Origin of the sequence: Sphingomonas sp. R86520 (assembly GCF_042466285.1) — a bacterium.
In the GTDB taxonomy this organism is placed as follows: Bacteria; Pseudomonadota; Alphaproteobacteria; order Sphingomonadales; family Sphingomonadaceae; genus Sphingomonas.
On sequence record NZ_JAXHBZ010000001.1, the window covers coordinates 2,044,869 to 2,101,267 of the forward strand.

Annotated in this window: 53 protein-coding genes and 4 tRNA genes (2 of these 57 cut by a window edge); 27 read left to right on the forward strand and 30 right to left on the reverse strand. The window is 66.5% G+C overall.

Annotation, left to right across the window (positions count from 1 at the left end; genetic code table 11):
* Positions 1-1,514, reverse strand: the 5' portion of a protein-coding gene (locus tag SJY41_RS09320) for an EAL domain-containing protein (protein WP_380781085.1). Its footprint begins 172 nt before the window's first position; 1,514 of the gene's 1,686 nt are visible here — the first part of the coding sequence; it begins with the start codon at positions 1,512-1,514; its stop codon lies off the left edge, out of view.
* Between the two features lie 115 nt (positions 1,515-1,629).
* On the opposite strand from SJY41_RS09320, the gene moaA reads away from it, so the two are divergent.
* The 5 genes from moaA (at position 1,630) to SJY41_RS09345 (ending at position 6,744) form a co-directional block, all read left to right on the forward strand.
* Complete coding sequence (moaA, locus tag SJY41_RS09325; protein ID WP_380781086.1) at positions 1,630-2,643, forward strand: GTP 3',8-cyclase MoaA; 1,014 nt, start codon at positions 1,630-1,632, stop codon at positions 2,641-2,643.
* The gene (locus SJY41_RS09330) at positions 2,640-3,419 is read left to right on the forward strand and encodes an NAD kinase (protein WP_380781088.1); all 780 of its coding nucleotides are present in this window, start codon (positions 2,640-2,642) and stop codon (positions 3,417-3,419) included. The genes moaA and SJY41_RS09330 overlap by 4 nt, the downstream gene beginning before the upstream one ends.
* Before the next feature lie 91 nt (positions 3,420-3,510).
* Positions 3,511-3,585, forward strand: a tRNA-Asn gene (locus SJY41_RS09335).
* A 232-nt stretch (positions 3,586-3,817) separates the two neighbouring features.
* Entirely contained in the window at positions 3,818-5,296 is a 1,479-nt protein-coding gene (locus SJY41_RS09340) for a UxaA family hydrolase (protein WP_380781090.1), read from the forward strand.
* Positions 5,293-6,744 (forward strand): mannitol dehydrogenase family protein, encoded by a 1,452-nt coding sequence (locus SJY41_RS09345; protein ID WP_380781091.1) that lies wholly within the window; start codon positions 5,293-5,295, stop codon positions 6,742-6,744. The genes SJY41_RS09340 and SJY41_RS09345 overlap by 4 nt, the downstream gene beginning before the upstream one ends.
* On the opposite strand, the gene SJY41_RS09350 is transcribed toward SJY41_RS09345, so the two are convergent.
* Both SJY41_RS09350 and SJY41_RS09355 read right to left on the reverse strand, forming a co-directional pair.
* The gene (locus tag SJY41_RS09350) at positions 6,741-7,583 is read right to left on the reverse strand and encodes an amidohydrolase family protein (RefSeq protein ID WP_380781093.1); all 843 of its coding nucleotides are present in this window, start codon (positions 7,581-7,583) and stop codon (positions 6,741-6,743) included. The genes SJY41_RS09345 and SJY41_RS09350 overlap by 4 nt on opposite strands.
* A 124-nt stretch (positions 7,584-7,707) precedes the next feature.
* Positions 7,708-8,553 carry a response regulator gene (locus SJY41_RS09355; protein ID WP_380781094.1) on the reverse strand — a complete coding sequence of 282 codons (846 nt, stop codon included), beginning with the start codon at positions 8,551-8,553 and terminating at the stop codon, positions 7,708-7,710.
* A gap of 105 nt (positions 8,554-8,658) precedes the next feature.
* On the opposite strand from SJY41_RS09355, the gene SJY41_RS09360 reads away from it, so the two are divergent.
* Positions 8,659-9,486, forward strand: coding sequence for a hypothetical protein (locus tag SJY41_RS09360; protein ID WP_380781096.1), 828 nt, complete (start codon positions 8,659-8,661; stop codon positions 9,484-9,486).
* Positions 9,483-10,589 (forward strand): glycosyltransferase, encoded by a 1,107-nt coding sequence (locus SJY41_RS09365; RefSeq protein ID WP_380781098.1) that lies wholly within the window; start codon positions 9,483-9,485, stop codon positions 10,587-10,589. The genes SJY41_RS09360 and SJY41_RS09365 overlap by 4 nt, the downstream gene beginning before the upstream one ends.
* Positions 10,590-10,604: 15 nt before the next feature.
* Here the strand turns inward: SJY41_RS09365 and SJY41_RS09370 are convergent, their stop codons facing one another.
* Together SJY41_RS09370 and SJY41_RS09375 are read right to left on the reverse strand one after the other, a co-directional pair.
* Complete coding sequence (locus SJY41_RS09370; RefSeq protein WP_380781100.1) at positions 10,605-11,480, reverse strand: glycosyltransferase family 2 protein; 876 nt, start codon at positions 11,478-11,480, stop codon at positions 10,605-10,607.
* Complete coding sequence (locus SJY41_RS09375) at positions 11,477-13,603, reverse strand: HAD-IIB family hydrolase (protein ID WP_380781101.1); 2,127 nt, start codon at positions 13,601-13,603, stop codon at positions 11,477-11,479. The genes SJY41_RS09370 and SJY41_RS09375 overlap by 4 nt, the downstream gene beginning before the upstream one ends.
* A gap of 129 nt (positions 13,604-13,732) precedes the next feature.
* Here SJY41_RS09375 and SJY41_RS09380 point away from each other — a divergent pair, with 129 nt between their 5' ends.
* Complete coding sequence (locus SJY41_RS09380; protein WP_380781103.1) at positions 13,733-14,977, forward strand: glycosyltransferase family 4 protein; 1,245 nt, start codon at positions 13,733-13,735, stop codon at positions 14,975-14,977.
* Here SJY41_RS09380 and SJY41_RS09385 read toward each other — a convergent pair.
* Positions 14,893-15,840 (reverse strand): hypothetical protein, encoded by a 948-nt coding sequence (locus SJY41_RS09385; protein ID WP_380781105.1) that lies wholly within the window; start codon positions 15,838-15,840, stop codon positions 14,893-14,895. The two genes, SJY41_RS09380 and SJY41_RS09385, sit on opposite strands and share 85 nt — an antisense overlap.
* 86 nt (positions 15,841-15,926) lie before the next feature.
* Positions 15,927-17,579 carry an inorganic phosphate transporter gene (locus SJY41_RS09390; RefSeq protein ID WP_380781107.1) on the reverse strand — a complete coding sequence of 551 codons (1,653 nt, stop codon included), beginning with the start codon at positions 17,577-17,579 and terminating at the stop codon, positions 15,927-15,929.
* A gap of 192 nt (positions 17,580-17,771) precedes the next feature.
* On the opposite strand from SJY41_RS09390, the gene SJY41_RS09395 reads away from it, so the two are divergent.
* On the forward strand, positions 17,772-20,054 hold the full coding sequence (locus SJY41_RS09395; RefSeq protein ID WP_380784096.1) for an ATP-dependent helicase: 2,283 nt from the start codon (positions 17,772-17,774) through the stop codon (positions 20,052-20,054).
* A gap of 21 nt (positions 20,055-20,075) precedes the next feature.
* Here the strand turns inward: SJY41_RS09395 and SJY41_RS09400 are convergent, their stop codons facing one another.
* A complete protein-coding gene (locus SJY41_RS09400) occupies positions 20,076-20,417 on the reverse strand; it encodes an L-rhamnose mutarotase (protein WP_380781109.1) in 342 nt (113 codons plus the stop codon).
* 112 nt (positions 20,418-20,529) lie between these two features.
* Here SJY41_RS09400 and SJY41_RS09405 point away from each other — a divergent pair, with 112 nt between their 5' ends.
* Genes SJY41_RS09405 through fucP form a run of 5 tightly spaced genes read left to right on the forward strand, consistent with a single transcriptional unit; the run spans position 20,530 to position 25,456 of the window.
* The gene (locus SJY41_RS09405) at positions 20,530-21,270 is read left to right on the forward strand and encodes an SDR family oxidoreductase (protein WP_380781111.1); all 741 of its coding nucleotides are present in this window, start codon (positions 20,530-20,532) and stop codon (positions 21,268-21,270) included.
* A gap of 10 nt (positions 21,271-21,280) precedes the next feature.
* Positions 21,281-22,126 carry a fumarylacetoacetate hydrolase family protein gene (locus tag SJY41_RS09410; RefSeq protein WP_380781114.1) on the forward strand — a complete coding sequence of 282 codons (846 nt, stop codon included), beginning with the start codon at positions 21,281-21,283 and terminating at the stop codon, positions 22,124-22,126.
* Positions 22,123-23,400, forward strand: a complete 1,278-nt coding sequence (locus SJY41_RS09415) for an L-fuconate dehydratase (protein ID WP_380781116.1) — start codon at positions 22,123-22,125, stop codon at positions 23,398-23,400. The genes SJY41_RS09410 and SJY41_RS09415 overlap by 4 nt, the downstream gene beginning before the upstream one ends.
* Positions 23,397-24,149: an SDR family oxidoreductase gene (locus SJY41_RS09420; RefSeq protein WP_380781118.1), complete on the forward strand. Its 753-nt coding sequence runs from the start codon at positions 23,397-23,399 to the stop codon at positions 24,147-24,149. The genes SJY41_RS09415 and SJY41_RS09420 overlap by 4 nt, the downstream gene beginning before the upstream one ends.
* Positions 24,150-24,178: 29 nt before the next feature.
* Entirely contained in the window at positions 24,179-25,456 is a 1,278-nt protein-coding gene (fucP, locus tag SJY41_RS09425; protein ID WP_380781119.1) for an L-fucose:H+ symporter permease, read from the forward strand.
* A gap of 207 nt (positions 25,457-25,663) precedes the next feature.
* Here fucP and lldD read toward each other — a convergent pair whose 3' ends face one another.
* On the reverse strand, positions 25,664-26,797 hold the full coding sequence (gene lldD / locus SJY41_RS09430; protein ID WP_380781121.1) for an FMN-dependent L-lactate dehydrogenase LldD: 1,134 nt from the start codon (positions 26,795-26,797) through the stop codon (positions 25,664-25,666).
* 164 nt (positions 26,798-26,961) lie between these two features.
* Here lldD and SJY41_RS09435 point away from each other — a divergent pair, with 164 nt between their 5' ends.
* A complete protein-coding gene (locus tag SJY41_RS09435; protein WP_380781123.1) occupies positions 26,962-27,849 on the forward strand; it encodes an IclR family transcriptional regulator in 888 nt (295 codons plus the stop codon).
* A gap of 19 nt (positions 27,850-27,868) precedes the next feature.
* Positions 27,869-29,365 (forward strand): GDSL-type esterase/lipase family protein, encoded by a 1,497-nt coding sequence (locus SJY41_RS09440; RefSeq protein ID WP_380781125.1) that lies wholly within the window; start codon positions 27,869-27,871, stop codon positions 29,363-29,365.
* Between the two features lie 75 nt (positions 29,366-29,440).
* On the opposite strand, the gene SJY41_RS09445 is transcribed toward SJY41_RS09440, so the two are convergent.
* Together SJY41_RS09445 and SJY41_RS09450 are read right to left on the reverse strand one after the other, a co-directional pair.
* Positions 29,441-29,514, reverse strand: a tRNA-Gly gene (locus SJY41_RS09445).
* Positions 29,515-29,648: 134 nt separating this feature from the next.
* Positions 29,649-30,155 carry a MarR family transcriptional regulator gene (locus SJY41_RS09450; protein WP_380781127.1) on the reverse strand — a complete coding sequence of 169 codons (507 nt, stop codon included), beginning with the start codon at positions 30,153-30,155 and terminating at the stop codon, positions 29,649-29,651.
* Between the two features lie 40 nt (positions 30,156-30,195).
* Between SJY41_RS09450 and SJY41_RS09455 the strand changes: the two genes are divergently transcribed.
* Positions 30,196-31,305: a branched-chain amino acid aminotransferase gene (locus tag SJY41_RS09455; protein WP_380781130.1), complete on the forward strand. Its 1,110-nt coding sequence runs from the start codon at positions 30,196-30,198 to the stop codon at positions 31,303-31,305.
* A 52-nt stretch (positions 31,306-31,357) separates the two neighbouring features.
* Positions 31,358-31,432 (forward strand) — tRNA-Gln (locus SJY41_RS09460).
* Between the two features lie 15 nt (positions 31,433-31,447).
* Here SJY41_RS09460 and SJY41_RS09465 read toward each other — a convergent pair.
* From SJY41_RS09465 to SJY41_RS09485, 5 genes are all read right to left on the reverse strand, one after another.
* Positions 31,448-32,251: a pyrroline-5-carboxylate reductase family protein gene (locus SJY41_RS09465; RefSeq protein WP_380781132.1), complete on the reverse strand. Its 804-nt coding sequence runs from the start codon at positions 32,249-32,251 to the stop codon at positions 31,448-31,450.
* Positions 32,248-32,751, reverse strand: coding sequence for a YbjN domain-containing protein (locus tag SJY41_RS09470; RefSeq protein ID WP_380781134.1), 504 nt, complete (start codon positions 32,749-32,751; stop codon positions 32,248-32,250). The genes SJY41_RS09465 and SJY41_RS09470 overlap by 4 nt, the downstream gene beginning before the upstream one ends.
* Positions 32,752-32,851: 100 nt before the next feature.
* The gene (locus tag SJY41_RS09475) at positions 32,852-33,127 is read right to left on the reverse strand and encodes an accessory factor UbiK family protein (protein WP_380781136.1); all 276 of its coding nucleotides are present in this window, start codon (positions 33,125-33,127) and stop codon (positions 32,852-32,854) included.
* 28 nt (positions 33,128-33,155) lie between these two features.
* Entirely contained in the window at positions 33,156-33,674 is a 519-nt protein-coding gene (locus tag SJY41_RS09480; protein WP_380784097.1) for a TspO/MBR family protein, read from the reverse strand.
* Positions 33,675-33,797: 123 nt separating this feature from the next.
* Positions 33,798-34,562: a TlyA family RNA methyltransferase gene (locus tag SJY41_RS09485; RefSeq protein WP_380781138.1), complete on the reverse strand. Its 765-nt coding sequence runs from the start codon at positions 34,560-34,562 to the stop codon at positions 33,798-33,800.
* Between the two features lie 184 nt (positions 34,563-34,746).
* Here SJY41_RS09485 and SJY41_RS09490 point away from each other — a divergent pair, with 184 nt between their 5' ends.
* Positions 34,747-35,418, forward strand: a complete 672-nt coding sequence (locus tag SJY41_RS09490; protein ID WP_380781140.1) for an RBBP9/YdeN family alpha/beta hydrolase — start codon at positions 34,747-34,749, stop codon at positions 35,416-35,418.
* A 141-nt stretch (positions 35,419-35,559) separates the two neighbouring features.
* Here SJY41_RS09490 and SJY41_RS09495 read toward each other — a convergent pair whose 3' ends face one another.
* Positions 35,560-35,727: a hypothetical protein gene (locus SJY41_RS09495; RefSeq protein ID WP_380781142.1), complete on the reverse strand. Its 168-nt coding sequence runs from the start codon at positions 35,725-35,727 to the stop codon at positions 35,560-35,562.
* The gene (gene dxs / locus SJY41_RS09500) at positions 35,724-37,646 is read right to left on the reverse strand and encodes a 1-deoxy-D-xylulose-5-phosphate synthase (RefSeq protein WP_380781144.1); all 1,923 of its coding nucleotides are present in this window, start codon (positions 37,644-37,646) and stop codon (positions 35,724-35,726) included. Before dxs ends, SJY41_RS09495 begins: the two co-directional genes overlap by 4 nt.
* A 93-nt stretch (positions 37,647-37,739) precedes the next feature.
* Here dxs and SJY41_RS09505 point away from each other — a divergent pair, with 93 nt between their 5' ends.
* Positions 37,740-38,273, forward strand: coding sequence for a GNAT family N-acetyltransferase (locus SJY41_RS09505; protein WP_380781146.1), 534 nt, complete (start codon positions 37,740-37,742; stop codon positions 38,271-38,273).
* Here the strand turns inward: SJY41_RS09505 and SJY41_RS09510 are convergent.
* Positions 38,270-38,737, reverse strand: coding sequence for a Fur family transcriptional regulator (locus SJY41_RS09510; protein ID WP_380781148.1), 468 nt, complete (start codon positions 38,735-38,737; stop codon positions 38,270-38,272). The genes SJY41_RS09505 and SJY41_RS09510 overlap by 4 nt on opposite strands.
* A 42-nt stretch (positions 38,738-38,779) precedes the next feature.
* Entirely contained in the window at positions 38,780-39,163 is a 384-nt protein-coding gene (locus SJY41_RS09515; RefSeq protein ID WP_380781150.1) for a MerC domain-containing protein, read from the reverse strand.
* Positions 39,164-39,479: 316 nt separating this feature from the next.
* Between SJY41_RS09515 and SJY41_RS09520 the strand changes: the two genes are divergently transcribed.
* The 3 genes from SJY41_RS09520 to rpsI all read left to right on the forward strand — a co-directional run bounded on the left by SJY41_RS09520 (position 39,480) and on the right by rpsI (position 41,689).
* Positions 39,480-40,535, forward strand: coding sequence for a COX15/CtaA family protein (locus SJY41_RS09520; RefSeq protein ID WP_380784098.1), 1,056 nt, complete (start codon positions 39,480-39,482; stop codon positions 40,533-40,535).
* 117 nt (positions 40,536-40,652) lie between these two features.
* The gene (rplM, locus tag SJY41_RS09525) at positions 40,653-41,132 is read left to right on the forward strand and encodes a 50S ribosomal protein L13 (RefSeq protein WP_082441436.1); all 480 of its coding nucleotides are present in this window, start codon (positions 40,653-40,655) and stop codon (positions 41,130-41,132) included.
* Positions 41,132-41,689 (forward strand): 30S ribosomal protein S9, encoded by a 558-nt coding sequence (gene rpsI, locus SJY41_RS09530; protein WP_380781152.1) that lies wholly within the window; start codon positions 41,132-41,134, stop codon positions 41,687-41,689. Before rplM ends, rpsI begins: the two co-directional genes overlap by 1 nt.
* A gap of 172 nt (positions 41,690-41,861) precedes the next feature.
* Here rpsI and SJY41_RS09535 read toward each other — a convergent pair whose 3' ends face one another.
* Entirely contained in the window at positions 41,862-42,848 is a 987-nt protein-coding gene (locus SJY41_RS09535) for a polysaccharide deacetylase family protein (RefSeq protein WP_380781154.1), read from the reverse strand.
* The gene (locus SJY41_RS09540) at positions 42,845-44,749 is read right to left on the reverse strand and encodes a histidine kinase dimerization/phospho-acceptor domain-containing protein (RefSeq protein WP_380781156.1); all 1,905 of its coding nucleotides are present in this window, start codon (positions 44,747-44,749) and stop codon (positions 42,845-42,847) included. The genes SJY41_RS09535 and SJY41_RS09540 overlap by 4 nt, the downstream gene beginning before the upstream one ends.
* Before the next feature lie 196 nt (positions 44,750-44,945).
* Between SJY41_RS09540 and SJY41_RS09545 the strand changes: the two genes are divergently transcribed.
* Complete coding sequence (locus SJY41_RS09545) at positions 44,946-45,413, forward strand: Lrp/AsnC family transcriptional regulator (protein WP_380781158.1); 468 nt, start codon at positions 44,946-44,948, stop codon at positions 45,411-45,413.
* Between the two features lie 73 nt (positions 45,414-45,486).
* Here SJY41_RS09545 and SJY41_RS09550 read toward each other — a convergent pair whose 3' ends face one another.
* The 5 genes from SJY41_RS09550 to SJY41_RS09570 form a co-directional block, all read right to left on the reverse strand.
* Positions 45,487-48,291 (reverse strand): valine--tRNA ligase, encoded by a 2,805-nt coding sequence (locus SJY41_RS09550; protein ID WP_380781161.1) that lies wholly within the window; start codon positions 48,289-48,291, stop codon positions 45,487-45,489.
* Between the two features lie 79 nt (positions 48,292-48,370).
* Positions 48,371-48,961 carry a DUF2497 domain-containing protein gene (locus SJY41_RS09555; RefSeq protein ID WP_380781163.1) on the reverse strand — a complete coding sequence of 197 codons (591 nt, stop codon included), beginning with the start codon at positions 48,959-48,961 and terminating at the stop codon, positions 48,371-48,373.
* 34 nt (positions 48,962-48,995) lie between these two features.
* Positions 48,996-50,513 (reverse strand): TolC family outer membrane protein, encoded by a 1,518-nt coding sequence (locus SJY41_RS09560; protein ID WP_380781166.1) that lies wholly within the window; start codon positions 50,511-50,513, stop codon positions 48,996-48,998.
* 8 nt (positions 50,514-50,521) lie between these two features.
* Positions 50,522-51,151 (reverse strand): protein-L-isoaspartate O-methyltransferase, encoded by a 630-nt coding sequence (locus tag SJY41_RS09565; protein ID WP_380784099.1) that lies wholly within the window; start codon positions 51,149-51,151, stop codon positions 50,522-50,524.
* Positions 51,152-51,467: 316 nt separating this feature from the next.
* Entirely contained in the window at positions 51,468-52,499 is a 1,032-nt protein-coding gene (locus SJY41_RS09570) for a hypothetical protein (protein ID WP_380781167.1), read from the reverse strand.
* A gap of 198 nt (positions 52,500-52,697) precedes the next feature.
* On the opposite strand from SJY41_RS09570, the gene SJY41_RS09575 reads away from it, so the two are divergent.
* Positions 52,698-52,771 (forward strand) — tRNA-Cys (locus SJY41_RS09575).
* A gap of 1,295 nt (positions 52,772-54,066) precedes the next feature.
* Here the strand turns inward: SJY41_RS09575 and SJY41_RS09580 are convergent.
* Positions 54,067-54,522 carry a (deoxy)nucleoside triphosphate pyrophosphohydrolase gene (locus SJY41_RS09580; protein WP_380781169.1) on the reverse strand — a complete coding sequence of 152 codons (456 nt, stop codon included), beginning with the start codon at positions 54,520-54,522 and terminating at the stop codon, positions 54,067-54,069.
* Positions 54,523-54,554: 32 nt separating this feature from the next.
* On the opposite strand from SJY41_RS09580, the gene SJY41_RS09585 reads away from it, so the two are divergent.
* Positions 54,555-54,758, forward strand: coding sequence for a Flp family type IVb pilin (locus SJY41_RS09585; RefSeq protein WP_380781171.1), 204 nt, complete (start codon positions 54,555-54,557; stop codon positions 54,756-54,758).
* Between the two features lie 126 nt (positions 54,759-54,884).
* Complete coding sequence (locus SJY41_RS09590) at positions 54,885-55,058, forward strand: Flp family type IVb pilin (protein ID WP_380781173.1); 174 nt, start codon at positions 54,885-54,887, stop codon at positions 55,056-55,058.
* 84 nt (positions 55,059-55,142) lie between these two features.
* Here the strand turns inward: SJY41_RS09590 and SJY41_RS09595 are convergent, their stop codons facing one another.
* Both SJY41_RS09595 and SJY41_RS09600 read right to left on the reverse strand, forming a co-directional pair.
* Complete coding sequence (locus SJY41_RS09595) at positions 55,143-56,090, reverse strand: acetyl-CoA carboxylase carboxyltransferase subunit alpha (protein ID WP_380781175.1); 948 nt, start codon at positions 56,088-56,090, stop codon at positions 55,143-55,145.
* Between the two features lie 9 nt (positions 56,091-56,099).
* Positions 56,100-56,399, reverse strand: partial view of a tyrosine-type recombinase/integrase gene (locus SJY41_RS09600; protein ID WP_380781177.1) — the 3' portion only. The gene runs 633 nt beyond the window's last position; 300 of the gene's 933 nt are visible here — the last part of the coding sequence; the start codon falls outside the window, past its right edge; the stop codon is at positions 56,100-56,102.

The window sequence follows — 56,399 nt, forward strand, 5'->3', positions numbered from 1 at the left end:
ATCGCGCCCGCCACGACGACCCGGTCCCGTGCCGAGCCGTCGATGTCGCGTACCAGCGACTTGTCAATCTTCACATAATCGAGCGGGAGCGACTTCAAGTATGCGAGGCTTGAATAGCCCGTGCCGAAATCGTCGATCGCGACGCGGCACCCTGCCCCGCGCAGCTCCGCGAGCAGGGCCGATGCCGCTGCCAGATCCTCGATCAAGCCCGTTTCGGTGATTTCCACAGTCAGGCGGCCGCGTGGGAAACCACTCTCGTCGACCCGCGCGAGGAACAAATCTGCGAAGCCGGGGCGGGTTATGTCGGCGGCCGTGAGGTTCAACGATACGCGGAGCGTGCCCAGCGCGACCGGCCAGGCGACCGCACGGGCGAGTACCAGCCGCTGGATATGGTCCGACAACGCTATCCCCAGATCGGCGCGGTCGGCGGCGTCGAACAGCGTATCCGCGCCGAGCGGCCCCAGGGTCCGGTGGCTCCACCGCGCCAGAGCCTCGACCCCGGTGATCTTGCCGCTCGCGATCTCGACCTGCGGTTGCCAGCGAAGATCGATCTCATCGCGCTCGATCGCGTGGTGCAGATCGATCGCCAGCGCATCGATCGGCGCGACACCGTCAGGCAACGCGACGTGCAGGACCGATCCGTCGCTCGCCTTCGCCTCCGCAAGTGCCTCGCTCGCCCGGCGTAGCAGCGCGGCGGCGTCGTCGCCTGGCTGGCGTTGCGCCACGCCGAACCGGCATCCCAGCACCGCGCGCGCGTCGGCAACCGCGAACGGCCGCGCCAATGCCGCATCCAGCGCCGTGATCGCTGCGGTGACCGCGGCCCCCGACGCCTCAACCACCAGCACGAATTCGGATCCGCCGAGCCGCGCGACCATCGCCTCCACGCCGATCGCCTCGCGCGCGACCGTCTCGGCCCGGCGGACGGCGGCCTCGATCAGCCCGTCCACCGTGGGGCGGCCATGCGCGGCATTCACGATATCGAGCCGCGACAGCGCGACCAGCACCACGGCAACCGGACGATCCGCCGCGATCCGCCCGACGATCCAGCGTCGGGCGTCGCCCGTTTCGCGATCATGTTGCGATGCGCCGGGTATCCCGCGCCGGTCGATCGTACCGCCGGACGCGCGGGCGGCGTGCCGTCCTGCGAATCGCAGCGCCTGTACCAGTTCGCTGTCGCTTGCCGGACTGGCGAGGAACTGCGTCGCGCCGGCCTCGAAGAATTCGCCGATCGCCTCGACGTCGCCGCGCGAGACCAGCACCAGCAGGGCAGCGCCATTCGTGGCGACGAGTCCGCCGAGCCTGCGTGCCGCCGCCAAGCCGTCGTCGAGCGCGCCCCGCGCGTCGATCAGCGCGACCGCTGCACCGCTTGCAAGGAACCGGCCTTCCAGACCGTCGGCATCGCTGCGCACCGCGGCATGCCATCCGGCACCTGCGTTCGTTAAAATATCAGCGATTTCATCACGTTGACGGAACGATACGGCGAACAGCGTCGTTGCCGTCTGTATGTCTTCCATATCCGTCGCACCCCGCCCCATCGGTGCGAGCCTAGCCGCCTCACCGCCGCCCGCCAATCTAATACAAACGGATCCGGCCTTGTTACTGGAACACGCACCTCCTAGCTCTGGTGCGATGATTGCCGCACTCAGCCCCGAGCAGAAGCCGCTGCGCGATACGCATGGGCGGACCATAAAATATCTGCGCATATCGGTGACCGATCGCTGCGATCTGCGCTGCCGTTATTGCATGGCCGAGCAGATGACGTTTCTGCCACGGTCGAAACTGCTCAGCCTCGAAGAGATCGCGATCATCGCCGAGCGGTTTATCGCGCGCGGCGTGACCAAGATCCGGTTGTCGGGCGGCGAGCCGCTGGTACGCCGCGACGTGGCCGAACTCGTCCGGCGGCTGGGGCACAATATCGGGTCGGGGCTCGAAGAGCTGACGATGACCACCAACGGCACGCGCTTGGCGCAACATGCCGAGGCGATGGTCGACGCGGGCATTCGCCGCGTCAACGTCAGCATGGACAGTCGCGATCCGGATCGCTTTCGCTACATTACCCGGCACGGCGACGTCGCGCAGGTGACTGGCGGGATTTACGCCGCGCGTGACGCCGGCCTTGCAATCAAGATCAACATGGTCGCGCTGAAGGGTTTCAACGAGGACGAGATCGCACCGATGCTGGCGTGGTGCCGCGACGAGGGCTTCGACCTGTCGCTGATCGAGACGATGCCGCTTGGCGCGATCGACGAGGACCGTACCGATCGCTTCCTGCCGCTGACCAAAGTGTTCGACGACCTCGGCCAGCAATTCACGCTCGCGCGCGACGCGTACAAGACGGGCGGCCCTGCGCGGTACTGGAACGTCGACGGCACGCGCACCCGGCTTGGGCTGATCTCGCCGCTGACCGCCAATTTCTGCGACGGCTGCAACCGCGTTCGCCTGACCACGGAAGGCAAGCTGTACATGTGCCTCGGCCATGACGACCAGGTCGACCTCAAGGCGGCACTGCGCGAGGGCGGTACTGCCGGGCTCGACGAGGCGATCGACGCGGGCCTCTTCGCGAAACCCAAGGCGCACGACTTTCGCATCGGCAAGGGCGAAGGCCCCGCAGTCGCGCGCCACATGAGCGTTACCGGCGGATGAGCAGGTACGAGCGGCGGGCGCTGGTCGCGTCCAATACCCCGCCTGCTCGTGTCGCCGAGGCCGAACTTGCCGATATGGGCGACTGGGTCGCTGTCGAGGATGCGGACGTGATCATCGCGCTAGGCGGCGACGGGTTCATGTTGCAGACCCTGCATACCATGCTGGAACGCCGCAAGCCGCCCGTGCCGGTGTTCGGCATGAACCTGGGGACCGTCGGCTTCCTGATGAACGAATGGCGGCATCACGGTCTGTCGGATCGCCTCGAACGCGCAAAGCCGTTCAAGGTCGTACCGCTCAGCATGACGGCGACCGGTGTCGATGGTCGCACCCACACGCTGCCGGCGATCAACGAGGTCTCCTTCCTGCGCGAGACGCGTCAGACCGCCAACCTGGAGGTCACGGTCAACGGCCGCATCGTTCTTCCCGAGCTGGCCTGTGACGGCATCCTGGTCGCTACGCCGGCAGGCTCGACGGCGTATAATCTGTCCGCACACGGCCCGATCCTGCCGCTCGGCTCGGGGATGATCGCGCTGACGCCGATCAGCCCGTTTCGTCCACGGCGGTGGCGCGGCGCGATCCTGCCCGACAAAGCGCGTATCGGCATCCGCGTGCTCGACCCGGGCAAGCGCCCGGTATCGGCGGTCGCCGACCAGCGCGAGATCCGCAACGTGGCCCAGGTCGACATCTGCATGGACCGCGCACGCGAACTGACGCTGTTGTTCGACCCCGAACACGCGCTCGACGATCGCATCACGATGGAGCAGTTCGTCGCCTGACCACGCGACGAAAGCGCAAAGTTTTCGTATTTCCGTCGAAACGCGCTTGCATCATCCGAACGGCCAGTTATAGAGCCGCCCTCGGCAACGATCCCTGATAGCTCAGCGGTAGAGCTCTCGACTGTTAATCGAGTGGCCGTAGGTTCGAATCCTACTCAGGGAGCCACCCCGCCATTGTTCAAATGGCTGGGATAGTGTCGGAATGTCGCGGCAAGCTTTCGCGCGACCTTGATCTTATATTTATGCTTCGGCCGGCACTGCGCGGCGCGATCCGGCCTCTCCGGATACGGACACCGTCGATCCCCCCGGCGACCTAAGACTTTTTTGTACATGCGAAAGCGCCGCGTTGTCGGCTATGCGATATCTTGCTGGTGGCAAGCCGGGTGGAGAGGTTCGCAATGGTCGATGCAGTCATAGTTCGAGCGGGGGACAGCGTCGCCACGCTGCTGCGCGATGGCGACGCCGGGGACCGGATCGATACCGGCAGTGCGATCCTGACGCTCGCAAGCGACGTACCCCGCGGTCACAAGATTGCGCTTGGCGCGCTCGCGCCGGGCACGGACGTGCTGAAATACGGCTATTCGATCGGCCGGACCACCGACGCGGTCGCCCCCGGCGGACACGTTCACAGCCAGAACCTCGCGACCGGGCTTGCCGGGACGCTGGAATACGGGTTTGCGCCCAGTGCCGACGTCGCCGTCGCATCACCGTCGCCGGAAACCTTCCGCGGCTACCCGCGCGCCGACGGACGGGTCGGCACGCGCAACGAAATCTGGATCCTGCCGACCGTGGGATGCGTCGCGCGGACCGCCGAGCGGATCGCGGCGAAGGCCGGCGCGCGGTTGGTCGGAAAGATCGACGGCGTTCATGCCTTCGGTCATCCGCATGGCTGCTCGCAACTGGGCCATGACCTGGACGGCACGCGGCAGATCCTCGCGAGCCTCGCCTGCCATCCCAATGCCGGTGGCGTGCTGATCGTCGGGCTCGGCTGCGAGGAGAACCAGATCAAGGCACTGATCGAGGCGATCCCGGCATGGCGTCGCCCCGCGATCCGTACGCTGACCGCACAATTGAGCGCGGACGAGGTCGAGGAGGGCATGGCGCTCGTCGAGGAACTGGCTGGACTGGCCGTCTGCGAACGACAGGATGTCGGGATCGACCGGCTGGTGCTCGGCGTCAAATGCGGCGGATCGGACGGATTGTCGGGGTTGACCGCCAATCCGCTGGTGGGGCGGATGAGCGACCGCATCGTCGATGCAGGCGGGCGGGTCGTCTTCACCGAGATCCCCGAGATGTTCGGGGCCGAGCAGATCCTGATGAACCGCGCGGCGAACGTCGAGATCTTCGACCGGATCGTCGGCGTGGTGAACGGTTTCAAACAATATTTCATCGATCACGGCGAACCGGTGTCGGAGAACCCCTCCCCTGGCAACGTCGCCGGCGGGATCACGACGCTGGAGGAGAAATCCCTCGGCGCGGTGCAGAAGGCAGGCCGATCTGCGATTGCCGATGTGGTGGGGTATGGGGGACGCGTGGCGGTCGACGGGCTGACGATGCTCGAGGCACCCGGGAACGACGCGGTGTCGTCGACCGCGCTGGCGGCCGCGGGCGCGACCGTGATCCTGTTCACGACCGGCCGCGGCACGCCGCTCGGTTTCCCCGTCCCGACCATCAAGATCGCCTCGAACAGCGACCTCGCTCAGCGCAAGCCCGGCTGGATCGATTTCGACGCGGGGCAAGTCCTGGACCAGGGCTTCGCCACCGCAGAGACCGCGTTGCTCAACTGTATCCGCGCGATCGCATCGGGCAAGGAGACCGCTGCCGAACGCAACGGTGAACGCGAGATCGCGATCTGGAAGCGTGGGGTAACACTGTGAGCCGACTAACATCTGCCACGCTCGACCGGCTGCCACGGACGATCGTCAGCCCGCTCGGACGGACTGAGCCGACGATCGGCATCGTCCATTTCGGACCCGGCGCGTTCCACCGCGCGCACCAGGCGGTGTATGTCGACGACCTGCTGGCGCAGGATCCCCGCTGGGGCATCGCCGCGGTCTCGATGCGCAGCAAGGCGACGGTCGCCGCCCTCGCCGAGCAGGACGGCCTCTACACGCTGGCGATCCGCGATGCGGCGGTGTCCAACCGGGTGATCGGTGCCCACCGGCGCTTCCTGGGGCCCGACGATGCAGCGGAGACGCACGCGCTGCTGTCTGACCCCGCCGTCCGCCTGGTGACGTCCACGGTGACCGAGAAGGGCTATTGCCTGGCGGGCGACGGCACGCTCGACCTGTCGCATGCCGACATCGTCCACGACCTTGCCGGAACCGCCACGCCGCGCAGCCTGGTCGGCTGGCTGGTCGCCGGTCTCGCCGCCCGCCGCGACGCAGGGATCGCGCCGTTCGTGCCGATGCCGTGCGACAATCTCGCCAACAACGGTGCCAAGCTCCACGCGGCATTGGTTGCCTTTGCACGGCAGCAGGACGCCGAACGTCTGAGCGGCGGCTTGGCCGACTGGATCGCGGGCGAAGTCCGCGTGCCGTCGACGATGGTGGATTCGATCACGCCGGCGTCGGATGCGGCGCTCTACGCCGACGTTGCAAACGCCATCGGTCTGGAAGACCAGGCTGCCGTGCAGCGTGAGTCCTTCGCCCAATGGGTGATCGAGGATATCGCCGGAGGGCTTGGACCCGATCTCGGCGCGGTCGGTGCGACGCTCACGACCAACGTCGCCAGTTACGAAAAGGCGAAGCTGCGCATCCTGAACGGTGCGCATTCGACGTTGGCTTATGTCGGGCTGCTCCGCGGTGCGGCGAGCGTGGCGGATGCCATGCAGGACGCGGTGCTCGGCGGGTTCATCGACGCGATGATCCAGAACGATATCATACCGATGCTGCCATCTACCCCGGGGCTGGATCTGGACGCGTATCGCGCCGCGGTGCTGCAGCGGTTCCGCAACCCGGTCATCGTCCACCGCCTCGACCAGATCGCGCAAGATGGTTCGCAGAAGCTACCCTATCGGTTGGGGGATACGCTGATCGCCAACCGGCGCGAGGGCCGCATGCCCGCTGGCATCGTCACCGCGTTCGGCGCATGGGTCGCGTTCCTCATGCACCGTGCACGGGCCGGTACGCCGATCGTCGATCCCGCCGGCACGCGCCTGGCAGACGCAGCGGCCAGCGGCATGCCCGACGAGGTGGTCGCAACGCTGATGGACCTGTCGCTCGGCTTCCCACGCGAACTGCGCGGCGACGCGGCGGTGCTCGGCGCGGTCGCGGACGCCGCGGAGCGGATCGTGCGCGGCGACTGGTCGGTACTGGACCGCTAGAGACCGTAGGCGGCCACGGCATTGCCGCCGAAGATACGGTCCCTCGCATCCGGGCAGGCGCGCGCGACGAAGTTCTCGATGAGGTCAACGACGCGGCGATACTCCGCTGCCAGGCGACACACCGGCCAATCGGATCCGAACATCACCCTGTCGGGGCCGAACGTCGCGAGGAGATGATCGAGGTAGCGGGCGATCTGCTCCTCGGTCCAGATCGCGTGGTCGGCTTCGGTCACCAGTCCGGAAATCTTGCACCGGAGCGACGGCACCCGTGCCATCTCCACGACCGCGTCCGCCCAGGGTTGCCAGCCACCCTGCGCGATATCGGGCTTCGCGCCGTGATCGAGGATGAGCCTGGGCGCGGTCGCAAGGTCGGCGGCGACCAGATCCGCAAACCGGCGGACGTGGATCGCCTGCGGAGGCTTGACCAGGATATCGTAGCTGAAGTCCCTTGCGAGCGCCGCGCGGACGCCGCGGACGAATGCGGGGCTGATGAGGAAATCATCGGCAAGTTCGTCCTGGACGATGTGCCGGAATCCGACCAGCGCAGACGCGCCGGACCATGCGTCCAGCCGATCCGCCACGTCGGCGGCGCACAGGTCGGTCCACCCCACCACGCCCATGATCCGCGGGTCGGCAGCCGCAAGCGACAGCAGCCACGAGGTTTCGTCCTCGTCATGGCGGGCCTGCACGGCGATGCACCCGTCGATCCCGGCGTCATCGAGCAGCGGCATCAGGTCCGCCGGCGCATAGTCGCGCGCCAGCACGCTGTTCGGGTCGATCCAGCCATAGCCGGCGGCGGAATAGGCCCAGAAATGCTGGTGCGCGTCGATCCGGGTCATCGCGCCGTACCGGTGAGCATCGGGAAGGTCTCGGTCATCCCGGGAGCGTACCGGCCGACGGGTATGGCGGCAATCTCAGCGGCATCGCCGCGTACCGCATCGGCCTCGGCTCACCGCGCTCCGTCTATTTCGCGACGACGACAGGCATGAAGATATACCCGCCGCCGCGCACCGTCCTGATGATCTCGGCGGGGTCAAACGCCTGCAGCTTGCGGCGCAACCGGCTGATGTTGACGTCGATCGTGCGTCCGCGCGCCATCGCCTCGGTCCGGCCGGACCGCGCGATCATGTCGTCGCGCGAATGAACCTTTTGCGGCTCGGACACGAACGCGTTGAGCAACTGGAATTCGCCGTCGGTCAACCGGACGGCGGTTCCATCCGGCGCATGGAGAACGCGCATCCGACAGTGCAGCGTCCACCCGGCAAAGGCGAAGACGTCGGTCATCGTCGACGGCGACGATACGTGGTCCACCATCGACGCGGGAGTCGAGGATGCGCCCGTCGTCACCGAATTCGCGCCGCGTCGCCGCAATACCGAGCGGATCCGCGCGAGTATCTCGCGCGGACTGGACGGCTTGGTGACGTAATCGTCCGCCCCGAGTTCGAGCGCGACGACCCGGTCGACCTCGCCGGCAAGCGCCGAGAACATGATCACCGCCGGGGCGTCGGCGCCTTGCGACAGCGTGCGAAGAACCGACAGCCCGTCTTCGCCCGGCATCATCATGTCGAGAACGATCAGATCGCAGGGCGACCGACCCAGCCGGGACCGCAGTGCCGCCCCGCTCTCCACCGCCTCGGCGCGCAGGCCGTGATCGACCAGGAATTCAGTCAGCAACTCGCGCAGGCCGGGATCGTCGTCGACGATGACGACACGCGCGCTTTCCGGCTGAGCATGGTCGCCTGCGGTAAGATCATTCCCGAGGGGAATGGACGGAACTGAGCCGGGTAGGCCGTAATGGTTCGCAATCATCGGCGCGTCATAAATGACACGTTTGTCCGGGATGTTTCCGTGCATCCCGCGCAGCGACCACGCCGGTGTTGTACGAACCGAGGGACGGCGCTAGCGGCATTTGCCATGTCGATGACCGCCACGCCCACTCCTAAGCCGTTGAACTGGCTTCAACCTTTTCCGGGGCTGAAGGTCCTCAAGCGCGGCGACGCACCGATTTCGCGCGTGCAGATCTACGGCCAGCGGTGCAGCGGGACCAACCTGGTCACGCGCGCGATCGAAGCCAACATGCCGGACGTCGAGATCACCGAGGCGTTCGGGTTCAAGCATTGGTTCGTGCCGCCGCAGACGCTGTTCGTGAAAGATACGCTGGTGCTGATCGTGGCGCGCGACGCGTTCGACTGGGCGCGCAGCCTGCATCGCCAGCCATGGCACGCACATCCGGACCTCAAGGCGCAACCGTTCGACATCTTCGTCCGCAGCCACTGGCACAGCTATTGGGACGATCATTTCGGGCATATCGAGCCGGGCCACCCGATGCAGGGCGACGAGATGCTGCACGAACGCGACCCGGCGACGGGCGAACGGTTTGCGAACTGTATCGCCAAGCGTACGTCGAAGCTTCGTCACTGGTCGTCGCTGACCAACCGCGCGCACAACGTCGCGTTGCTCGGCTATGACGCCTTCACCCGCGATCCCGGTGCATTCGTCGCGGCGCTGGGTGCAGCGACGGGCATCGCCTGCCGCGCACCGTTCGTGCCGATCACGAGCTACAAGGGGCAAGGGCACGAGCCGTATGTGCCGACCGCCTATCCCGAACTCAGTGCGGCCGACGCCGACCACATCACGGCCTGGCTCGATCCCGCGGTCGAGGCGGCGTTCGGCCTGTCGGCGACCTACCAGCCGCGAGATCGCTCGCTTTCGCCGGCGCCGACGATAGAAGAAACGGCATGACCAAGCCGATCACGTTCTTCATCCATCACCAGGGTCGCGGCCATGCGAACCGGGCGATGGCGATCATCCGCGAGTTGCCGAGCGAACGGCCGGTGACGATCCTGACGGCCAAGCCCGCGCTGTTCGACGGGTTCGAACGGCCGGTCACGATCGCGGCGTTGCCCGACATGATCGGTGCACCGGTGCCGACCCCCGCGCTATTCAAGCAGGCGACGCCGGAAGTGATGCACTGCGTTCCGCTGGGCGTCGCGAAGACGCGCGCGACGATGCGAACGATCATCGATCATCTCGACGATGTCGATCCGGCGCTGTTCGTCGTCGACGTCTCCGCGGAGATCGCATTGCTGGCGCGGATCGCGAGTATTCCGGCGATCAGCATCCGCATGCACGGGGACCGGCTCGATCCCGGTCATCTGGGCGCCTACCAAGCCAGCGTCGGCTTGCTGGCGCCGTTCGGCGCGCCGCTCGAGCAAGCCGATACGCCCGACTGGGTCCGCGCGAAGACCTGCTACGCCGGCGGCCTCTGCACGACGGTCGATGCCGTACCGACCAAGGCGGAGGCGCGCGCGAAGCTGGGGCTGGATCCCGACAAGGAGATCATCGTCGTGCTGACCGGCGGCGGCGGCGCGGGGACGCCTTACGCACCGCTGACGATGGCCGCGCGTGCCGTGCCCGATGCGTTGTGGCTGGTGCTCGGCCCGGTCCACCGCGAGGGCCACGAAACCGACTTCGGCAATCTGGTCGAACTCGGCTGGGTGCCCGGCGTCACCGATCATATCGCCGCGGCGGACGTCGTCATCGCGTCCGCCGGCGACAACACGGTCCATGAGATCGCACGGGTCGGCCGTCCCTATGTCTGCGCGCCGGAGTGGCGGTATTTCGGCGAGCAGACGCGCAAGGCCGAACGGTTGGCGGAACTGGGCGCGGCGGTGGCGCTCCCGGCCTGGCCCGGTGCCCTGTCACCGTGGCGCGGCATTCTCGACGCGGCGAAAGCACTCGATCCGGACGCGCTCGCGGACCTGTACGATGCCGACGCGGCCAAGGTCGCCGCGACGTATCTGGAAGATCTGGCGACGTCGCTCTGGGCGCCTGCCGCGGCCTAGCAACGTCGGGGCGGTTCAGCTGAACAGCGTCTCGGGCGGCATGTGCGATGCCGCGACGTCCGCCGCATCGGGGTGGCGCAGGATCGTTATCGTGTCGGCATCCCAGTCGATCAGGCCCCGTTCGGCAAACTGCCCCAGCCAATAGTCCATGCACCACCGCCCCCAGGTTGCCCGGAACAGCCGGGCGTTACGGACGATCGCCTCGAAATGCTGATAGGGAGGCGTGTGAACGGCATGATGCTGGTGATAGGCGCGCGCGCCGCCGACCCACCACATCGCGATGCCAGCATCCTCGAGGCGCGCGGCGAAGTCGGTTTCCTCTCCGCCATAGCCGACATAGCGTTCGTCCATCCCCCCTGCCCGCACCCAGTCGGCAGCCGAGATCGCGAACGAAAGGCCCCATAGCTCGCCGTGGTTCGGCGTCGGCCGTATTTCGTCGAGCGCGATCGGCGGCTTGGCCGGGTGGCGCACGCCGACGCGGTCCAGCGCCGTGAAGTCCAAACCGTCGTTCGGAGTATCGTCCAAAGCCGCGGCGGGGAGGTACAGGACTTCGCCGAGGCGGATGCCGCCGGGCCAGCCCGCCGTTTCCGCATAACGCTCGATGAGCGTCGGTGCCGGGATGCAGTCGACGTCGAGAAAGATCAGTTGCTTGCCCGTCGCGGTGGCGGCCGCCCGATTGCGAGCTCCGGCGAGCGGCATCTCTGTGCCCTCGACGAAGACCGCGCGGACGGGAAAGTCCGTCGCAGGGAGGTCCGAATGCGCGTCCGCCTGCATATAGACGATGACGAGTTCGTCGGGCTTGCGCGTCGATGCGTTCAACCCCGCGATCAGCTTGACGAGGTGCGTGCGGCGGCCGCGCACCAGCGTCAGGACGCTCACCGACGACGTCACGAGGCCTTCCTGATCCCGTCCGGGTTCGTTCTGCCGGCCGGCAGGTCCTGTCGATCGATGGCCGTTGTCGCTGCGCGGAAATACGCGACGCCTTCGATCACGCCGCGCGCGTGATGACCGACCGCGACATAGCCGTGCGCGAGGTCGGCGCGGGTCGCGAGCCCGTCGGAATAGTTGCCGACGATGATCGCGTGCCGCGAAGACCGCAGCATCTCGATGTCGTTGCCGCTGTCGCCGGCGACGATCACCTGCCGCGGCTCGAGCCCCAGGCGGCGGCGGACGTGCTCGACCGCGGTACCCTTCGATGCTGCGTGCGGAAGGATGTCGAGATAACGCCCGTGGCTCTGGATGATCGAGCAGCTATGGCCGTGCTCGGCCAGCAACGCCCGCACCCGCTCGGCCGCGGCGATGTCGCCGTCGGCGAAATAGCTGAGCTTGAAGCGCCGCTGTTCGAGCGGACTCTGCGGGGTCAGGCCGGCATATTGGCCGACCAGCGCCGCAACCGCCTCGCGGTCCCAGCCCGCGGCGATGATGCCGTCCCATTCGGTGTCGCGATCGTATACCGCCCCGCGCACCGTCCGGTAGTAGATCTCCGAGCCGACCGACGTGATCAGGATCTCGGGTCGCGGCGCATCATGCTGGCCGAGCACCGCCATCGCGCTGTGGAAGCTGCGCCCGGTCGCGATCGCGAACGCGACATCGGATTGCGCGTCGTGCCACGCGTTGAAGTCGTCGACGCCGTCGCCGCAACCGATCAGCGTGCCGTCGATATCCGAAACCAGCAGGAGTGCGGGTGCGCGCTCCGTGAGCGCCGGCGTCGCGCCGTTGACCACCTCGTCGAGCAGCCCGGCATAGAGTTGCACGTGGCGGTCCCAGTCATACGCGCGGATCGCCACCGACCCGGCCGCCGAATAGCGCGACCACAGAGCGGCATCGCCCAGGATCTTCTCGATCCCGTCGGCGATCGCGGTCGGCGAGCGAGGATCGACCAGGATGCCGTTGCCACAGGTTTCGACGATGTCGTTCGGGCCGCCGCTGTCGGTCGCGACCACCGGCAGCCCGCTCGCCGCGGCTTCGAGCAACGTCAGCCCGAACGGTTCGTTGAGCGCGGGGTTTACGAACACCCCGCCGCGGGTCCGCGCATAGGCATAGACCGCGGCGATGTCGTCCGGCCGATGCTGCTTCGGATATGCGACTTTGCCGTACAGGTCGTACCGGTCGATCAACTGCAGAAGCTCGGCGATGTTGTCGCGGATCTCCGGTTCGAGCGTGGCGGTGTCGTCGCGGGTCCCTGCCAGGATCACCAGGTTCGCCGCGGCCTGCAATGCGGGCGACCGACCATAAGCGTGGACCAGCGCGGCGAGGTTCTTCTTCGTCACCGGACGCGCGATCGCCAGGATCGCGGGCTTGTCGGGATCCTGCAGAAACCGGTCGATCAGCGCGTCGACACGCGGGTCGCTGCGGCAATTGGCGAACTGCTTCAGGTCGCTGCCGGGCGGAAACACGCGGATGCGCCCCGGATCATAGGCGGCGTAATCGGCATATTGCACCTCGGCCTCGTCCCGCGACGAGGCGATGATCGCCGCGGCCCCTGCGATCGCCTCTTCCTCGATCGCGATCCGTCGATCCAGCCCGGCCGTCTCGGCGCAGTCACGGTCGAACGCGGCACGCTTCACCCGGCCCAGCGAGTGCGCGGTGAAGACATAGGGGATGCCGGTCCGCGCCGAGACGCGCGCGGCGATCAGGCCCGCATCGGCGTAATGCGCGTGCATCACGTCCGGCGTGCGATCCAGCGTGGCGATATGCGCGATGAGCGCCTCGACCAGGCTGTCATGCTCGGTCCAGAGATCCTCCTTGACGAGATACGCATCCGAGGTCGTCAGCAAGCGGACGATCCGGGTCATGCCGTCGATCGTCTCGATCGGCTCGGCATAGCATTCGGCATACGCCGCGTGGTGGAACGCCCGCGTGACGATCTCCATGCGATCGATCGCCGCATTCCGACCGCTGGCCGCGACGAGATCGAGCAAATAGCGGATATGGCCACCGGTATCGGCGGTCAGTCCGTATTCGACGTCGGTGCCGCGCAAACATCCCTGCAACGCGATATGTAGAACGAACACCCTTCCCCCGTTCATCGATGATTCATCGAAGGAACCGCTCGCGGGGTTGCCGGGTTCCGGCCCGATGACACTTAAAACCACCTCATTGACGCAGGTTAAGAAGAACCGGGCGGACCGGATCACCGAGTCGTGAGGGTCGCTTTGCTGACCTGGGCGTATCCGCCCGAAAAGAGCGGCCTCACGCGCGCCGCGCGCGAAATCGCGCAGTCGCTGGCGACGGCAGGCCATGACGTGACCGTGTTCACGATGGATCGTCGCGAGGACGGCCGGGACGGTCGGGTCGCGGTGATCGGCTGTGGCCTGCGTGACGGTTCGGCGGCCGCTCGTCTACGCAAGATCGCGGCGATCGGCCATGTCGTGGCGCCGCTGGCGTTGCGCCGCGCGGTCATGCGCGAACATCGCCGCGATCCGTTCGACGTGGTGGAAGCGACCAACTGGTATGCGCCGGGCCTCGCGATCGCGCTTGCCGGCCCCGCCCCGCTGATCACGCGCAATTCCACGCCGGCGGCGACCTCGGCAGCCACGGTCACCAGCCTGCGCGACCGGATCGACCGGTGGGCAGCCATGCTGGCGGAGCGCGTGTCCGCACGTCGCAGCAAGGCGCTCATCTCGAACACGCAGTTGCACGGCGAGAAGATCGCAGCGCTGTACGGTGTCGCGCCGCCCGGTTCCGACGGCCAACATGCGGTGATCGGGCTGAGCCTGCCGCCCGAGATCGTCGCGCGCGGCACCGCCGCCGCCTACCCGGACGACGCCCCCGACGATGACGCGATCCGCCTGTTGTTCGTCGGACGCGACGAGCACCGCAAGGGCTTCGACGCGCTGATCATGGCGCTGAAGATCCTGTCGCGCCGCGCCGATGCGGGCATGCGCGACTTCCGCCTGACGATCGTCGGTGTCCATGCGGACGACCTGAAACCGCTGCCGTCGAGCGCGCGCGCGCGGCTGCACTGTCACCACCGGGTCGACGAACCGTTGCTGCACGACCTGATGGCGGACGCGCACGTCATCGTCGCACCGTCGCGCTACGAGAGTTTCGGGCTGGTGTACCAGGAGGCGATGATGTTCGGCCGGCCGGTGGTCGCGTGCGCCGAGGACCCCAGCGCGCGGCTTTTCATCGGCGAGAGCGGCGCGGGCCTGCTGGCGAAGCGCTGCACCGGCGACGATCTGGCGACGCAGATCCAGGCGTTGATCGAGGACCCGTCGCTGCGCCGCCACTATGCCGCGGCGAGCCGCAGGGCATCGGGCATGTTCACCCGCGAGACGCTGGCCACGCAGACGATCGCGGCCTACCGAACCGCGATCGGATCGAACGGCGCGAGCAGCACGGCCTCGTCCTCCGGCCGTCCCGCACCAGCCGACATCGCTTCGTAGATACGGGTTCGCTCGCGGACCCGGGCGCCGTCCAGCCGGTGCTCCAGCGCACCCGCCAACGCCAGCGACGTCTCGGCGAACGGCACGACCGGTCGTTCGTGAACGCGACCGGCGAACCGGATGGTGTCGCGGTTCAGCCGGTACTGGATGTCGGGATAGGACGCCGACTGGATACCGTCGACCATGTTGCGTCGTGGCAGGCCGAGCGACCGCAGGCCGTCCCGGTCCGCCGCCGCGACCAGCCAGCCCAAGGCTGCGAGCAAGGCGGGATCGGGCCGCTCGTCGGTGTCGATCTGCAACACCCAGCGTGTCTGCAGCAATGCCTGGAGCCGGTTTCGCTGGGCTGCGAAATCGCCGTCAAGCGGATGACTGGCGACCTCCACCCATGGCAAGCGCGCGTGGAGTTCGCGCGCATCTTCGGGAATGCCGTCGAGAAGCACGACCAGGCGCCCGAATGATCCGCGCAATGCCGACGCCGTGGCCGATACGTCGTCGACATCCCGCAGGCGCGCCATGATGCCCAGGCCGACGGCGTGCGGGGTTGCGGTTGCAGGCTTCGTCCGGACACGCGCTGGCGTGTAATCGTCCGGAAATCGCAGGCCGTCGATCGTCGCCGCGATGGGCTCGACGTCGAAACCGAACCGCCATGCCGCGTTGCGCGCACCGGCGGCGTCGAGCCTCCAGCGCTCCGCCGGATCGCGTTGCAGATCGCAGATACCGGTGTCGAAGCGTCCGACTATTTCCCGGGCGACCGCGTGGACCTCGGCGACGTTGCGGACGAGGAGACGGCAATGGCTGCATTCGCACCAGTCGTCACGGGCGATCCAGTCCCAGTTTCCGCAGATCGAGCATCGCAGTTGCATGGTTCGGGCAACCCGCCGGCCCCGCGGCCGGTTCCACGCCGTTAACGGCCCGCCGGATCAGCTGGCCGACCAGCGTGGCACGTTGCTCAATAGCCGAGCGCGTGCGCCACGAAGAGCAGCAGCCAATAGAGGCCGCCCGACAACAGCATCGCGACGGGCAGAGTCATTACCCAGGCCAGCGCCATGTTGAGTATCGTACGGCGCTGAAGTCCCGTGCCGTTGGCGACGCTGGCGCCGGCCACACCCGACGACAGGATGTGCGTGGTCGACACCGGCAGCCCGTACCGCACCGCCAACAGGATCGTTGCCGCGGCGACCAGTTCGGCCGAGGCGCCCATGCCGTAGGTCAGGTGCGTCTTGCCGATCCGTTCGCCGACCGTGACGACGATCCGCTTCCAGCCGACCATCGTGCCAAGCCCCAGCGCGAGCGCGACGGTAACCTTCACCCATAACGGGATATACCGCGTGCCCTGCTCCAGATGGCTGCCGTAGCTCTTGAGCGTCGTGATCTCCTGCGCGGTGAAGCGCGATTGCACGCTCTTGTCGGCGACGATCAGGTTGGTCGTGTCGAGGACGAGATACATGTCGTTGCGCAGGTTCGGCGTCGCGGCGGCGGGCACCTTGCCGAGCGAGCCATAGCCACCGATCCGGGTCGATACGTCACCCGACAAGGTCGCCAGTGCACCGAAGACGCCGGGGTCGGCGACATGGCGGCTCTTCAGCGCCTGCGTGACGCGCGCGCGTGCCGCAGCGACATCGGCTGGCACGCCGTCGGCATGCGCGACATACGCGGCCGACGCCGCGCGGGCGCTCTCGACGAACGCCGGCGTCGCGCTCTCGGGCATCGTCCGGTTGAGCGCATAGGCGGTTGGCGCGCAGCCGATCAGGATCAGCATGATCAGCCCCATGCCCTTCTGCCCGTCATTGCTGCCGTGCGCGAAGCTGACCGCGGTGCACGTGCCGATCAGCAAGGCGCGAATGCCGCGCGGCGGCGGGGTCTGGCCCTCGGGCGCCTCGTACAGCTTCCGGTCGCGCAGGAAGCGCTTCATCACCAGCAACAGGACCACGGCACCGACGAAGCCGACCACCGGGCTGAACGCGAGCGCGGACAACACTTTCCAGACCTGCGCCATGTCGACACCCGACGTACCGTCGGCGCCACCGATCAACTGGTTGGCCAGGCCGACGCCGAGGATCGACCCAATCAGCGCGTGGCTCGACGAATTGGGCAGGCCCGCCGCCCAGGTCGCCAGGTTCCACAGGATCGCCGCCAGCAGCAGGGCGAAGATCATCGCGAACCCGCCGACGCTGCCGACGTTGAGGATCAGGTCGACCGGCAGCAGCGTGACGATCGAATAGGCGACCGCGCCCGACGACACCATGACGCCGAGGAAGTTGAAGAACCCCGACCAGACCACGGCCAGGGGGGCCGGCATCGAATGCGTGTAGATCACAGTCGCGACCGCGTTCGCCGTGTCGTGGAACCCGTTCACGAACTCGAAGCCGAGTGCGATCAACAGCGCCAGCGCGAGGAACGCGAACGCACCACCCGCCAGCGTTTCACCGACCTGCGCGGTATCGGTGGCGATGCTGATACCGGCATAGGCCAGCCCGCCGACGAGAACGGCCAGGAACAGCCACCGCCCCAGCGGATGAATCGCATGGTCGAGCCGAGGACCCGACGATATGCTCGTCGGGCGTGCAATCGACTCAGACGTCGACAGGATGTTGGTTGCCATGATGACACCGCCATCGCGCAGCGCTGTGACGCTTTTATGACAAATGCTTGTAACCTGGATCAAGGCGCGACCGTTCCTTGCACCCGCGTGCCGACGTCCACCGAGCCGCTCGCTCGCGCTTCGTAGCGCCGTGCAAGTCATACGCGCTTGCCCCATTGCCGTGCGTTCCCTACCTGTTCACGGGTGAACCAGATCGCCCAAACGTCCGCGCCGCAAGCAGAGCCTCCCTATCTCCGCGGTCTCAATCCGCCGCAGCGCGAGGCCGTGCTGACGACCGATGGCCCTGTGCTGATCATCGCGGGCGCCGGCACCGGCAAGACCGCCGCGCTCACCGCACGGCTCGCGCACCTGATCTTCACCAAGAAGGCGTGGCCGTCGGAAATCCTGAGCGTCACTTTCACCAACAAGGCCGCGCGCGAGATGCGCGAGCGGGTCGGTCGGCTGGTTGGCGACGCGGTCGAGGGCATGCCGTGGCTCGGTACCTTCCACGCGATCGCCGCGAAGATGCTGCGTCGCCACGCCGAACTGGTGGGGCTGCAATCCAACTTCACCATCCTCGATACCGACGACCAGTTGCGTTTGCTGAAGCAGCTCATCCTCGCCGCCGACATCGACGAAAAGCGCTTTCCGACCCGCAGCCTCGCCGGGCTGATCGACCAGTGGAAGAACAAGGGCCTCGTCCCCGCCGACATCGATGCGGGCGAGAGCGAGCGCTACGCCAATGGTCGTGGCGGCGAATTGTACCAGCAATATCAGGCGCGGCTGATCGCGCTGAATGCGTGCGATTTCGGCGACCTGCTGCTGCACATGCTGGTCATCCTGAAGACGCACCGCGACGTGCTGAGCCTGTACCAGCAGCGTTTCAAATACATCATGGTCGACGAGTATCAGGACACCAACTCGTCGCAATATCTCTGGCTGCGGCTGCTCGCGCAGGAGCGCAAGAACATCGCCTGCGTCGGCGACGACGACCAGTCGATCTATTCGTGGCGGGGCGCGCAGGTCGAGAATATCCTCAAGTTCGAGCGCGATTTTCCGGGGGCGAAGGTCATCCGGCTTGAACAGAACTATCGGAGTACGCCGCATATTCTGGGCGCTGCGTCGGGCGTGATCGCCAACAATGGCGGCCGGCTGGGGAAGCAGTTGTGGACTGAGCTCGACGTCGGCGAGAAGGTTAAGGTCATCGGCGTCTGGGACGGCCCCGAGGAAGCGCGGCGGGTCGGCGAGGAGATCGACATCGTCCGCCGCTCGGGCAAGAGTCTCGACGAGGTCGCGATCCTGGTCCGCGCCCAGCACCAGACGCGCGAGTTCGAGGACCGCTTCATCGCGGTCGGCATGCCGTACAAGATCGTTGGCGGCTTCCGCTTCTACGAACGCGCCGAAATCCGCGACGCGCTGGCGTATCTGCGCGTCGTCAACCAGCCGGCGGACGATCTCGCCTTCGAACGCATCGTCAACGTCCCCAAGCGCGGGCTCGGCGACAAGGCGGTCGCGCGCATTCACCAGCTCGCGCGGGCCACCGGCACGCCGCTGACCACCGCCGCCGCGCGCATCCTCGACACCGACGAACTGACCGGCGCGGCAAAGAAATCGCTCGGCCGCCTGGTCGGCGACATCGCCCGCTGGCGCGACATGGCGACCAGCCTGCCGCACGCCGAACTCGCCCGGCAATTGCTCGACGAAAGCGGCTATACCGCGATGTACCAGGCCGAGAAATCGGTCGAAGCCACCGGTCGCCTGGAGAACCTCAGCGAACTCGTCCGCGCGATGGAGGAGTATGACTCGCTCGGCGCGTTCCTGGAGCACGTCTCGCTGGTGATGGACAACGAAGGCGGCGCGCAGGATCCGCAGGTCACGATCATGACCATCCACGCCGCCAAGGGTCTCGAATACGACACGGTGTTCCTGGTCGGCTGGGAGGAAGGCCTGTTCCCGTCGCAGCGCTCGCTCGACGAAGGCGGCGTAAAGAGCCTCGAGGAGGAACGTCGTCTCGCCTATGTCGCGATCACGCGTGCACGGCGGCTGGCGGTCATCATCCACGCCGCCAACCGCCGCATCTATGGCCAGTGGAACTCGTCGATCCCGAGCCGCTTCGTCGCTGAACTTCCCGCCGAACATATCGACACGGAAACGACGATGTCGGGCGGCGCGAGCCTGTGGCAGGCGAACTGGTCCGATCGCGCCGATCCGTTCGCCGATGTCGCGCGCGGCACCGGCCGGGGCCCCGGCTGGCAACGGGCGGCGGGCACCGGCAGCACCTTCTCCGCGAAACCGGCGCGCGTCGTCGAAAGCCGTTCGAGCGCGGTCAGCCTCGGCAACAAGGGGCGAGACGACTTGTCGCTCGGCATGCGCGTCTTCCACCAGAAATTCGGCTACGGGCTGATCGCAGAGATCGAAGGCAACAAGCTGGAGATCGATTTCGAACAGTCGGGCCGCAAGCGCGTGATGGACAGCTTCGTGACGCTCACGCCCTAACGACATCAGTCGGGAAATGGATCAGCCGGCGGTCTGATCGGCGAGCGAGAAAATCCGCTCCATGACCGCCCATTTCGGTCCCGAGGGATCGAGTGGCTTCTGATAGGCGTCCATCTCCGCCTCCCACGACGCGATCACCGGCTGTACCGCGGGATCGGCGGCGCGCGGAAAATCCTCCTCGACCTCGGCGATCATCACGAGCCGGTCGGCGACCTGCCAGATCTCCATCTCTCGATACCCCCGCTGGACGATGTCGCGCACGACCTCGGGCCACACGGCGTCCGGCGCGTGTCGTTCGCGATAAGCGGCGATCAGCGCTGCGTCGGTGACCAGGTCGAGCGCGGTAACGATGCGGTACGTCACGGAAATCCCTTCGTAGCGGCGTATTCGTCAGACAATAGCGAACCCGCCCCTTTCCAAAAGCCACTTTGACTAATAAAACTGAGCCGAAGCATAACGACGCGCAGGAGATGGAATGAGACTGTCCGGCAAGACCGCGGTAGTGACCGCGGCGGCACAAGGCATCGGCCGCGCCACCGCAGAACGTTTCCGTGACGAGGGCGCACGGGTCTTCGCGCTCGACCGCGACGGCGATGCGCTGCAGGCGATCGACGGCGTCGACCGTCTCGTCGTCGACCTGCTCGACGCCAGCGCGATCGCCGCTTTGCCCACCACGATCGGCGACATCGACGTTCTCGCCAACGTCGCCGGCTTCGTTGCAGCGGGCGACATCCTGCAAGGCAGCGACGACGACTGGATGCTGTCGTTCGACCTCAACGTCCACGCGATGCACCGCATGACCCGCGCGTTCCTGCCGGGCATGCTGGCGCGGGGCGGCGGCGCGATCGTCAACATGAGCAGCATCGCATCGAGCGTGAAGGGCATCCCCAATCGCTACGCTTACGGCGCATCGAAGGCGGCGGTGGTCGGACTGACCAAGGCGATTGCCGCCGATTTCGTCGGCCGCGGAATTCGCTGCAACTGCGTGTGCCCGGGCACGATCGAGACCCCGTCGCTGCGCGAACGGATCGTCTCGCAGGCGGGGACGCAGGGCATTTCGGTCGGCGAGGCGGACGCGGCGTTCGTCGCGCGCCAGCCGATGGGCCGGCTGGGACGCGCCGAGGAGATCGCCGCGCTGTTCCTGTATCTCGCCAGCGACGAATCGAGCTTCACCACCGGCGCGGTCCACGTGATCGACGGCGGCTGGGTCAACTAAGGATCATCCGATGAAATTACTGCGTTACGGCCCGCGCGGCCAGGAAAAGCCCGGCATTCTCGATCAGGACGGCGCGATCCGCGCGCTGCCCGCGGAGCTGGGCGACATCGCCGGCGGCCTGCTGTCTCCCGAGGGCCTCGCGAAGATCGCCGCGCTCGACGTGACGACCTTGCCCAAGGTTGACGGCGCGCCGCGGATCGGGCCGTGCGTCACGCGCACCGGCAAGTTCATCTGCATCGGCCTGAATTATTCGGACCACGCCGCCGAGAGCAACATGGCCCTCCCCGCCGAGCCGGTCGTGTTCGGCAAATGGACCAGCGCGATCCAGGGCCCGAACGACGATGTCGAGATCCCGCGCGGCTCTGAAAAGACCGACTGGGAAGTCGAACTCGGCGTCGTCATCGGCACGCCCGGGCGCCATATCGCCGAGGAAGACGCGCTGTCGCATGTCGCTGGCTATTGCGTCGTCCACGACGTGTCCGAGCGTGCGTTCCAGCTCGAGCGTGGCGGCACGTGGGACAAGGGCAAGGGCTGTGACACGTTCGGGCCGATCGGTCCGTGGCTCGTCACCGCGGACGAGGTCGGCGATCCCCAAAAGCTGGGCCTGTGGCTCGAAGTCGACGGCCATCGCTATCAGGACGGCACGACCGCCAACATGATCTTCGACGTCGCCACGATCGTCTCCTACCTCAGCGACTTCTGCACGCTCGAAGCCGGCGACATCATCTCGACCGGTACGCCGAAGGGCGTTGGCCTCGGCCAGAAGCCGCCGGTGTATCTGCGCGCGGGCCAGACCGTGCGGCTTGGTATCGATGGCCTTGGCGAGCAGACGCAGACGATGGTCGCCGCCGCATGACGACCATCACCGGTCTGCGGACGATCGACCTTCGTTTCCCGACCAGCGCGGGGCTCGACGGCTCCGACGCGATGAACCCAGATCCGGATTACTCGGCCGCTTATGTGGTGCTCGACACGGATACGGACGGTCTTGAGGGTCACGGCCTGACCTTCACGATCGGCCGCGGCAACGACATCTGCGTCGCCGCGATCGAGGCGATGCGGCATCTCGTGATCGGGCTCGACCTCGACTGGATCATCGAGAATCCGGGGCGGATGTGGCGGCACCTGACCGGCGACAGCCAGTTGCGCTGGATCGGCCCCGACAAGGGCGCGATCCACCTCGCGACCGGCGCGGTCGTCAACGCGATCTGGGATTTGTGGGCGAAGGCGGTCGGCAAGCCGGTCTGGCGCCTCGTCGCGGACATGACGCCGGAGGAATTGGTCCGGACGATCGACTTCCGGTACCTGACCGATGCGATCACGCCGGAAGACGCTCTCACGCTGCTGACCAAGCGCGCGGAGGGCAAGGCCGCGCGGATCGCCGATCTCGAGGCGACCGGTTTCCCCTGCTACACGACGTCGGCGGGGTGGCTCGGCTATCCCGACGAAAAGCTGCGCCGGCTCGCGCAGGAAGCCGTCGACGCCGGGTTCGACTACATCAAGCTGAAGGTCGGTCGCGATCTCGAGGACGATATCCGTCGCCTCACGATCGCGCGCGAAGTGCTCGGGCCCAACCGGAAGCTGATGATCGACGCGAACCAGGTGTGGGACGTTCCGCAGGCGATCGAGTGGGTCAACGCGCTCGCCTTCGCCAAACCGTGGTTCATCGAGGAACCGACCAGCCCCGACGATATCCTCGGCCACCAGGCGATCCGCAACGCGATCGGCGAGGTGAAGGTCGCGACCGGCGAGATGTGCCAGAACCGCATCATGTTCAAACAGTTCATGGCGGCGGGCGCGATCGACGTCGTGCAGATCGACAGTTGCCGTCTCGGCGGCGTCAACGAGGTGCTGGCGGTGCTGCTGCTCGCGGCCAGGTACGACCTGCCGGTGTGTCCGCATGCCGGCGGCGTCGGCCTGTGCGAATATGTCCAGCATCTGTCGATGATCGACTATCTGTGCTTCTCCGGGACCAAGGAGGGGCGCGTGATCGAGTATGTCGACCATCTCCACGAGCATTTCGTCGACCCCTGCGTGATCCGTGACGCAGCCTACATGCCGCCGACGCTGCCGGGCTATTCGATCCAGATGAAGCCGCAGTCGCTGGTCGACTATCGGTTCGCCGGATGAAGCTCGGGCTCGACGGCAGGGTCGTGATCGTCACGGGTGGCGGGGCCGGTATCGGCCTCGCCATCGCGCGCGGGCTGGCCGAGGAAGGCGCGATCCCGGTGATCGTATCGCGGAGCGCACCCGACGATTTCGCGGCCGAGCATCTGTTCGTCGCCACCGAATTGTCCGACGACGATGCGTGCGCGGCGGCGGTCGAAGCGGCGGTCGCACGCTATGGCCGGATCGACGGGCTGGTGAACAATGCCGGTGCCAACGACAATATCGGGCTGGACCGAACGCCGGCCGAATTCCGCGCCTCGCTCGACCAGAACCTCGTCCATTATTTCGCGATGGCGCATCACGCGGTGCCGCATCTGCGCAAGACCGGCGGCGCGATCGTCAACATCTCGTCGAAGACCGCGGTCACCGGCCAGGGTGACACCAGCGCCTATGCCGCCGCCAAGGGTGCGCAACTGGCGCTGACCCGCGAATGGGCGGTCGCGCTGCGGGGCGACGGGATCCGCGTCAACGCGGTGATCCCGGCCGAAGTGATGACGCCGCTCTACCGGCGCTGGATCGACACGTTCGACGATCCGCAGGCCAAGCTCGACGGCATCGTCTCGCGCATACCGCTCGGCCACCGCATGACCGAGGACCGCGAGATCGCCGATACGGTGGTGTTCCTGCTGTCCGACCGGGCGAGCCATACGACCGGGCAATGGCTCTATGTCGATGGCGGCTATACCCATCTCGACCGTGCGATAGACTGACGAACAAAAACAAAATCAGGAGTGGAGCAATGCGCGGAACGACCGCCGACAGGAAATATGTGCCGGCGATCGTGCTGACGGTCGCTTTGTTCTTCCTCTGGGGGATGGCGAACAACCTCAACGACATCCTGATCGCGCAGTTCAAGAAGGCGTTCACGCTTTCGGATTTCCAGACGAGCTTCGTCCAGCAGGCCTTCTACATGGGCTATTTCCTGCTCGCGGTGCCGGCGGCGCTGGTGACGCGGGCGAAGGGCTACAAGACGGCGATCGTCACCGGGCTTGTCCTGTACGCCGCAGGTGCGCTGCTCTTCTATCCCGCCGCCCATTACGGCGAGTATCTGTATTTCCTCGCCGCGCTGTTCGTGATCGCGTGCGGGCTGGCGTTCCTCGAGACGTCGGCGAACCCGCTGATGACAGAACTGGGCGACCCGACGACCGCGGCCAAGCGGCTCAACTGGGCCCAGGCGGCGAACCCGGTGGGGACGGTCGCGGGCGTGCTGATCGGCAAGTATTTCATCCTGTCGGCGATCGTCCACGACGAGGCGACGGTCGCGGCGATGAGCCCGGCGGCGCGCGAGGCCTTCTATCGCAGCGAAGTCGTCGCGGTGCAGACCCCGTACCTGGTGATCGGCCTCGTCGTGCTGCTGTTCGCGGTCGCCGCCGCGGTGATCCGCTTTCCCGAGCATCGCGCCGAAGAGACCGTCGGCGCACCCTCGCGGTTCGTCGACGTGTTCCGGCACCCGCGGCTGATCTTCGCGACGATCACGCAGTTCTTCTACGTCGGCGCGCAGGTGGGGATGTGGAGCTACACGATCCGCTATGCGCAGGCGAACGTGCCCGGCATGGCCGAGCATGATGCCGCGGATTATCTGTTCGCCAGCCTCGTGCTGTTCGGGATCGGCCGGTTTGCCGGTACCGCTTTGATGGGCCGGATCGCCCCCCCTCGCCTGCTGGCGATCTTCGCGGTGGTGAGTGCCGTGCTGGCAGGCATCGCGGGCCTCGCCGGCGGGCAAATCGGGCTGTACGCGCTGGTTCTTGCCAGCCTGTTCATGTCGATCCAGTTTCCGACGATCTTCGCGCTCGGCATGGACGGACTCGGCCCGCTCCGTCGCGCGGGCGCGTCGCTGATCATCATGGCGATCATCGGTGGCGCGGTGCTGACCGGGCTGATGGGGCATATCTCCGACCTCGCCGGGATCGATACCGCGATGCTGGTACCGTCGGTGTGCTTCCTGGTGGTGCTGGCGTTCGCGGTGAAGGCCGGGCGGACGCTGTCGGGTGAGATGGTGCCACCGACGATCCACTGAGCAACGGAGCACCGCAAGGCAAAGACGGTTGGCAGGACCTCGCCACTAATCACCACCCCGGCGAAGGCCGGGCCCCAATTGGAAAGGCCGTCGTGACGTAGCGCGGCGCCCCGTTACCTCCGTCCCCCAATTGGGCCCCGGCCTCCGCCGGGGTGGTTGCCTTTGTTGGCGTGCGTGAGCGTCAAGCAAGCCTTGGGAGGACCCGCCTCAGACCAGAATACCCCGGTCGATCTCGGCGATAGACCGCACCCCCGTCAACGCCATCGCCACGCGCATCTCGCGCTCGATCAGCGTCAGCAATTGCGTCACCCCCGCCTCCCCCCGCGCCGCCAGCGCATACAGCCACGCCCGCCCCAACAGCACGCCGTCCGCCCCAAGCGCCAGCATCCGCACCACGTCGAGCCCCGACCGCACGCCCGAATCCGCCAGCACCGTCAGCTGCCCCTTCACCGCCTCCGCGATCGCCGGCAGTGCCGCCGCGCTCGACAGCACGCCGTCGAGCTGCCGCCCGCCATGGTTCGACACGACGATCCCGTCCGCGCCGATCGCCGCCGCCTCGCGCGCGTCGTTGGGATCGAGGATGCCCTTGATGATCAGCGGTCCGTCCCAGCCTTCGCGGATCCATTCGAGATCCTTCCACGCGATCGACGGATCGAAATTGCTGCCGAGCCAGCCCATGTAATCGTTCAGTCCGCTCGCCTTGCCCAGCACCGGCTCCAGATTGCCGAGCTGGTGCGGTCGCCCGCGCAAGCCCACGTCCCACGCCCAGCCGGGACGGCCCATCGCCTGCAGCATCCGGCGCAGCGGTGCGCGCGGGCCCGACATCCCCGAATGCTGATCGCGGTAGCGCGCGCCCGGCACCGGCATGTCGACCGTGAAGACCAGCGCCTTCGCGCCTTGCGCCTTAGCCGTGGCGAGCAGATCGCGCATGAACGCGCGGTCGCGGATGACATAGAGCTGGAACCAGGTCGGGCCGGTCGGCGCAGCCTTCACCACCTCGCCCAGTGAACAGAGCGAGACCGTGGACAGGCAGAACGGCACGCCCGCGGCATGCGCGGCCCGCGCCGCCTGCGTCTCGCCACGACGATGGTACATGCCCGCGATCCCGACCGGCCCGAGCCCGAGCGGCAGCGCTTGATGCTGGCCGAACAGCGTCGTCGACAGATCGAGATCGGACACGTCGCGCAGGACCCGCTGGCGCAGCGCGATCCCCGACAGGTCGCTGACGTTGCGCGCCAGCGTCGCCTCCGCATAGGAGCCGCCATCGGCATAATCGAACAGGAAGCGCGGCAGGCGCCTACGGGCCGCCTCGCGGAAATCGAGCGTCGATGCGATCGTCATGCAGCGTCTCCCATATTATGCACATCGATCCCGAAATCGCGGCGTATGGCCTCCCCTAGCAAGCCAATACCTAGGGCAGCAACTTTCAGATATGAAAGATTGCTGTATCGGCGCGCGGCGCTTGCGGCATAAGGTTTGCGCCTACAACCACGATCGCCTCAGTCATGTCCGCTCCCCAGTACCAGCAACAGCCGCAATCCCAGCCGGACACCGACAGCGCCGGCCCGCGCATCTATTCGGCACCGGCGCTGGAGAAGGCGATCGACATCATCGAGCTCCTCGCGACCGAGCCCAGTGGCCTGACCGTCAGCGAAATCGCCAACCGCCTTGTGCGCTCGATCAGCGAGCTCTTCCGCGTGATCGTCGTGCTCGACCGCCGCGGTTGGCTGCACAAGGACGCGGCGAGCGATCGGTACCGGGCGACCTACAAATTGCTGGAGACCGCGCACCGCGCGACGCCGGCGCAGGAACTGACGCATGTCGCCGCGCCGCTGATGCAGGCGCTGTCGGCGACCGCGATGCAGTCCTGCCACTTGGTCGTCGTCAACGGCGTCGAGGGTCTCATCATCCTGCGCCAGGAAAGCCCCGGACCGACCGGCTTCGCGGTGCGGCTCGGGACCAGCATCGCGCTGGCGACGAACTGCTCGGGGCACGTCCTGCTCGCGTTCATGACTGAAGAACGACGCGCGACTGTCCTGGAATCGACCGGCACGCCGAGCGACGACGCTGCCAGCGCCGAACTCGATGCCCGGCTTGCCGCGACCCGCGAGCGCGGACACGAACGGATCCAGAGCGCCCGCATCGCCGGCGTCTCCGACATGAGTTGCCCGATCTTCGGCTATGACGGCCAGGTCGTCGCCGCGCTGACCGTGCCGTTCCTGGAGGTCATCGACGAAACGCCGCACATCTCGGCGGACGAAGCGCTGCTCGCGCTGAAAAGCACCGCCGTGCAGATTTCCCAAGCGCTGGGCTGGTACGACCCTGCCACCGCGCCCCTCAATCCCAGCCTGTCCGTCGCGGCGCCCCCGAAACGCAGACGAACGGCTTCATGACACCGACTGGACCCATCTTATGACATTTCGCACCGCGTCCCTGTGGCTGGCGCCCGCGCTCCTCCTCGGTACGGCGGCGGCGACGCCAGCCCGGCCGGCATCCGGTGGAACGACGCTGGCCGTTGCGGCGAGCGACCGCCTCGATCAGCGCTGGTGGGCAGATCGTCACGCGGCGATCCTGGCGACCGTTGCGAAACGCCCAGATTCCACAGTCGTTCTGATCGGCGATTCGATCACCAACAATTACGACAAGGCGACGCCGCCGGACGAGAATTTCGCGCCGACCTGGGCGACGTTCTACGCCCCGCGCAACGCGCTCAACCTCGGGTTCAGCGGCGACACCACGGCGAACGTCCTCTGGCGTCTCCGGCACGGCGAGATAGCGGGGCTGCATCCGAAGGCGGTCGTCCTGCTGATCGGTACCAACGACACCAACGGTGCCGGTCAGACCGCCGCGCAGACGCAGGCCGGGATCGATGCCGTGGTCGACGAACTGGAGCAGCGGCTGCCCGAAACGAAGATCCTGCTGCTGGGGCTGCTGCCGAGCGGGATAACGCCGGCGAAGTCGGCGACCGATGCCGCCGTCAACGCCTATCTCGCGCGGCGCTATGCGGTCGATGCCCGGGTCGCCTATCTCGATATCGGGACGGTCTTCGGAAAACCGGACGGCACGCTGAACGGCGCGCTGTTCTACGACCCCCGCCTGCCCCAGCACGGCAAGCCGTTGCATCCCGACACGGTCAGCCAGCGCATGATGGCGGAGGCGATCGAACCGACCCTGGCCAAGCTGATCGGCGAGCCGCCGCGCGTGCGGTTGCCGGCGATGACCGACATCAATACCGCGATCATCCCGGTGCCGAAGCTCGAGACCGATTCCTACGACTGGTACGCGCGGCATGCGGAGGTGCTCGCGCTGAAGGGCATGAAGCCGCGCGTCGTCATGATCGGCGATTCGATCACGCATTTCTGGGCGGGCGCACCAGCCGCCGCGCGCGTCAGTGGTGCGCAAGCCTGGCAAAGGGCCTTCGGGTCGACGCCGGTCGCCAATCTCGGCTTTGGCTGGGACCGGACGCAGAACGTGTTGTGGCGGCTGCGCGCCGGGGAATTCGACGGCATGACGCCGGAATGGGTGGTACTCAACATCGGCACCAACAACCTGACCGGTACCGACAATGCGCGAGCCAGCACGCCGGCCGAAGTCGCGGCGGGGGTCGACGCGATCGTAAGGGACGTCCGCGCCCGGTCGCCGCGCAGTCGCATCGCGGTCATGGCGATCTTCCCGCGCGGCGACACGCCCGCCGATCCGTTGCGGGTGGCGATCGCGCAGACCAACCGGCTGCTCGCCGCCCGCTACGCGCAGGATGGCGGCATTCGCTACATCCACATCGGTGCAGGGTTCCTGAAGCCGGACGGCAGCCTGAACCGCACGCTGCTGCCCGACGGGACGCATCCCGACGAAGCGGGCTATGGCCTTTGGGCGGATGCGTTGGCGAAGGCCGGGATAGCGCAGCGCTGAGACGAGGCCGCCCTTCGTATCAGGCGGAGGGCGGCGGCGCGCTCTTGGCGACGACCCCGAGTATCAGCAGAAGAATGGAGCGGGTGAAGGGAATCGAACCCTCGTCACTTGCTTGGGAAGCAAAAGCTCTACCATTGAGCTACACCCGCGTCACGGCGATCTCTGCCGTACGGTACGCGTTGCGAACCGGCTCTCGATCGAGCGCCGAGTGCCACAACCCTGGTCGCGACGTCAACGGAAATTGTCCCGCCAGCCCGGTCTTCCGCCGCCGATATGCGCGTTGCTAGCTGCGCAGGCCGAAGACCTGCGATCGATCCGCCTCGGGGACCAACCCCTCCAGCACTGCCCAGAATCCCGACACCGCGCTCTGCCCCGCATTCGCATAGGCCGCAGCCATCCGCACCCGAGCCGCCTCGAAAAGCTCGCGTTCCATCTTCGAGCCCTCGGCGGTCAGGCGCAGCAACCGCTGGCGCCGATCGCGCTCGCCCGGCCGGGTCTCGACCAGCTTGCGCTCCGCCAGTTCGTTCAAAACGCGGCCCAGCGACTGCTTCGTGATCGCCAGCAACGACAGCAATTCGCTGACCGTCATGTCGGGCCTGCGCGCGATGAAATACAAGGCACGATGATGCGCGCGACCCAGCCCCTCCTCGGCAAGTCCCTGGTCGATCGACCGGGTCAGGTGGCTATAGCCGAAATACAACAGCTCCATGCCGCGGCGGAGTTCGGGTTCGCGGAGGAACAGGGGTGAAGCAGACGACGCTGTGGCAGGCATGTTGACCGGTTTAGACATCGCCCGTAGTCGTCGGCAACCCGCCACGAGAGAGAATTCGATGTCCGCTTCAGCTTTTGCGCCGACCTCCGCCTTCCGGCACGAACAGAATGCGACTCCGGTCGAGGCGAACGAGCGGGCTAAACGGCTGATCGATCCGGGGTTCGGCCGGGTCTTTACCGATCACATGGCGATGATCCGCTATAGCGATGCCGAGGGCTGGCACGACGCGCGCATCACCGCACGCGCGCCGCTGACGATCGATCCCGCCTCGTCGGTGCTGCATTATGCGCAGGAGATCTTCGAGGGGATGAAGGCGTACCGGCTGGCCGATGGCGGTACCGCGCTGTTCCGCCCTGAGGCTAACGCGCGCCGTTTCCAGGATTCGGCGCGGCGTCTGGCGATGCCCGAACTGCCCGAAGACCTGTTCCTCGAATCGGTCGAGCGGCTGGTCAGGACCGATGCGAACTGGATCCCCGACAGCGATGGCGGCGCACTGTACCTGCGGCCGTTCATGTTCGCCTCCGAAGTGTTCCTGGGCGTGAAGCCGTCGTCGGAATATCTGTACATGGTGCTCGCCTCGTCGGTCGGCGCCTATTTCAAGGGTGGCGCGCCGACCGTTTCGATCTGGGTGAGCCAGCATTACACGCGGGCAGCGCAGGGTGGCACCGGTGCCGCCAAATGCGGCGGCAACTACGCCGCCAGCCTGCTCGCGCAGTCCGAGGCGATCCGCAACGGCTGCGACCAGGTCGTCTTCCTCGACGCCGCCGAACGCCGCTGGGTCGAGGAACTCGGCGGCATGAACATCTTCTTCGTATTCGATGACGGCAGCATGGCCACGCCGGCCCTGACCGGCACGATCCTGCCCGGCATCACGCGGGATTCGATCCTGACGCTCGCCCGCGCGCAGGGCATCACCGTGCGCGAAGAGGCGTATTCGATCGACCAGTGGCGCGCCGATGCGGCGAGCGGCCGGCTGGTCGAGGCGTTCGCCTGCGGCACCGCGGCGGTGGTGACGCCGATCGGTACCGTGGCGAGCCCGGAGGGGCGCTTCACGATCGGCAGCGGCGGCCCCGGACAGATGACCATGCGGATGCGCGACGCGCTCGTCTCGATCCAGCGCGGTACGGCACCGGACGAAAACAACTGGCTGCATCATCTTGCCGATTAAGCCTCGGAAGGGCTTTTCACATCCGGCGGCCCCGCTATAAGGCCGCCTCTGTTGGGGCGTCGCCAAGTGGTAAGGCAGCGGCTTTTGATGCCGCCATGCGCAGGTTCGAACCCTGCCGCCCCAGCCAATTCTCTATCCAGACCTAGCGCGCGGCGGCGGCCATTTCGGCGTTGCGGCGTTCCGATGCGGCGAGCGTCGCGGTCAGCAGCGTGACGAGCGCATCGTCGCGGTCGAGGACGTTCATGCCCTCGCGGGTCGATCCGCCCGGGCTGGCGACGCGGTCGGCGAGCACGGCGGGTGATACGTCCGCAGCGGCGGCCATTATCGCGGCGCCTTCGAGCGTGGCGATGGCGAAGCGGGCGGCCTGGTCTGCAGGCAGACCGAGCGCGGCGCCCGCGCTGGCAAGCGCGTCGGCGAACCGGAACACGAAGCCCGGGCCACATCCTGCGAGCGCCGTGACCGCGTCGAAATGCGCTTCGTCGGCGATCCATTCGTAATGACCGAGCGGGGCCGCGAAGGCTTCTGCCGCGGCGATCGCCGCGTCCGACGCGCCGACCGTGTAGAGCGACGTTACGCCCTTGCCGATCGCGACCGGCAGATTGGGCATCGCGCGCACGATCGTGTCGGCGGTAAACCGGTTGGACAAAGCCGCGTGATCCACGCCCGCCAGGATCGAAAGCAACAGCGCCGGCGCACCCCGCAGCGGCTCCAGCAAGGCTTGCGCGGCGTCGATCTGCTGCGGCTTGAGCGCGAGCATCAGCGTGGCGGGCGCCGCTTCGTCGGGAAGCGCGGTCAGCGAGCGGACGCCCTCGGGGGCGCCCTTGCCGCTTCGGGTGATCACCGTCACGCTTGCCGGATCGAGCCCGGCCGCGATCCAGCGCCGCAGCATCGCGCCACCCATGTTGCCGCAACCGATCAGCCAGATCGGCCCCACCGGGACGCTCATGCCTCGCCGTGCGTTTCGATCAGCGCCGCCGCAATCGCGTCCTTGGGCGTCTTCCCGCCCCACAGCACGAACTGGAATACCGGGTAGAAGCGCTCGCATTCCTCGATCGCCGACTCGACCAGAAGTTCCGCCGCCTCGAGCGACATCGTCCCGTCATCGCCGCCATCGACCATCGCCGCGTGCCGGAACAACAGGACGCCACTGGTCGACCAGAGTTCGAAGTGACCGATCCAGAGCTGTTCGTTGACCAGCCCCATCGTCTCGTAGACCGCGTGCCGGCGCTCATCGGGGACCTTGATGTCGGGAAACGCCAGGAATTGCAGCACGCTGTCGTCGTCGCGCCACAACGCCCGCAATTCATACGTCGTCCAGCTCCCTTTGACGGTCGCGACGATCTCGTCCTCGTGACGCTCATGCTCCCAGCCATGCGCGGCATAGTAGCTTTCGAGCATGTCGATCGGGGCGGCGTCTTCGTGGTCGTGGTCTACTTGGTCGAGCATCATAGGGTCCTGGCGGTCCTTATCGCACGACAAGGGGTGCCGAGGCAAAAACGCCACGGCAACCCCGTTGGTCCCGATTCTGCGGAAAACTGTGGAAAAGTCAGTCGACCGACGCCTCGGCCGGCGCATTTACCGTCGATTTCGCTTCGAGCGCGTCCAGACGTGCCTTCAGCACATCGTTTTCGTCGCGTGCGGCTGCGGCCATCGCCTTGACCGCGTCGAACTCTTCGCGGCTGACAAAGTCGAGCCCGCCGAGCCATTCGCGCGCCCGTTCGCGGGCACCCGAGCCGGCTTCGCGACCCACGCCAGCAAGCGTACCGGCCGCGCCGTTCAAGACCTTGACGATATCGTCGTACACGCGGTTTTCGGACTGCATTGCTTCAAATTCCCGTACGATCAGTTCGTCACAGCATTTGGGACGTATGACCGGCGGGTGCAAGGGTCTCGGCACCGGGGTTCAATCGGCCGATGCTGAACGCGAGCACGCCCGCAAAGCTGATCCAGACCATATACGGGACCATCAGCCACGCAGCGGCCGGCCGGATCCGCGCGAACACGACGGTCGCGGCGATCGACAGCGCGAGCATCGCGACGATGACCAGTACCGACGCGCCGATCCGGTGAGCGCCGAAGAACATCGGCGTCCAGGCAAGGTTGAGGGCGAACTGCGCGACGAACACCGCGACGGCGAGGCCGCGCAGACGGGCTCCCCGTGCGTTCAGGATCATCGCGAGCGCAAGACCGATCAGGATGTAGAGCGTCGTCCAGGCGACCGGAAACACCCAGCCAGGTGGCGTCAGCGCGGGCTTGGCGAGCGCGACGTACCAGGCGTTCTCACTGCCGACTGCGACGGATCGACCGGATACAAAGCCAAGCAACAGGATCAGCGGGACGGTCACGACCGCCCAGCGGAGGAACGACATCCTCAACTGGCCCTTCGAAGCGATACCGCCCACACACGTCCTTCCGTCTCTACGCGGCCACGTCCTGGCGCGCATTTGGCGGTGCGTAAACCGTGCTTGCGCGACAATCGTTCCGCTAGTGGTTCATTCCGGCACGACGGGCGGCGGCAGATCGCCGTCATGACGCGCCGCGATCAGGAATTCGACATTACCCTCGGGTCCGGTGATCGGGCTCTCGACCACGCCCTCGACGTGCCAGCCCTGCCCCGTCAGCCATTCCGCCACCTCGTCGCAGACCCGCTGGTGGATGGCCGGGTCGCGGACGACACCGCCCTTCCCCACTTCGCCGCGGCCCGCCTCGAACTGTGGCTTCACCAGCGCCATCAACCGCGCATCGGGCTTGGCGAAGGACATCGGCCGTTCGAGCACCTTCGCCAAGCCGATGAAGCTCGCATCGCAGACGATCAGGTCGATGGGCTCGGGGATATGGACGGACGTGAGGATCCGTGCGCTGGTCTGTTCGTGGACGACGACGCGCTCGTCCTGCCGGAGCGACCAGGCGAGCTGGTTGGTGCCGCTGTCGACCGCGTACACTTTGGTTGCGCCGCTCTTCAGCATGACGTCGGTGAAGCCGCCGGTCGAGGAGCCAACGTCGACCGCGACCGCGCCGGTAACGTCCCAGCCGAAGTGCGCGAGGCCGTGGGCGAGCTTGATGCCGCCGCGCGAGACCCAGGGGTGGTCGCGCCCGCGAACATCGAGGAGGACGTCATCGGGCAGCGTCTGACCGGGCTTGTCGACCTTCTTCGTTCCCGCGAACACGAGGCCCGCCATGATCAGCGCCTGCGCGCGCGTCCGCGACTCGACCAGCCCTCTGTCGACCAGCATCTGGTCTGCACGTACCTTCACCATGGCGTGCGTATCGCCGTCCGATCCGATTGCCGCAAGCTGCCTTCCTTTCGCCGCAATGCCATTGCCTACCGAATGAGTAGGATTACGTTCAGGGCATGGGATCGTGACCGGATGGCGTACCCTAGAGCGTCTTCGGCCACGCTCCCAACCTCGAAGAACGAGGTTTTGGAGAAGGAGAAGTGCTGTGGGTAGTTTCGCACCGTATGATTCCGTCCAGCCGACGATCCTGACCGTACCGGGGCTTGGTGGATCGGGTCCTTCGCACTGGCAGACGTTATGGGAAGACGCGCGGCCCGACACGGTCCGTGTCGAGCTCGGCATGTGGAACACGCCGCACCGCAACGCCTGGGTGACGCGACTGGACGAGGCTATCCGGCAGGCACAGGCGCCGGTAATCCTCGCCGCGCATAGCCTCGGGTGCCTCGCGGTGGCGTGGTGGGCGGAACTCAGCCCCCAGCCTTACGGATGGCCGGTTGCCGGCGCGTTGCTGGTGGCGCCGGCCGATGTCGATCGTGGCGGCGCACAGGCCGAGCTGAAGGGCTTCTCGCCGACGCCGCGGACGCCGTTGCCGTTTCCGTCGATCGTGGTGGCGAGCAGTGACGATCCCTGGGTGACGCCAGAGCGCGCGCATAGCATGGCGGCGGACTGGGGGAGTCATTTCGTCGACGCAGGGCCGCAGGGCCATCTGAATGCCGCGAGTGGGATTGGCTGGTGGCGTGAAGGGCAGGACTTGCTGGAGCGCGTCATCGCGGCGAGTGGCGATGGTCGGGGGCAGGCTTTGCCGCCAAGCAAAGCGCGGTCGATTCTCGCGGTGAGCGCCACGGATGCCGCGCAGACGCACTATCTGGGTGGGTGAAGTCGCCCCCAACGGACCACCCCGGCGAAGGCCGGGGCCCAACTGGGGGACGTCGCTAACGGAGCGCCATCCTCGATTACTGCGACCTCACCAATTGGGCCCCGGCCTCCGCCGGGGTGGTGCCTACCTACCAAAGTGTGCTCAAGAAATCCGAGAACCGTCCTCATCGAACAGTTCGGGGTTCGCCGCTTGCTCGGCCTTCGCCGCAGCCAAGCCACCCCTCATCCGCCGCCACATCGCAATATTCAACGACACCATCACGATCACCGCCAGCGCAATGATCGCGATGCCCTTGGTCGGCCCGGTCATGCGCGCGCTTCGGCGACCCCGCCCGAATTGTGGCGGAGCGCTTTCAACACGGTATCGACCAGCGCGGTCGCGTCGAGTCCGGCTTCGGCATACTGGATTTCGGGCTTGTCCTGATCCTGGTACACGTCGGGCAGACGCAGCGTGCGCAGCTTGAGCCCACCGTCGATCAAGCCCTCGTCAGACGCCATCGTCAGCACGTGTGCGCCAAAACCACCGACCGAATTCTCCTCGATCGTCACCGCGACCTCGTGCGTCGTCAGCAGCTTGCGGATCAGGTCGACGTCGAGCGGCTTGGCGAAGCGGAGATCCGCTACCGTCGTGCTCAGCCCCTTGGCTTCAAGAACCTCGGCAGCCTTGAGCGCTTCCTCGAGCCGAGTGCCGAGCGACAGGATCGCGACGGTCTTGCCCTCGCGCACGACACGCCCCTTGCCGATCTCAAGCAGTTGCGGAGTCTCGGGCAGCGCGACGCCGGTGCCGTTGCCGCGCGGATAGCGCAATGCGATCGGGCCGGTATCGTACTGCGCCGCAGTGTGCGTCATGTGGACGAGCTCGGCCTCGTCCGCCGCCGCCATCACGACGAAGTTCGGGAGCGTCGCCAGGTAGGTGACGTCGAACGACCCGGCATGAGTCGCACCGTCCGCACCGACCAGTCCCGCGCGGTCGATCGCAAACCGCACCGGCAGGTTCTGGATCGCGACGTCGTGCACGACCTGGTCGTATGCGCGCTGGAGAAACGTCGAGTAGATCGCGCAGAACGGCCGCATGCCCTGCGCGGCGAGCCCGGCGGCGAAGGTCACGCCGTGCTGTTCGGCGATGCCGACGTCGAAGAACCGGTCGGGATACGCCTTGGCGAACGCATCGAGCCCGGTGCCAGACGGCATCGCCGCGGTGATCGCGCAGATCCGCGGATCTTTGGCGGCCTCGGCGACGAGCTGCGCGCCGAACACGTTCTGGTATTGCGGCGGGCCCGGCGGCGCCTTGGTCTGCACGCCGGAGATCACGTCGAACTTCTGCACGCCGTGATATTTGTCCGCGGCCGCCTCGGCGGGCGCGTAGCCCTTGCCCTTCTTGGTGACGACGTGGACGAGGATCGGCCCCTCCTCGGCATCGCGGACATTTTCGAGCACCGGTATCAGGTGTTCGAGGTTATGCCCGTTGATCGGCCCGACATAATAGAAGCCGAGTTCCTCGAACAGCGTGCCGCCCATCGTCATGCCGCGCGCGAACTCGTCGGTCTTGCGCATCCCGCTCGCAATCGGCTTCGGCAGCCGGCGGGCGAGCTTGCGCGCCAGATCGCGGAAGCCGAGGAACTCGCGGCTCGACACGATGCGCGACAGGTACGCGGACAACCCGCCGACCGGTGGCGCGATCGACATGTCGTTGTCGTTGAGGATCACGACCAGCCGGTTGCCGGCCTGCTCGGCGTTGTTCATCGCCTCGTACGCCATGCCTGCCGACATCGCGCCGTCGCCGATCACGGAGATGCCCTTGCCGGGCGTGCCGGCGATCTTGTTGGCGACCGCAAAGCCCAGTGCCGCCGAGATCGAGGTCGACGAATGCGCCGCGCCGAACGGATCGTATTCGCTCTCGCTACGCTTGGTGAAGCCACTGAGCCCACCACCCTGACGCAGCGTGCGGATCCGATCGCGGCGCCCGGTGAGGATCTTGTGCGGATAGCATTGGTGACCGACGTCCCACACCAATCGGTCGCGCGGCGTGTCGAAGACATAGTGGATCGCGGTCGTCAGCTCGACCACGCCGAGGCCCGAGCCGAGATGACCGCCGGTGGTCCCGACCGCGGAAATCGTCTCGGTACGCAGTTCGTCGGCGAGCTGGCGGAGCTGGTCGGGGCGCAGCTTGCGGAGGTCGGCGGGAGTCGAAACGGTATCGAGCAGCGGTGTCGAAGGGAGGTCGGCCATCCCAATCGCTTAAAGCAGCGCGCGTATCGTGTCGATTGTTACCGTCGCATTGCGGTAGTATTCCCACTGAAATTGCTCGGGATCTGCACGACTATGGACTTTACGCACCGTGTTGCCGTCGCAGCGGACATCCCGGCGATCGCGACGCTGATGGCGCGGGCGATCGGATCGTTGCAAGGGGACTTCCTTACCCCGGCGCAGGTTACGGCAAGCCGCGCGGTGATGGGCCTCGATACGCAGTTGATCGCCGATGGGACGTATCTGCTGGTCCATGCAGCGGATGGGCGGCTTGCCGGGTGCGGCGGCTGGAGCCGACGGGCTACGCTCTATGGCGGCGATCACAGCACCGCGTTGCGCGATTCGGCCCTGCTGGATCCTGCATGCGATGCGGCGCGGATCAGGGCGATGTACACCGATCCCGACTTCACGCGACGGGGCGTTGGTCGCCTGGTCCTGTCCGTTTGCGAGGCGGCGGCGCGCGATGCCGGGTTCGAACGAGCGGAGATGATGGCGACGCTGGCGGGCGAGCCGCTCTACCGGGCGGGCGGCTATCTGCCGATCGAACGGATCGAGACGCCGGGCGACGTACCGGTGCCGATGATCCGGATGGGCAAGGCGCTGGTCTAGTTCGCTTCGCAGTCCGCGCAGCGTCCGCGGACCTCGATCACCGGGCGGACCGGCGAGAAGCCGGCGGCAACGGCAGCGTTGCGGACGCCGCGCGTGATCACGTCGTTGTCCAGGTGCGTCGTCTGGCCGCATGAGTCGCAAACCAGGAAGATACAGTCGTGCAGGCAATCCGGATGCGCGTTGGCGACATAGGCGTTGGCGCTCTCGACCCGGCGCGCGAGGTTCGCGCCGACGAACAGGTCGAGGATGCGGTACACGCTATTGGCCGCTACCCGGCGACCTTCGGATTTCGAGACGGCCTCGGCGATGTCGTAGGCAGACGCCGGTTTCTCGAAGCTCGACAGCGCCGCGAAGACGCTGGCACGCATCGTCGTCCACTGCTCGCCGGCTTTTTCGAGCGTCATCTGCGCCGCGACTGTGAGGTCGGCGCCTTGCGGTTCGGTGTGGTTGTGGGCGTGCGCCATGCTGGATGAAGTAGGATGCCGGAGGGTTTCCAGCAACCCGGCTCAGGTATCGGCGCGACGATTGAGATCGTGGCCGAACGCGAGCAGGCCGACGCCGACGATGGTCCACAATGTTTCGCCGCCGCCGCTGTCATGCGGCAGCGTCATCGCACCGGCCATGATGCCGAGGCCGAGCGACCCCATCGCCGCCGGCATCATATAGCCGTGATGCAGCACGCCGCGCCCAAGTGCGAGCGCGCCGAGGCCGATCGCGATCGTCAGGCCGACTTCGTGGAAGATCGGATCGAGCAGGAAGCCGCCTGCGGTCGACATCAACGCGACCAGCACCGACGTCGCGAGGCAATGCACCATGCAAAGCCCGGAAAGACCGATCGCATAGCGGTCGAGACCGGCGAAGCGGTGCGTATGGGTGGCCGAGGGCGTCATCGTCCGTCGGATATAGCCGCCTCGTTGAAAGGATACAACATCACATGGCGGATTTTTCTACGGGTGTTGGAGCAGGCGTCTGGATGTTGATTCGACGCCCATGGGTTCGAGCTTCGCTCCGTTAGGAACCCTTCGTCCCTCCTTGTTTGCCCGCGAAGGCGGGGACCCGGCCTGGGCTCCCGCCTCCGCGGGAGAACATGGGAGTAGAGAGCTCCCGTTGCTGGGCGTCCTCGAACCACCGTCGGTCGAGCAACATGAAGCAACGGCGCATCACGAAGCGATGGCGCCGCGCCCTTCGCCAGCGTATTATCAGGCCATGCTTCAACCCAGCGCTGCCTTCCTCACCAAAGCCCGTCCCCGCAACGTCGCGACCTGGCTGTTCATTGTCGCCGGCTTGATCGTCGCGATGGTGGTGATCGGCGGGATCACGCGGCTGACCGAATCGGGGCTTTCGATCACGCAGTGGAAGCCGATCAGCGGCGTCATCCCACCGCTGAACGACGCGCAGTGGCAAGCCGAGTTCGCGAACTACAAGCGGATCCCCGAATATGCCGCGTTCAACGCCGATATGACGTTGAGCGGGTTCAAGGCGATCTTCTTCTGGGAATATCTCCACCGGCTTCTCGGACGCGTGATCGGCCTCGCGTTTGCCGCACCACTGATCTGGTTCGCGGTGCGCAAGCGGATCCCGGTCGGGTACGGCTGGCGCTTGTCGGCGCTGCTGGCGCTCGGTGCGTTCCAGGGCGCGATCGGCTGGTGGATGGTCGCGTCCGGGCTGTCGGTACGGACCGATGTCAGCCACATTCGACTCGCCGTCCACCTGCTGACCGCGCTGACGATCCTCGCGGGGATCGTGTGGACCGCGCTCGACCTGATGGCGTTGCACCGTGATCCGCTTGCCGCCCCAGCCCGCATGGCGCCCGTCGCGATCCTCGCGCTCGCGCTGCTGTTCGTGCAGCTCGTCTATGGCGCGTTTACCGCCGGGCTCGATGCGGGATACGCCTTTGCGAGCTGGCCATTGATGGGCGACACCCTGTTCCCCGAGGGCGTGCCGATGGTGAACCCGGCGTGGAGCAACGCGGTCGACAACCCGATCGTCGTGCAGTTCATCCATCGCTGGTTCGCCTTCGCGGCAGCGACGGGGCTCATATGGCTGGCCGTCAAGGCGACCAAGACCGGCAGCAGCGCAGGGTTCTTCGTCGTCGGGTTGGTCACCCTGCAGATCATGCTCGGCATCGCCACCTTGATGACGGGCGTGCAGATCCATGTCGCGGTCGCGCACCAGGCCAACGCCGCGCTACTGTTGATCGCGGCGATCTTTGCCGCCCATGCCCTCGGCACTGCACCCCGAACACGGCGACAGGTATCATAATACCCGTCAGGAAACTGGCGGAATGCTTGACTTGATAAGCCTCTTTCAGCATTAGGCCGGCATTCGCGGCATCCGGATTCGGGGCCGCGTGCATTCAATCTGGAAGGTCTAACGCCCATGAAGGCGCTCATGAAGACCACCAAGTCGGCAAAGCCGGCAGAGGTGGACAAGCAGTGGCATATCGTCGACGCAGAAGGTCTCGTCGTCGGTCGTGCCGCATCGATCATCGCCAACGTCCTGCGCGGCAAGCACAAGGTGTCGTTCACCCCGCATGTCGATTGCGGTGACAACGTCGTCGTGATCAACGCCGACAAGATCCGCTTCACCGGCAACAAGGCCGCGAAGAAGATCTATTACAAGCACACCGGTTACGCCGGCGGCATCAAGGGCATCACTGCCGCCAAGGTCCTCGATGGCCGCTTCCCGGAGCGTGTTCTCGAAAAGGCCGTCGAGCGCATGATCCCGCGCGGCCCGCTGGGTCGTGAGCAGATGCGCAACCTGCGCATCTTCAAGGGCACCGAGCATCCGCACGAGGCACAGAACCCTGCCGTGCTCGACATCGGCAGCATGAACCGCAAGAACAAGGTGGGCGCATAATGTCCGACAACCGCCAGTCGCTCGCCGATCTCGCGAGCCTGACCAACCAGCCCGCGCCGGCTGCCCCCGCTGAGCAGACTCTGCCGACCAGCGAAGGCGATATCGCAGCGCCGGTCTCGAACGAGCCCGTCCGCGAGCCGATGCCGCTGCGCGAGCAGATCCTCGACAAGCAGGGCCGCGCCTATGCGACCGGCCGTCGCAAGGACGCCGTCGCACGCGTCTGGGTCAAGCCCGGCACCGGCAAGATCACGATCAACGGTCGTGACCAGGAAGTGTATTTCGCACGTCCGACGCTGCGCCTCGTCATCAACCAGGTGTTCGGGATCACCGAGCGCGAAGGTCAGTACGACGTCGTCTGCACCGTCAAGGGCGGTGGTCTTTCGGGCCAGGCCGGCGCGGTCAAGCACGGCATCAGCCAGGCCCTGACCCGCTTCGAGCCGGTGCTGCGCGCAACGGTCAAGGCAGCAGGCTTCCTGACCCGCGACAGCCGCGTCGTCGAGCGCAAGAAGTACGGCAAGGCGAAGGCCCGTCGCAGCTTCCAGTTCTCGAAGCGCTAAAGTCTCTTACAGTATCTGCGTATCAGAAGGGCGGTCCGGCAACGGGCCGCCCTTTCTCGTTGGCGTCCGGAGGCAATCGGCCCGGAGGAGCCCGGTTCACGCAGACGCATCGGCCGGCGCGAATGTTCGCTTGCGTCACCGGGAATGCCCGGGACGCGCCTATCGACACCGTTCAGGCAAGCGCCGTGATGATCTCGTCAAGCGACGCATTGCGTATGCCGCGCCGATCGAGCGCGTCGAGCATGGTCGTCCACCAGGCGTGGAAGCGCTTCAGGTCGGCTGCATCGCGTACGTACGGGGTATGGCCGGGCGCTAAGGACGGCGAATGGAACGACAGGTTCAGCAACCGGAGGCCTTCGCCATCCGCGACCGCCACGGCCTCTAGCGCGGCCTCGATCGGCATGTCCTCCGGCGTGAGTGCTATCCTGGACAGAAGCCCGGCGCGCGCGAACGCGCCCCTGCCCTTCGGCACGCGGCCCAGCGCACGATACAGGCCGGCTCCGCCCCGCCGCGCGCAACCGGTGAAGATCGTCGTCAACGGCAGCTCGACGATGCCGCCGACGCGGTACGCCCGCGCGTCCGCCATCGTGAAGTCGGGGCCGCCGTCGGCGCGGTAGTCATAGCCGGGGCGGATCGAGCTATCGATGCGGTACCCCAGCTCGGCCAACACCGCGAAACTGTGAGGGCCGATGCCGTATCGCCCCGCACGATAGGCACGCGGCCGGGTGCCGAACGCCTCTGCGATCGACGCCGTGAGCATTTCGAGCTTGGCAGCCTCCAGCGAACGCGGGAGGTTACCCGGATAGCTCGACGCCGCCGTAACCTCCTCGTCGAACGGCGGGCTGACCCAGGCGTGCAACTGCGTACCGATTTCCGATCGACCGTCCTCCAGCACGCGCGACAGGATGGCGACCGAGGCCGGGTCGGTCGCGATCGGATGGTCGATCAGGCAGGTCAGGGCGACGCCGCGCTCGGCGAACCGACCATGCGCAGCAGGAAACGCGGCCATCGCGGTCGTCGCGCGGTTACGCCGATCCAGCGGCGCACGCCAGTCGAACTCCTCCTCGACATCGACGAAGACGGTAAACCGCGTCCCGAACGGGTCGGGCCAGACGACGCGCTCCGCGTCGGTCGGCCGGGACGGGGTATACGCGCTCACCGTTGTTCGTCGGCAACCCGCTCCACCGCGCGATCTTCTACCGCCGGGAGTTGCAGCGTCAGCCGCTCCGGGCCGATACCGAGCATGCCGCCCAACTCGACCGCGAGGTTCTGCGCAAGCCGGAGCGCGAACCCGGTCCCGAGGAGCGGCGCGCCGTCGGAGTGGTTGTCCTGTTCGACGTCTATGCTCAGCAGAATGTCGGCGGTATGCGCGGCAAGCGCGGCGGGACGGTCGAACTCGATCGAGATAGTGCTGCCGGCGGGGCGTGCGACGATCCCGATCTGCTCCCCCTGACGACCCGCCGATACGAGCGCCGCCAGCAGGCGACCGACGAGGCGTTCCACCGCGCGATCGTCGCCGAGTATCTCGCAGTCGCCGTCCGGCATGGCGATCAGCAGCGTCGCGCCACGCAGCGTTGCCAGCGGCTGCAGATCGCGCGTCACCCGGTCGAGCAAGGGACCGACGGGCACGGTCGTCGCACGCAGATCGAGCGCACGGCCTTCGATCCGCGCTGCGGTGTCGAGATCGTCGATGGCAGCGAGCAGATCGCCGGCCTGCGTGCGGATCGTCGTCGCACGCTCGCGGTAGGTCGGCGAGACCGGCCCGAGCAGCTGGGTCTCGATCAGTTCGGCAAAACCGGCGATCGCATTGGTCGGCGTGCGCAGTTCGTGGACGAGCTGGCGCAGCGCATCCGATACGGGCGAAGACACCGTATGCTGAAGCTCCGCGGTCTCATCGCGGCGGGGACGACGCGCAATCCCGCGAAATCCGGTAAATCGTCCCGAGTCGTGATCGAACACCGGGACACCGGAGACGCGCCACGATCCGAACGCATCGGACAGGCCGCCGACCTCGAGCCGCGCGTCGCTGAACCGCGAGCGGCGCCGGAAAGCACCCGCGGCGACCCCGTCGAGCTGCACTTCGCCCTGCTTGGCGGCATAAGCGAGCGACACGCCGATCAGCGCGGCGCGCGCGACGCCGTCGACCATGCGGATCGTCCCCTGCGCATCCGTCTCATAGCGAAAGCCTTCGGTTTCGGCGGGAGTCGCGGCCGGTACCGCGTCCTCGACCGTGCGATCGCGATTGAACGCCTCGATCCGCGCGACGAGGTCGGAAATCTCGAACCGCGTCGCGTCCGCGGAGGATGGCGGCGCAGGAACGGGCGGGGCGGCGGCGGCCAGTTCGGCATGGCGCAGCGCCTCGGCAACGAACGGCAGGCCACGGGCAACCACGCCCAGGGCGAGAAAAGGCGTCTCGCTGAGCGGCGCGTCCAACACGGGCGCCGCGACCGAAACCGGTACTGGTGGGGATGCGAGCGCAGAGACGACTGGCGTTTCGGTCGCAGGTACCGGATCCGGTGCCTGCGTTGGCGCCGCCGAAGCGACGGGTCCGCGATCCGACTCGATAGGGTGTTCGACGGCCAGAGCTCGCTGCGCCAGATCCTCTGATACCGCAGGTTCGAGCGGAATGTCCGGCGTAGGCAGGATGAAGTCGATCGGACCGAAGCTCTGCAGCCCGCGCTGGACTGCCGGCGGCAAGTCGCGACGGTGGCGCAGGACGGAGCGGCTGGCCGGCGCGAGACGTGGCAGCAGCGCGAGCCAGTCATCGGCATCGAGCGTCGCCGTCCGCAGTACGGGCGCCGCGATTGCCAGGTCGTCCTCGGCAAAGAAACCGACGAGGCGGGCGTCCGGCTGGGCAAAGGCGAGCGCGCGGGCGCTGGCGGCACGAACCTGGACCGGTACGGCCTGTCGCAACAGACGCAGGCGCGCGATCGCCGGTTCGTCGACCGCCGCCCTGCCCCTGCCCATCAGGTCGACCAGTTGACGCCACGCGGACTGCGCGCCGAAACTGGTGGCCATGTCGGCGGCGAGGATCGTCTTAAGGCTATCGTCGAACCGCACATCATTCCCCGGATAGGATGGAACCTATCATGCTCTCCGTACCGATTCCTTAACGGCGCGAACTCGGGGAAGGAACAGCGCATTTCGGACCCAAAAGGTTCGTCGCAATGTGGGACAATTGCGTTTCGCCGCAACAATCTTATCGCTATGGGGAATCATTCGCTTGCTTTGCGGCGTTCATCGGGAGTTGCGTGAAATGAGTTTTGACCGGATCGATCGTCAGATCCTGTCGCTGCTGCAGGCCGACGGTCGGATGACCAATGTCGACCTGGCCGACCAGGTGGGGCTTACCGCACCGCCCTGCCTGCGCCGCGTGCGTGCGCTCGAGGAAGCCGGCGCGATCCGCGGCTACCACGCCGATCTCGACGCCAGCCAGTTGGGCTTTCCGATCACGGTGTTCGCGATGGTATCGTTGCGCAGCCAGGCCGAGCACGATCTGGCAGCCTTCGAGCATCACATCGCGAACATTCCGGAAATCCGCGAGTGCCACATGCTCAACGGCGAGATCGACTTCATCCTGAAGATCGTCGCGCCGGACCTGAAAAGTTTCCAGGAGATCCTGACGACGCACCTGACGCCCGCGCCCAACGTGGCAAGCGTCAAGACGTCGCTGACGATCCGGACCGCCAAGGCGCTGTCGGGAATACCGGTGGTCGTCGACTAACCGGGCGATGAGGGTCTAACCAGGCGCCGGTCCTCCCTTTGCGAGGAGGACCGGCACCGGCGACCCTCGTCGTTCAGCCCAGCCGTCCGAGCGCCGCGTGCAACCGTGCGGCTTCGGCAGCCTTGTCCGCGTGGTCGGCCTTGGCCTTCTCCACCGCTTCGGGCTTGGCGCGTTCGACGAAGCTCGCGTTCGACAGGCGACCGGCGAGTGCGTCGCGCTCCTTTTCGGCCGCCGCGATCGATTTGGTCAGGCGGGCGCGCTCGGCATCGAGATCGATGACGCCTTCGAGCGGCAGGACGAAGGTTGCCTCGTCGACCACGACCTGCGCAGCGCCGCCGGCCGCTTCACCATTCGCAAGCGTCACGCGGGCGAGACGCGCGAGCGCCGGGGCCTGGCGTTCCAGGCGCGCCAGCGTCGCGGTATTCGCGTCGCGGACGTGGAGCGGCAGGCGCGCGCCGGGGGGCACGTTCAGCTCGTTACGCGCGGTGCGGATCTCCTGAACCAGGCGGATCAGCCAGTCGACTTCCTTGCTCGCCTCCGGATCGAGCGACCGCGCGTCGGCCATCGGCCACAGCGCGACGATCAGGTCGTGTGTCCGCGGGTGAGCCGGGTCTGCCATCGCGTGCCACAGCTCTTCGGTGATGAACGGCATGAACGGGTGGAGCAGGACCAGGATCTGATCGAGCACCCAGCCGGCGACGGCCTTCGATTCGTCGTCGATCTGGCCGCGCTCGTCGCCGACCATCTGCGGCTTGATGAGCTCGAGATACCAGTCGCAGAAGCGGCTCCACGCGAACTGGTAGATCGCGTTGGCGGCGCCGTCGAAGCGGTAGTCGGCGAGCGCGAGGTCGACCGTCTGGACGGTCGCGATCGTCTCGGCGATGATCCATTTATTGACGGCGAGGTCCGCGCGCGGTGCCTCCAGATTGGTGCTGGCGACGATGCCGTTGGCCTGCGCGAACCGCGCTGCGTTCCACAGCTTGGTCGCGAAGTTGCGATAGCCCTCGACGCGCTTCTCATCCATCTTGATGTCGCGGCCCTGGCTCTCCATCGCCGCCATGAAGAAGCGCAATGCGTCGGCGCCGTATGTGTCGATCAGGCCGAGCGGGTTGACGACGTTGCCCTTCGACTTCGACATCTTCGCGCCGTCGGCTGCACGGACCAGGCCGTGGAGGTAGAGCGTGCGAAACGGCACGTCCTTCATGAAGTGCAGCCCCTGCATCATCATCCGCGCGTTCCAGAAGAACAGGATGTCGAAACCGGAGATCAGCACGTCGTTCGGGTAGCGACCGCCCAACTGCTTCTGCTCCCTCTCCCCTCCGGGGAGAGGGTCGGGGTGAGGGGGCGTACCGGGCGCTGCGCTGCTTGGCTGCCCCTTACCCTGGCCCTCTCCCCGGAGGGGAGAGGGAACGGCACCCTCCTCTGGCCAGCCGAGCGTGGCGAAGGGCCAGAGCGCGCTGGAGAACCAGGTATCGAGCACGTCGGGATCGCGCGTAAGGCTCACGCCCTCGCCGGCCAGAGCCTGGGCTTCGGCCTCGGCCTCCGCCACGTACGGCGTACCGTCCGGTCCGAACCACGCCGGGATCTGGTGCCCCCACCACAGCTGGCGCGACACGCACCAGGGCTGGATGTTGTCCATCCAGTTGAAGAACGTCTTCTCCCAGGTCTTCGGGACGATATCGATCGCACCCGTGCGCACCGCCTCGATCGCTGGTTGGGCGAGCGTCTTCGCGTCGACATACCATTGATCGGTCAGCCACGGCTCGATCACCACGCCCGAGCGGTCGCCATACGGCGTCTGGATCGTGCGCGGTTCGGCGTCGTGCTCTTCGCCGTCCTTGTCGACGTGCGCGATCAGGAACCCTTCGTCCTTGAGACGCGCGACCACGGCCTTTCGTGCCTCCGCGGTCGTCAGCCCGAGCAGTTCGACCGGGATCAGCCCGTCCGAGACCTGCACGACGCGCGCTTTCGCATCGAGCATGTTGAGCATCGACCCCGCGGCCATCCCTGCCCGCTTGCCGACCTCGAAATCGTTGAAGTCGTGGCCCGGCGTGATCTTAACCGCGCCCGACCCGAGTTCCGGATCGGCATGGTCGTCGGCGATGATCGGGATCAGCCGACCGGTGATCGGCAGCTTGACCTGCTTGCCGATCAGCGCGGTGTAACGCGCGTCCGACGCATTCACCGCGACCGCCATATCGGCCAGCATCGTCTCTGGCCGCGTGGTCGCGACCTCGATGAAGCCCGACCCGTCTTCGAGCGGATAGCGCAGGTGCCAGAAGCTGCCCTTGATCTCGCGCGTCTCGACCTCGAGGTCGCTGATCGCCGTGCCGAGGCCGGGATCCCAGTTCACGAGACGCTTGTCGCGGTACAGCAGCCCCTGCTTGTGGAGGTCGACGAACACCTTGAGGACGGCCTTCGAGAAGCCCTCGTCCATCGTGAAGCGCTCGTTCGCCCAGTCCATCGAGCAGCCGAGCCGGCGGAGCTGCTGCGTGATCTCGCCGCCGCTCTCTTCCTTCCACGCCCAGACCTTCGCGACGAACTCCTCGCGCGTGAGGTCGGTGCGCTTCTGCGGCGGGGTCAGCGCGCCCATCTGGCGCTCGACGACCATCTGCGTCGCGATGCCGGCGTGATCGGTGCCGACCACCCACAACGCGTCCTTGCCCTTCAGCCGCGCGTGGCGCGTCAGAATGTCCTGCAGCGTGTTGTCGAGCGCGTGGCCGATATGCAACGAGCCCGTCACGTTGGGCGGCGGGTTGACGATCGTCCACGGCTCGGCGTTCGGGCGGTCGGGGCGGAACTGGCCGCTTGCCTCCCAATGCGCATACCAGCGCGATTCGATGGAGGCCGGGTCGAAGGTTTTGGGAAGCTCGCTCATGCGCAGAGCCTTAGCGAGCGCGACGCGAGGAAACCAGCCTCGCGTCCGTGCCCGCGAACCGTATGCGAAACCGCGGGACTTAGGGCTGCTGGTTCATGATCTTGGCGATCTCGCGCGAGACCATGTCCTCGACCATGCCAGGCAGGTTCGCGTCGATCCACTCGCGCAGCATCGGGCGGAGCATTTCGCGGACCAGGCCTTCCAGCGTGCCGTCGCTGCTTGCATCGGGTTTTACCATCATCCGCGTCAACGCTTCGAGCGGCGCACGCGTTGCAGCGGCGGTCTGACGCGAAACGATCGGCTCGACTGCCTCTTCGGCGACGGGTTGCGGTTTCGGCGCCTGGGGGGCAGCGGCGTAGCGCTGCTCGGAAGCGGCATGACGCGGGTCTGAGGGCGCGGGACGCGGGTCGGCAGGCGCGTCGACGGACGTCAGCACCGGGGATTTCGGCGCGCGCGGGGTACGGTCGACCATTGGCATCGGATCGCTAAGTTCGAGGATTTCGTCATCGTCGAGGTCGCCGTCCATATAGGCGGCGTCATGCTCGACCGGCGCGGGCGTCGACCGCGCAGGACGTCGCGGACGACCCGGGGTGTCGCCTTCCTCGGCGATGATGCGTTTGATCGACGAGAGGATCTCCTCCATCGACGGCTCCGCGCTGATATCCCCCATCCGGACCATCCCAAACCCCATGGCCGCATCGCCCCTATTGGCGGCTCGGCGCGTCCTTTCCTGTCGTCAATGCCGGGTTCCTGTCAACCGGCGTATCGAGCAACGGATCGCGCTGGACTGCGACGGATGCGTCCTGTGCCGGCGATTGCGCGGTGCGCGTGGCGATCGCCGCGGGTTCGCCGTCGCTGTCGAAATCCCAGATCTTGTGATGCACGCGATCGTAATTGGCGACCGGATCGTACAGCACGCCGCCATCGAGCCCCAGATCGCGCGCCTCGGCCTGGCCCATCGCCGCCAGCAGTGCGAAGCCCGCGACATAGGCATCGCGCCGCGCCGTGACGAGCGTCACCTGGCTGTTGAGCAATTCCTGTTCGGCATTCAGGATGTCGAGAATGGTGCGCGTCCCGACGCTGTTCTCCGCACGGACGCCCTCGAGGCTCAGCTTGTTGGCGTTGACCGCCGTTTCCGAGGACTGGATCACCTGCTCCGACGAGCGCCAGACCGCGTAGGCGGAACGCGCCTGGGCGATGACGTTGCGCTCGGTCGCGGTGACGTTCTCGATCGCGCGGCCCTGCAGCGCTTCGGCCTGACGAACCTGCGCCGCCGGGCGTCCACCCTGGAACAACGGCACGCTGAGCGATAGTCCGCCCTGCGCCGCGGTACCCGAGGACTGGATACCCGAACCGAAGCCGGTCGAGCCGAGGTAATTGTAATAGCTGCCGCCGCCGACCGCGCTGAGGCGGGGCAGGCGATTGGAGCGCGCGACGCCGACGTCGTAGCGGGTCGCGTCGCTTTCCTTGGCGGCGGCGAGCAGGAACGGGTTGTTGTCGAGCGCCACGCTGACCGCGATCTGCGGGCTGGCCGGCAGATGCGGCAATGTCGGCGGGGTCTCGAGCGTGCCCGCCGGTGTGCCGACGAGCCGGATATAGCTTTCCCGGCTCGATATGAGCTGGGCCTGTGCCGATTGCAGCTGGGCACGGGCCAGCGCCAGACGCGCCTCGGACTGCGCGACATCGGTTCGGGTCAGGTCGCCGACCTGGAACCGATCGCGACTGGCCTGCAGGTTGACGTCGAGAACCCGGACGTTCTGGGTGTTGAGCCCCGCAATCGCCTCGTCCCGGATGACGTCCATGTACGCGCCGACGACCGAGGTGAACAGGTCCGATTCGGTGCCGCGCAACGCTGCCCGCCCACCTTCGACGCGGGTCTTGGCCGCCGCGACCGAGTTGCGGACCAGCCCGCCCGTATAGATCGGCACGGTGACGTTCGCACCGCCCTGCGCCTGGCGGGCCGGGGAGGCGAAATTGTTCGAGGCGACCAGGACGTTCTCGGTATAACTTCCCGTTGCATTGACCGACGGCAGCCCCGACGCGCGCGCAATCGGTACGTTCTCATCCGTCGCGCGCAACGCAGCGCGCTCGCCGGTGATCGTCGGATTGGTCGTGTAGGCCTTGACCAGCGCTTCGCGGAGCGTCTCAGCCTGCACTGGTGCAGCGCTATACATCAGCGCAACACCCAGAAGCAGACGGCGGGAGTGGGTGGTGCGTGACATGGCGCGGCTCAGAACCGGAAGGGTTGGTCGGCTTCGAAGCCGGGCAGCGTGACGCATTCGACATCGACGAACGCCGCTAGCGAGAAGCCGCCGGCGGTCTTTCGCCCCGATGCCAGTCGGGTCAGGCCTCGCTCGGCAAGCCCGGCAACGACCCGTCCGTCGGCGCGGACCTGGGCGACCAAGGCGTCGGGCACGGTTGCGATGGCGCCGTCGACGATCAGCACGTCATACGGCGCGCTCGCCGGCGCGCCCTCCTGCAGCGGGGCGTCAACGAGTTCGACGTTGCCGATACCGGCCAGCGCGGTCCGTGCGACCGCCAGCAAGGCCGGGTCACTCTCGACCGCAACCACCGAACCGACGATTTCCGCGAGTACCGCGGCGGTATAGCCGGTCGCGGCCCCGACGAGCAGAACGCGGTCGGTCGCCGTCAGATACGCTTCGGTCAGCAGGCGTCCGGTCGCCATCGGCAGGTTGATGTATCGGCCCCCACCGAGCGGGATGGCGGCATCGCGGTATGCAATCGCGCGAACGCCCGCCGGCAGGAACTCTTCCCGCGGCACCCGCGCCATGGCGGCAACGACTCGCTGGTCGTTCACGGCGTTGGTGCGCAACTGGCTTGCCACCATCGCATGACGCATCGTGTCGAACGCGGTCGTCGGAGCCGCGATCGCGCCATGCGAAGCGGTATCCAGAATGCCGTCATCGAATGCGGCGGTATCGAGAATTGTCGTCGTCATGGCCCATCCTGTCGCACAACTGTTTTAGCTGCGCAATACACTAGTTCTGTATCGACCTGATATCGTGCGGCTGCAGCCACGCCAAGCACCGGTTGATCGGATTTCACCGCCAGTTGCGGCTGGAAGACGCCCCGCCCGCCCGTGTGACACCGAAATGCCGCGAACGGGGCGCCGAGGGTGCACGTGAATATTCCCGGCAACACCTCTGTCGGCGTTCCTAGCATCCTATCGCGGAATCGTCGTGGGAAATGACCCGCTTCGGTGAAGCAGCGCTTGCGTGCCCGCGCCGCGGATCGCCGGCCGGGGCCGTCTCGATGTCATGCAACACCTGAGTCGGCGATCCCAACACAGCGTGGCGTGCGCGCAGGCTGGCCTCCAGAAAGGGCTTCGCCAGCGCCATGAAACGCCGCGGCGTCGTCCCCAGGAACGTCCCTGCATCCCGCAGGAAATGCGACGCGTCGAAATAGCTGCCGTCGATCGCGGCGTATTCCGCATCGTCGCCAGCCGCCATCAACTGCACGAACGAGCGAAGGAAACGCGCGCGCATCAGAAGCATCTTGGGCGGGAATCCGAAATGACGGACCGAAAGCCGCCTCAGCCCATGCGTCGCGATATCCAGGCGGCCGGCGACCGAGACGATGTCGGGCGGCCCGTCGGCGGCGAGGATCTCCATCAACTGGCGTATCTTCGGAGCGTCGCCATGCGGCGGACCGAGCCGCGCGGCCAGCATCGTATCGAGGATCGGCGCGATCGCGGAGTCGTCCGGCGCGGCGCGCAACGCACCGACGAGGTCGCGGGTGAATTTGTGGCCGAGCACGTCCTCCAGCGGGACGATACGATTGCGGAAGTCGCCCGCAGGCCGCCGGATCAACCGCGCCCAACCCAGCGCGCTGATGCCGAAGCCGATCATCACGCCACCATGCGTCGTCGCCTTCAGCGCCTGGCTGGTCGGCCCGAACAGACTGGCGATCGGCAAGGGATCGTAGGTCCGGCGGCCGATCGTCACCGAGATCGGACCGGCATCGAGCGCTATCCGGACGTTCGCCGTTGCCGGCAGGAACCAGTCGACCTGCCCCGCCCCGCCGGCGTCGCCCGCGCCGTCCGACCGGTAGACATGGTAGCCGGTAATGTAATCCGCGAGTGCCACAGCGGGACGATCATACCGGATCGCCATTCCGGCCGGCATCGCGAACACCTCGTCGTCTACCCCTGCCGTATTCGTCCCGCCCTCAACCATTTCCGTCTTCAATCGACCCGCCCCCAAGCCGCTACACTGCGTTTGCACAGGCTTAGGCAAAGATCCGATCCGCGGCGAGTCTCGATATCCATGAACCGCGCGCGATCGGACGCTCCCGCATCCCCGGCCAGAATTATTCGACGACAGGCTGCAAGTCCCGGTTGACCGCAGCCGAAAAACGAAGCATTTGCGCCGCCTTCACGCAATCGGGGCCCGATGGCGGAGTGGTGACGTAGAGGACTGCAAATCCTCGCACCCGGGTTCGATTCCCGGTCGGGCCTCCAAATTGTCTAACCGCAATTTCAGTCACTTAGCGTTGTCTAACTAGGTCTCATCCCAAATTTCGTCGGCCGTTGGTCGGCTTGAATGTCTGAAATGGGAAGGATTGCAGTCTGTCCGGTTACGGCCAACGATCGGCCAGAACGGTCATTCAGCTACCGTCTTTCAGGCAGCCAACGAAATCGAAGAACTCTTTGGCGAGAAAGGCTTTATCCCCGGATCCCGCAGAATCTGGAAAAAGCATATGCGCCGGTGCAGGTTCTCCCCGTTTCGGAACATGATCTATAATATCATACGCGACGTCGGCTCCTAGATATTGCCGGTTCCCGTATGGACGAGGTCCCCCATCCGGACTTGGCGCATGCCAACCTTTGTCGGTAACGTCTTCGGTAGACGCTACATTTTGGAGGCCATCCGTGCCTCCGTTCCATGGCAACCACCAAAAGGTCTTGCCTGACTTCTCATGATGTATTGCTAGCGCAATGCCGCTCGGCCACTCTGGACCGCTATCCACCGGGCGGAAGTAAGCCGTCACGTCAGGATTATGGCGCAAGATATACTGTGCGTGATCCACCGGACACGCAGCTATCGTAGCTACCGCAACCGCAGACAAGCCAATCATTTTGCCGTTCCCGTTCTCTAGCTCTTCCTCATCGTAGGCCCTTAACGAGCGTCCGCAATCGGGATTGCCAAGCGAAGACTATTACGTCCGGGTGTGGGCGAAAGCGGTCGTAGATAACCACGGCGAACGGTTAGCCACCGTACGCGGGACAGCAGGGATATTCGTCGACGTTTCCGAGCAAGTTAGACAGGCTAAGCTATTGTAAGGTCTACGTTACTTGAGGCCTGGTCGGGCCTCCATCCTCTTCGATCGAGGACTCGTCGAACGCACGGTATTTGGACGGCCAGCAGCGTGTCAACGCGGTCCAATAAGCCGCGGAACGTGTCGTGACGATACGTAGGTTTCTTTAAAACACGTACCTGGGATCGTCGATGCGCCTGCGCCGCCATGCGGAAGCGGCTCGAAAAAAGAGATAACGCGAGCGAGCCGCGGTCCCGCTGGCGGCTGCGGTGTTCGGAACATAGCCGCTGCACCCTTCATGCCCGTAGATGCGGTACGGGCCCCGATTGGAACATCAAGTATGCCGACCCGCCTTGGTGACGAGCCAAAGGTTAAACGGCAGGCCGGCATACCTGCGTATCAACCGACGGAACGCCGGATCGGCCGCAAAATGGTGAGGCCGCGCACAAGATTACCGCTTGCTGCGTCGAACGGCCAGTTCGCTGAAGCAAACAGACGTCAGATCAGGGCGTCGAGCAGACCGATCAGCGGACGGTCCGCGGGCGGCATCGGCAGGACGTGCATGTCGACCGGCTTGACCCACCGAAGTGCGGCCGCTTCCAGGGCGCGAGGCACGCCGCTCCACTTCCGCGTTATGTAAAGCAAGAGCAGGAGATGCCGGTCACCGAGCGGCGCACTGGCGAAGGCAGCGGGCGCTAGGCAGGCGTGCGGGACCGCTATCGCCAGCTCTTCCTCGAGCTCGCGGATCAACGCCGCCTCCGGGGTCTCGCCGGGCTCGACCTTACCGCCGGGAAACTCCCACAGGCCGGCGAGCGATTTTCCCTCCGGACGCTGCTGTAGCAACACCCGCCCCTCGAGGTCGACCAACGCGGCCGCGACGACCGGCAAAATCAGCGTCGGCGCGATCACCGGTTGCGGGAGTACCGGAATCGAACCGGACAGATCGTTGGTCATTCCTTAATTTCCCCACGCATAGGTTAAGAACCATGAGGCCGATACTTTCCGCGACGACGATCGTCACCCGAACGATTGCGCGAGCGTTGCGCGACCTTCGTGGCGCCACCGCAATCGAATACGGGTTGATCATCGCCTTCGTCGTGATCGCGATGATCGTCGGCCTTACCACACTCGCTGGCTCGACCACGGCCATGTGGAACACGGTCGATACGAAGGTTGCTGCCGCTCACTGACCCGTAAAAGAAACCGTCCGGGCCTTAAACCTTTCTCAACCCACCACTTGTATCCCTTGAATTGCTGATCCGGTCCGTCCGGTCCAGCCGGGTGACACTGAACCAATCGCAACGATGGAGACCGGAATGAAGACGATCCGCAAGTTTTTCAAGAACAGCAAGGGCGCGACCGCCATCGAGTACGGCCTGATCGCCGCGCTGATCGCCGTTGCCGCAATCGCCGCGATGCAGGGCCTGGGCACGAGCCTCAACAAGACGTTCAACAACGTCTCGGGCAAGCTGAACACGGCAGCCGGTTAATAGGTCGAACGATCCTCGGATCGATCGGGGCGGCGGAACTTCGGTTCCGCCGCCTTTTTGCTGCTTATCGCACAGCAGAACCGATCAGAGCCGCCCCATCTTCAGGAACTTGGCCTGCCGGTCCTTCCGCAACTCGGCAGGCGAAAGCACTGATAGGTCCACGAGCGCGGATGCCAGCGCATCGCCTAGCGACGCGATCGCGGTCGGGCGATCCCGGTGCGCACCGCCGAGCGGTTCGGCAACGATGTCGTCGATGACGCCGAACGCCTTCAGATCCTGCGCCGTGATACGCATCGCCTCGGCGGCCTCCGGCGCCTTGTCGGCGGTCCGCCAGAGGATCGAAGCGCAGCCCTCCGGACTGATCACCGAATAGATCGCATGCTCGAACATCAGGACGCGGTTGCCTGCAGCAAGCGCGACTGCTCCGCCCGAGCCGCCCTCGCCGACGATCGCGGCAACGATCGGAACGCCCGCGTTCAGGCACGCTTCGGTCGAACGCGCGATCGCTTCCGCCTGTCCGCGCTCTTCGGCCTGGATGCCCGGAAACGCACCCGAGGTATCGACCAGCGTCAGGACTGGCAGGCCGAATCGGTCGGCGAGTTCGACGAGGCGGATCGCCTTTCGGTATCCCTCGGGTTTGCCCATGCCGAAATTGTGACGGAGGCGGCTGGCCGTATCGTCGCCCTTTTCGTGACCGAGCACCATGACCTTGCGGCCACGGAAGCTGGCAAAGCCGCCGATGATCGCCTGGTCGTCGCCGAAGGCACGGTCGCCGGCGAGCGGCACGAACTCGTCGAACAGCGTTGCGACATAGTCCTTGAAGTGCGGGCGCTCGGGATGGCGTGCGACCTGCGTCTTCTGCCACGGTGTCAGACGCGCGAACGTGTCCTTCAGCAGCTTGTCGGATTTAGCCTGAAGGCGGGCAATGTCGGTGGCGAGATCGACGCTGCCTTCGGCGGCGGTATCGCGGAGTTCGTCGATCCGGCCCTGGAGTTCGGCGATCGGTTTCTCGAAGTCGAGGAAGCTTGGCATAGGCGGCGGTTACGGCTCGCGCGGCGCGAGGTCAACTTGGCGACGATCAACGGGCATGTCGGCAAGCGGATGGCGCGCATTGACGAGCTCCACGAGCCGGCTCGCATCGACGTGCGTGTAGATTTCGGTGGTGGCGATATCGGCGTGGCCGAGCATCGACTGGAGCGCACGCAGGTCCGCGCCCCCGGCGAGCAGATGCGTGGCGAAGGCGTGGCGGAGGACGTGGGGACTGACCCGATCGGGGGAAATGCCGGCATCTGCGGCAAGCGCCTTCACGACCTGATACAGCCGGATACGCGAAAGATGCCC

Bases quoted from the DNA above. Each gene is read 5' to 3' on its own strand.
- moaA (WP_380781086.1), top strand. From the start codon at position 1,630: ATGATTGCCGCACTCAGCCCCGAGCAGAAGCCGCTGCGCGATACGCAT.
- SJY41_RS09330 (WP_380781088.1), top strand. From the start codon at position 2,640: ATGAGCAGGTACGAGCGGCGGGCGCTGGTCGCGTCCAATACCCCGCCT.
- SJY41_RS09340 (WP_380781090.1), top strand. From the start codon at position 3,818: ATGGTCGATGCAGTCATAGTTCGAGCGGGGGACAGCGTCGCCACGCTG.
- SJY41_RS09350 (WP_380781093.1), bottom strand. From the start codon at position 7,583: ATGACCCGGATCGACGCGCACCAGCATTTCTGGGCCTATTCCGCCGCC.
- SJY41_RS09355 (WP_380781094.1), bottom strand. From the start codon at position 8,553: ATGATTGCGAACCATTACGGCCTACCCGGCTCAGTTCCGTCCATTCCC.
- SJY41_RS09360 (WP_380781096.1), top strand. From the start codon at position 8,659: ATGTCGATGACCGCCACGCCCACTCCTAAGCCGTTGAACTGGCTTCAA.
- SJY41_RS09365 (WP_380781098.1), top strand. From the start codon at position 9,483: ATGACCAAGCCGATCACGTTCTTCATCCATCACCAGGGTCGCGGCCAT.
- SJY41_RS09385 (WP_380781105.1), bottom strand. From the start codon at position 15,840: ATGCAACTGCGATGCTCGATCTGCGGAAACTGGGACTGGATCGCCCGT.
- SJY41_RS09390 (WP_380781107.1), bottom strand. From the start codon at position 17,579: ATGGCAACCAACATCCTGTCGACGTCTGAGTCGATTGCACGCCCGACG.
- SJY41_RS09405 (WP_380781111.1), top strand. From the start codon at position 20,530: ATGAGACTGTCCGGCAAGACCGCGGTAGTGACCGCGGCGGCACAAGGC.
- SJY41_RS09410 (WP_380781114.1), top strand. From the start codon at position 21,281: ATGAAATTACTGCGTTACGGCCCGCGCGGCCAGGAAAAGCCCGGCATT.
- SJY41_RS09415 (WP_380781116.1), top strand. From the start codon at position 22,123: ATGACGACCATCACCGGTCTGCGGACGATCGACCTTCGTTTCCCGACC.
- SJY41_RS09420 (WP_380781118.1), top strand. From the start codon at position 23,397: ATGAAGCTCGGGCTCGACGGCAGGGTCGTGATCGTCACGGGTGGCGGG.
- fucP (WP_380781119.1), top strand. From the start codon at position 24,179: ATGCGCGGAACGACCGCCGACAGGAAATATGTGCCGGCGATCGTGCTG.
- lldD (WP_380781121.1), bottom strand. From the start codon at position 26,797: ATGACGATCGCATCGACGCTCGATTTCCGCGAGGCGGCCCGTAGGCGC.
- SJY41_RS09435 (WP_380781123.1), top strand. From the start codon at position 26,962: ATGTCCGCTCCCCAGTACCAGCAACAGCCGCAATCCCAGCCGGACACC.
- SJY41_RS09440 (WP_380781125.1), top strand. From the start codon at position 27,869: ATGACATTTCGCACCGCGTCCCTGTGGCTGGCGCCCGCGCTCCTCCTC.
- SJY41_RS09450 (WP_380781127.1), bottom strand. From the start codon at position 30,155: ATGTCTAAACCGGTCAACATGCCTGCCACAGCGTCGTCTGCTTCACCC.
- SJY41_RS09455 (WP_380781130.1), top strand. From the start codon at position 30,196: ATGTCCGCTTCAGCTTTTGCGCCGACCTCCGCCTTCCGGCACGAACAG.
- SJY41_RS09465 (WP_380781132.1), bottom strand. From the start codon at position 32,251: ATGAGCGTCCCGGTGGGGCCGATCTGGCTGATCGGTTGCGGCAACATG.
- SJY41_RS09470 (WP_380781134.1), bottom strand. From the start codon at position 32,751: ATGCTCGACCAAGTAGACCACGACCACGAAGACGCCGCCCCGATCGAC.
- SJY41_RS09475 (WP_380781136.1), bottom strand. From the start codon at position 33,127: ATGCAGTCCGAAAACCGCGTGTACGACGATATCGTCAAGGTCTTGAAC.
- SJY41_RS09480 (WP_380784097.1), bottom strand. From the start codon at position 33,674: ATGTCGTTCCTCCGCTGGGCGGTCGTGACCGTCCCGCTGATCCTGTTG.
- SJY41_RS09485 (WP_380781138.1), bottom strand. From the start codon at position 34,562: ATGGTGAAGGTACGTGCAGACCAGATGCTGGTCGACAGAGGGCTGGTC.
- SJY41_RS09495 (WP_380781142.1), bottom strand. From the start codon at position 35,727: ATGACCGGGCCGACCAAGGGCATCGCGATCATTGCGCTGGCGGTGATC.
- dxs (WP_380781144.1), bottom strand. From the start codon at position 37,646: ATGGCCGACCTCCCTTCGACACCGCTGCTCGATACCGTTTCGACTCCC.
- SJY41_RS09505 (WP_380781146.1), top strand. From the start codon at position 37,740: ATGGACTTTACGCACCGTGTTGCCGTCGCAGCGGACATCCCGGCGATC.
- SJY41_RS09510 (WP_380781148.1), bottom strand. From the start codon at position 38,737: ATGGCGCACGCCCACAACCACACCGAACCGCAAGGCGCCGACCTCACA.
- SJY41_RS09515 (WP_380781150.1), bottom strand. From the start codon at position 39,163: ATGACGCCCTCGGCCACCCATACGCACCGCTTCGCCGGTCTCGACCGC.
- SJY41_RS09520 (WP_380784098.1), top strand. From the start codon at position 39,480: ATGCTTCAACCCAGCGCTGCCTTCCTCACCAAAGCCCGTCCCCGCAAC.
- rplM (WP_082441436.1), top strand. From the start codon at position 40,653: ATGAAGGCGCTCATGAAGACCACCAAGTCGGCAAAGCCGGCAGAGGTG.
- rpsI (WP_380781152.1), top strand. From the start codon at position 41,132: ATGTCCGACAACCGCCAGTCGCTCGCCGATCTCGCGAGCCTGACCAAC.
- SJY41_RS09545 (WP_380781158.1), top strand. From the start codon at position 44,946: ATGAGTTTTGACCGGATCGATCGTCAGATCCTGTCGCTGCTGCAGGCC.
- SJY41_RS09550 (WP_380781161.1), bottom strand. From the start codon at position 48,291: ATGAGCGAGCTTCCCAAAACCTTCGACCCGGCCTCCATCGAATCGCGC.
- SJY41_RS09555 (WP_380781163.1), bottom strand. From the start codon at position 48,961: ATGGGGGATATCAGCGCGGAGCCGTCGATGGAGGAGATCCTCTCGTCG.
- SJY41_RS09560 (WP_380781166.1), bottom strand. From the start codon at position 50,513: ATGTCACGCACCACCCACTCCCGCCGTCTGCTTCTGGGTGTTGCGCTG.
- SJY41_RS09565 (WP_380784099.1), bottom strand. From the start codon at position 51,151: ATGCGTCATGCGATGGTGGCAAGCCAGTTGCGCACCAACGCCGTGAAC.
- SJY41_RS09580 (WP_380781169.1), bottom strand. From the start codon at position 54,522: ATGACCAACGATCTGTCCGGTTCGATTCCGGTACTCCCGCAACCGGTG.
- SJY41_RS09585 (WP_380781171.1), top strand. From the start codon at position 54,555: ATGAGGCCGATACTTTCCGCGACGACGATCGTCACCCGAACGATTGCG.
- SJY41_RS09590 (WP_380781173.1), top strand. From the start codon at position 54,885: ATGAAGACGATCCGCAAGTTTTTCAAGAACAGCAAGGGCGCGACCGCC.
- SJY41_RS09595 (WP_380781175.1), bottom strand. From the start codon at position 56,090: ATGCCAAGCTTCCTCGACTTCGAGAAACCGATCGCCGAACTCCAGGGC.